A 42620-nucleotide genomic window follows, 5' to 3' on the forward strand; every position below is an offset into this window, starting at 1 on the left:
AGCGGGGCGGGCACCGGCCGGCCCCCGCCCCGCTTGGGCACAATGGGGAAGGGGATGGTGTCCTCCTTGACCGTTTTCCGTCTGTTTCCGCTGCCAAACTCCGCCAGAATGGACTCCAGGGAAAACTCCTCTCCGTCGGGCAGGTCGGTATTCAGTTCATCGTCCCGGTCTTTGGCCATGGGAGAGAGCTCCTTTATCTCAGGTATGGATGACGGGTCAGCCCATGCGCTGGCGCACCGCCTCGTAGAGCAGGATCGCCGCCGCGGCGCTGGCGTTGAGGGAGTTGAGCTTGCCCTTCATGGGGATGCGCACCAGGAAGTCGCAGGTCTCGCTGACCAGCCGGCCCATGCCGTCCCCCTCGCTGCCGATGACAATGGCGGCGGGGCCCTTCAGGTCGGCGTCGTACAGCAGCCGGTCCCCGTCTGCGGCGGTGCCGAACACCCACACTCCCTCGTCCTTCAGCTCCTTGAGCAGGGCGGGCAGGTTGGGCACCCGGGCCACGGGGATGTGGCTCACCGCGCCGGCGGAGGTCTTGGCCACCACCGCCGTCAGCCCGGCGGAGCGGCGCTTGGGGATAATGACCCCGTGGGCTCCGGCGCACTCGGCGGTGCGGAGCACCGCCCCCAGGTTGTGGGGGTCGGAGAGCTCGTCGCACACCACGATCAGCGGCGGCTCTCCCTTCTCCCGGGCGGCGTTCAGGATGTCGTCCACGCTGGCGTACTCCCGCACGGCGGCCTGGGCGATGACCCCCTGATGGGAGTGGGTGCGGCTCATAAAATCCAGCTTCCGCCGGTCGCACTCCACCACCACCACGCCCTTGTCCCGGGCGGCGGCGGCAATGTGGCCCAGGGTGGCGTCGGTCTCACCCCGGGCCAGGAAAATCTTGTCGATGGGGGTGCCGGCCCGGAGGGCCTCGGTCACCGCGTTGCGCCCCTCGATGAGTCCGTCCGCCTCGGCCTGGGGCATGGGTCTGCGCTCCTTCATGCTGCTGTCCCGCCTTTCTGATTCATAATCATCAGTATACCACAACCCGCCCCGCATAAAAAGCCAAATCTGCTTCTTTTGCGCAAAAAGAACCGCTGTCCTCCTATGGGATTTTCATAGAAAGTTTACAGCTTTCCCCTCCTGTGTTTCTTGTTTTTTCGGGTGGGCTGTGCTATAACTATAGATACTTTGTATCTTTCGCATTGAGTAAGAACTCCAACCGGAGGAGGAACCATCACTTGAATTCAGACAATCAGAACAACAACCGGGGGAAAGGCGGCGGCAACAACCGCCGCAACGCCACCGCCATTATCTCCATTATCCTGTGGGCCCTGGTGCTTACCGTGCTGGTGAATTACGCCACCTCCATGGCCCGCTCCGCCAACTCGGTGGAGATCACCTACAGCCAGTTTTTGCAGCTGGTGGAGGACGATATGGTCAAGTCGGTGGTAATGGAGTCCAGCAAGTACACCATTACCCTGAAAGACGGCGTCTCCCTGGACAAAAACGGAAACGTGGTAAGCTCCGGCGCCACGGACGCCGGCACTTCCTCGGAGGATGAGCCGGGCAGCTCCCTGGGCCTGCCCCCGCTGGAGAGCTGGGGCAGCCAGTCCCAGACCGTTACCTACTTCTGCGCCCCCGTGTCCCAGGCGGGCCTGCGGGACGACGAGCTCATCCCCCTGCTCAAGGAGCACGACGTGGCCTTCGGCCCGGAGTATGTGGAGCAGCTCTCCCCCGTCATCACGCTGCTCATCTCCTACGTGCTGCCAGTGGTCATCATGGTGGCCCTGTTCTCCTTCCTGTTCCGCGGCATGGCGGGCAAGATGGGGGGCGGCCTGGGCAACCTGGGCAAGTCCAACGCCAAGGTGTACGTGGAGAAAAAGACTGGGGTCACCTTCAAGGACGTGGCCGGTCAGGACGAGGCCAAGGAGTCCCTGGTGGAGATCATCGACTTTCTCCACAATCCCCAAAAGTATACCGAAATCGGCGCCAAGCTGCCCAAGGGCGCCCTGCTGGTGGGACCGCCGGGCACCGGCAAAACCCTGCTGGCCAAGGCGGTGGCGGGCGAGGCCAACGTGCCCTTCTTCTCCATCTCCGGCTCGGACTTTGTGGAGATGTTCGTGGGCATGGGCGCCGCCCGTGTGAGAGACCTGTTCAAGGAGGCCAACAAGATGGCCCCCTGCATTGTGTTCATCGATGAGATCGACACCATCGGCAAATCCCGGGACAACCGCATGGGCGGCAACGACGAGCGGGAGCAGACCCTGAACCAGCTGCTGGCCGAGATGGACGGCTTCGACCCCACCAAGGGCGTCATCCTGCTGGCCGCCACCAACCGGCCGGAGGTGCTGGACCAGGCTCTGCTGCGGCCCGGCCGGTTTGACCGGCGGATCATCGTGGACCGGCCCAACCTGGCCGGCCGTCTGGCCACCCTCCAGGTCCACACCCGGAACATCCGTCTGGCGGAGGACGTGGACCTGAAGAAGATCGCCATTGCCACCGCCGGCACCGTGGGCGCGGATCTGGCCAACTTGGTAAACGAGGCCGCCCTGCGGGCGGTGCGCCTGGGCCGCAAGGCGGTGAACCAGGAGGACCTGCTGGTGTCCTTCGAGCTGGTGATCGCCGGCTCGGAGAAGAAGGGCAGCGTCCTCACCGAGTTTGAGAAAAAGCTGGTGGCCTACCACGAGGTGGGCCACGCCATGGTGGCCTACAAGCAGAAGAACACCGAGCCGGTGCAGAAGATTACCATTGTCCCCCACACCCAGGGCTCTCTGGGCTACACCCTGCTGATGCCCGAGGAGGACAAGACCGATCTGCGCACCAAGGACGAGCTGCTGGCCAAGATCATGGTATCCATGGGCGGCCGGGCCGCCGAGGAAGTGGTGCTCAACACCATGACCAACGGCGCGGCCCAGGACATCCAGGACGCCACCAGCGTGGCCCGGAGCATGGTGGTACTCTACGGCATGAGCGACCAGTTCGGCATGATGGCCCTGGCCTCCCGCCGCAACCAGTACCTGGACGGCGGCTACGGCATGGACTGCGCCCAGGACACCGCCGCGGCGGTGGACCAGGCGGTGAAAGAGCTGCTGACCCAGTGCTATAACCAGGCCGTCCAGGTCATCCGGGAGAACCGGGAGGACATGGACAAGGTGGTGGCCTACCTGCTGGAAAAGGAGACCATCACCGGCGCGGAGATGGTGGCCATTCTGGAGGGCCGGGACCCCGCCACGGCGGACAACTACCCCGACCCGGACAAGAAGGAGCCCCAGCAGCCCGCCCCGGCGGAGCAGCCGGAGGAGGCCCCCGCTCAGGATGCCATCCCTCTGGGAGAGGGACCGGCCCCCGTCCAGCAGCAGGAGGAGGAACAGCCCCCCGCCGACCAGCCCCCCACGGAATAAACAACACCAAGAACCCCGGCAGATCAGCAGATCTGCCGGGGTTTTTTCGCTCAGCGCCGGGTTTTCAGCCGGGCCATGGCTCTGGCCAGGGCGGCCTTGGAGTGGTAATACTCGTGGATGCTCTGCTTCTGGCGCAGGCGCTCCTCTGCCCGCTCCTTGGCGGCCTGGGCCCGCTTGCGGTCGATCTCCTCCGGGTGCTCGGCGAAGCCCACCAGCAGGATCACGTAGTCCGGCTTGATCTCGGCAAAGCCGGCCCCCACGGCGGCGGGCTCCCACTTGTCCTCGGTCTTGTACCGCAGCTGGCCGGGCTCGATGGCAGTGACCACCGGCTCATGGCCGGGGTAGATCCCCATTTCCCCGTCCACCGCCGGGAGGACCAGGGCTTGGGCGGGGCCGATGTAGAACTGCCGCTCGGGGGTGATGATCTCCAGAGTAAAGGTGCCGGTTCCGGCCATTTACACCGCCCCCATCTTCTTGGCCTTGGCGATAACCTCGTCCACGTTGCCCACGTTGCTGAAGGCGGCCTCGGGGTATTTGTCCAGCTCGCCGCCCAGGATGGTCTCGAAGGAGCGGAGGGTATCCTCCAGCTTCACATAGCGGCCCTCCAGACCGGTGAACTGCTCGGCCACCGAGAAGGGCTGGGAGAAGAACTGCTGGATGCGGCGGGAGCGCTCCACGGTGCGGCGGTCCTCCTCGCTCAGCTCCTCCATGCCCAGGATGGCGATGATATCCTGCAGCTCCCGGTAGCGCTGGAGCAGCTCCTGGGTGCCCCGGGCGATCTTGTAGTGCCGCTCCCCCACCACGTCGGGCTCCAGGATCCGGGAGGTGGACTCCAGGGGGTCCACCGCCGGATAGATGCCCTGCTCCACGATCTTGCGGGAGAGGACGGTGGTGGCGTCCAGGTGGGCGAAGGTAGTGGCGGGGGCGGGGTCGGTCAGGTCGTCGGCGGGGACGTACACCGCCTGAACGGAGGTGATGGACCCGTCCTTGGTGGAGGTGATGCGCTCCTGAAGGGCGCCCATCTCGTTGGCCAGGGTGGGCTGATAGCCCACGGCGGAGGGCATCCGGCCCATCAGGGCGGACACCTCGGAACCGGCCTGGACGTAACGGAAGATGTTGTCGATGAAGAGCAGCACGTTCTGCTTCTCCTGGTCCCGGAAGTACTCGGCCATGGTCAGGCCGGTGAGGGCCACCCGCATCCGGGCTCCGGGGGGCTCGTTCATCTGGCCGAAGATCAGAGCGGTCTTTTCAATGACGCCGGACTCGGTCATCTCCCGCCACAGATCGTTGCCCTCCCGGGTGCGCTCCCCCACGCCGGTGAAGATGGAGTAGCCGCCGTGCTCGGTGGCGATGTTGTGGATGAGCTCCTGGATGAGCACCGTCTTGCCCACCCCGGCGCCGCCGAACAGGCCGATCTTGCCGCCCTTGGCGTAGGGGGCCAGCAGGTCGATGACCTTGATGCCGGTTTCAAAGATGTCCACCACGGGGCGCTGGTTCTCAAACGTGGGGGGCTGGCGGTGGATGGACCAGGTCTCCCCGGTGTTGACCGGGCCCTTTTCGTCGATGGCGTCCCCCAGCACGTTGAACATGCGCCCCAGCACGCCGTCGCCCACGGGGACGGAGATGGGTGCGCCGGTGGCGGTCACCTCCATGCCCCGGCCCAGCCCCTCGCTGGGGGAGAGCATGATGCAGCGCACCGTGTCGCCGCCGGTGTGCTGGGCCACCTCCATGACCTGGCGCTTGCCGTCCAGCCGGACCTCCAGGGCCTCCTTGATCTCCGGCAGCACGCCGCCGGGAAAGGCCACGTCTACCACAGGTCCCATGACCTGTACAATGGTTCCTTGATTCATACGATCTAATCCCCTTTCGGGTCCTCCTGCACTTCTATTACAATGCGGCCTGAGCGCCGCCCACCACCTCGGTGATCTCCTGGGTGATGGCGGCCTGCCGGGCGCGGTTATAGGACAGATTCAGATTCTGCAGCATGCTGCGGGCGTTGTCGCTGGAGGACTTCATGGCGGTCATCCGGGCGTTCTGCTCCGAACAGTAGGACTCCACCAGGGCCCCGAACAGGTCGCCCTTCAGATACCCGGGCACCAGCCGGTCCATAACCGCCTTGACGGAGGGCACATAGGTCACCTCCCGGTTATATTTGTCCCGGTTCTCCTCATATTCCGGAAACACGTCCGGGTCCAGCGGCAGCAGCTTGTGGACGGTGGGCTCCATCTGGAAGGAGGTCACCATCTTGGTGAAGAGGACGTACACCTCGTCCAGCTGCCGGTTCAGGTAGAGGTCGAGCACCAGCTCCGCCATGTCCCGGGCCCGGCTGACCGTGGGGTCCTGGGCGGTGTAGAGGAACTCCACGTCAATGGAGATGCCGTGCTCCTGGAAGTAGGACCGGCCCACCTGCCCCACCACAAACAGGCTGGGATTGGCCGTCTTGGCCAGCTTCCCCTCCGCCAGCTTCAGAATGTTGTGGTTGTAGGCCCCCGCCAGGCCCTTGTCCCCCGTCACCACAATGTACCCTATCTTCCGCTTCTCCGACGGAATCTCCGGCCGCTTGTCGAAAAAGGGGTGGTGGATCTGGGGGGAGTGGTGGAGGATATCGGAGATGGTGGTCTCGATCTTCTGGAAATAGGGCTCCACATCGTTGAGCTGCTTGCGGGCCTTCCGCAGGTTGGAGGAGGAGATCAGATACATGGCGTTGGTGATCTTCAGGGTCTGCTCCACGCTCTTGATGTGGGTGCGGATCTCTTTTATGCTTGCCATGTGGCGCTCACCCGCTTTTTGGCGTCCTCCAGCACCGAGCGGATGGTCTCGATGGCGGGGCCGCTCAGGTTGCCGGTAGACTGGATCTCATCAGTCACGTCGGCGTGCTCGTTCTCCATCTCCTGGGCCACGTCCAGCAGGAACTGCCGCACCTTGTCCAGGGGCACGTCGTCCACCAGGCCGTTGGTGGCGGCGTACAGGATGATGGCCTGCCGGCTCACCGGCATGGGGTGGTACAGGGGCTGCTTCAGCAGCTCCAGCAGCCGCCGGCCGTGGTCCAGGGTCTGCTGGGTGGCGGAGTCCAGGTCGGAGGCGAACTGGGTGAATACCTCCAGCTCCCGGAACCGGGCCAGGTCGATGCGCAGGGTACCGGCGGTCTTTTTGATGGCCCGGGTCTGGGCGGAGCCGCCCACACGGGACACCGACAGGCCCACGTTGACGGCGGGCCGCTGGCCGGAGAAGAACAGGTCGCTCTCCAGGTAGATCTGGCCGTCGGTGATGGAGATGACGTTGGTGGGAATGTAGGCCGACACATCGCCGGCCTGGGTCTCGATGATGGGCAGGGCGGTCATGGAGCCGCCGCCGTACTCACGGGTCAAACGGCAGGCCCGCTCCAGCAGCCGGGAGTGGAGGTAGAACACGTCGCCGGGGTAGGCCTCACGGCCGGGGGACCGCTTGAGCAGCAGGGACAGGGTCCGGTAGGCCACCGCATGCTTGCTCAGGTCGTCGTACACAATGAGCACATCCCTGCCCTTGCTCATAAAGTACTCGCCCATGGCGGCGCCGGAGTAGGGGGCGATGTACTGCAGAGGGGCGGACTCGCTGGCGGTGGAGGACACGATGATGGAGTAGTCCATGGCGCCGTGCTTTTTCAGGGTGTCCTGGATGCGGGCCACGGTGGAGGCCTTCTGGCCGATGGCCACATAGATGCAGATGACATCCTGCCCCTTCTGGTTCAGGATGGTGTCCACGGCGATGGCGGTCTTGCCGGTCTGCCGGTCGCCGATGATGAGCTCCCGCTGGCCCCGGCCGATGGGCACCATGGCGTCGATGGCCAGGATCCCGGTCTGCAGGGGGACGTTTACCGGCTCCCGGCTGACCACGCCGCTGGCCTCATGCTCGATGGGGCGGGTCTCGGTGGCCGCAATGGGGCCCAGGCCGTCGATGGGCTGGCCCAGCACGTTGACCACCCGGCCCACCAGGCCGTCGCCCACGGGCACGTCGGCGGCCCGGCCGGTGCGCCTGACCACGGTGCCCTCCTTCACGCCGGCGTCGCTGCCCAGCAGCACCACGCCCACGCTGTCCCGGGCCAGGTTCATCACCATGCCCTTCACGCCGGTGTCCAGCTCCACCAGCTCGCCGTACACCGCCTTGTCCAGGCCGTAGACGGTGGCGATGCCGTCGCCCACCTCCAGCACGGTGCCGGTCTCGTCCCGCCGCACGCGGGTATCGTATCCCTGGATCTCCTCCTTCAGGATGGAGACGATCTCTTCGGGGTTCTGTTTCATGCCATTCGCCTCTCTTCCAGTTGCCGGGTCAGGCCGGCCAGCGCCCCGCGGACGCTCTTGTCATATCTCACGCCCTCAATCTCCAGCGTGAAGCCACCCAGCAGGGACGGGTCGGTGCGGATCTCAAAGACCACGTCCCTCTTATGGTGGAGCCGGCACAGGGCCTGCTTCAGCTTCTCCAGCTCGCCCTGCTCCGGCGGGCGGACGCAGGTGAGGCGGCACCGGGCCGCCCCCCGCTGGGCCAGGGCCTGATCACGATAGGCCTCCAGAATCTCGGGCAGCAGAGCCATGCGGCCCTTCTCCGCCAGCAGGCGGTAAAAGTTCAGCAGCAGGCCGTGGCCGTCCAGCAGGGGCAGGCGGGTCAGCACCCGGTCCTTCTCCCAGGCCTGGACGGCGGGGGAACACAGGCTCTCCCACAGGGGAGCGTTGTCCATGATGGCCCGGGCGGTGTCCTCCAGGGTCTTTTCATCGGGGGAGACGGCATAGAGGGCCGCGGCGTAACGGCGGGCCAGCTCGCTCATGCCTGCTCACCCACTTCCGCCAGGAAGGAATCCACCAGGACCTTGTCGCTCTCCCCGTCCATGGCCTGCTGGGCCACCTTGGCGGCGGCCAGCAGGGCCAGGGAGGCCACCTCGTTCCGGGCTCCCTGCAGCATGTTTTCCCGCTCGGAGGCGATCTGGGCCTCCGCCTCGCTCCGCAGCCGCTTGGCGTCGGCCTCGGCCTGGGCCAGCTTGCTCTCGTACACCCGCTGGGCCCTGGTCTGGGCGTCGGCCACAAGCTTGGCCGCCTCCTGCCGGGCGTCGGTCAGCTTGTCCTCATACCGGGCCTTCAGCTCCCCGGCCTGGCGTCTGTCCGCCTCGGCGGAGGAGAGCTGGTTCTGCACCAGGGCGGCCCGCTGCTCCAGCACGGCGTTGACCCGGCCGAACAGGAGCTTTCTCAGGATGAAGTAGAGCACCAGCAGATTGAGGACGGTAAACACAATGGTGGAAAGATGGAACTCCAGCATCGGGGGCGCCCCCTTTAACCGACGAAGATGATGAGCAGCGCGGTGATGAAGCCGAAGATGGCGGTACCTTCCGCCAGGGCGCAGCCCAGCAGCAACGCGCTGTTGATCTTGCCGGAGGCCTCGGGCTGGCGGGCGATGGCCTCGCTGGCCTTGCCGGTGGCGAAGCCGATTCCGATCCCGGCGCCGATGCCGGTGAACACTGCGACAGCAGCAGCAATGATAGCCATAGACATGATAATTTCCTCCTGTAAATTCAGTATGTTTTACGCTTCTTCCTCTTTGATGCCCTCGCCGGTGAACAGGGTGGTGAGGAACACAAAGACGACGGTTTGAATGAGCCCGTCAAACAGGTCAAAATAGAGGCTGAACACCGCCGGTAAAATAACCGGCGCCACAAACTTGAGCATCTCCATGATGATGAAGGCGCCCAGCACATTGCCGAACAGACGCATGCACAGCGCCAGGGGCCGGACGGCCACCTCCATCAGGTTGATGGGCAGCAGCAGGGGCATGGGCTCGGCAAACTTTTTCAGCCCGCCCAGCAGCCCGTTGTAGCGGAACTGGGCGCCGTAGATGAGCAGCATACTCATCAGGGCCAGGGCCGCGGTCACGCTGATGTCCTTGGTGGGGGGCGTCAGGCCGAAGATGCCGATGATATTGGCAAAGCCGATGTACAGCGCCACTGTCCCCAGCCAGGGGGCGAAGGGCTTCCAGTGGCTGCCGATATTGGTTTTGACAAAGCCGTTGAGAAACTGCACGGCGCTCTCCAGCGCCACCTGCGCCTTGCCGGGGGCGTCCACGCTCAGGTTCCGGGTCAGCAGCAGGGCGGCTATCAGCAGCACCGCCATCACAATCCACGTCACCACCACCGACTCCGCCACGGGAATCCCGCCAAACAGCGGAATGGTGAACGCGGTGTGGGTCCCCAGCTCCTCCACCAGGGTTTCCTTGAATGCATCCAAACACATCACCTCGTTTTCGCGTGGCCTATCTTACTCCCCCGCCCGCCATTTCGTAACCCTTTCGTAAGTAAAAAAACTATCGAAAATGGGCCGCCCCTCCTGTTTGACAGTCCCCCCGATTTTCCCTATACTAAGGTGGATGAAAAGGAGGCGCGCGCCATGTATACCCAGGCCAGAACGTCCATCCGGGCCCAGCTGATGCGGCTGAGCCTGATCATTGTGGCCGTATCCATCGCCCTGGCCCTGAGCGGGACCATGTACCTGGCCCTGCGGGGCGAGCAGGAGGCGCTGGACAGCAATCTGCTCAACTCCGCCTCCATCCTCTCCCAGGTGCCTCTGGTGCGGCAGGCCCTGCAGGGGGAGCTGCCGGCGGACCAGCTGGCCGACTATCTGGACGCCACCACGGAGCAGACCTCGGACATCGACCTGATCCTGGTGGGCGACATCCACTCCACCCTGCTCTATGTGCCCGACCGGGCCCTGATCGGCACCACCTACTCGGGCACCGCCCAAACCGGCGTTCTCTCCGGCAGCAGCCCCTACACCTCCAACGAGACCGGGCCCATGGGCTCCGACCACTCGGCCTACGCCCCGGTGCGGGACGAGCAGGGCAACGTGATCGGCTTTGTCATCGTGGGGGTGTACTTCCGCAGCATGGCCCTGGTGGCGGTGGGTACGGTGACCCGTATGCTGCTGGTGGGTCTGGCGGCGGCGGTGCTGGGCTCCCTGTTGGCCCTGCGCCTGTCCCGGCGTATCAAGCAGTCCCTGTTGGGCTATGAGCCCGATATCTTTGCCCGCCAGTTCCACCAGCGGGAGGACATTCTGGACGCCCTGGAGGAGGGCATCCTGGCCATCGACGGGGAGAAAACAGTGATCTTCCTCAACGCCTCGGCTGCGGAGATGCTCTCCCTGGACCGCCGGGCCATTTTGGGCCGCCCCCTCCATGAGGTCTATCCCCGCTCCACCCTGGACCGGGTGCTGGAGACCGGGCAGGCGGAGTACAACGTGAGCATGACCTCCCTGCGGGACATCCGGGTGCTGTCCGACCGCCTGCCCCTGTATGAAAACGGCAGGCTGGCAGGGGCGGTGAGCATTTTCCGCAACCGCACCGAGCTGACCCGGATGGCGGACAACCTCACCGGTGTAAGCCATATGGTGGAGGCCATGCGGGCCTACACCCACGAATTTATGAACAAGCTCCACGTGATTCTGGGTCTGCTCCAGATCGGGGAGCCGGAGAAGGCCCAGCAGTACATCATGGACACCACCCAGACCCAGCAGGTGGCGGTGAGCCGGATCATGAACCAGATCCACCAGCCCTCGGTGGCGGCGCTGCTGGTGGGAAAGACCAGCCGGGCCAACGAGCTGGGCATCCGCCTGCGGCTGGACCGGGAGAGCAGCCTCAGCGAGGAGAGCCCCTGGCTGCCGCCGGACGCCTACGTCACCGTGCTGGGCAACCTGATTGAAAACGCCATCGAGGTCCTCAACCAGTCCCGGGGCAGCACCAAGGAGATCTCGGTCAGCATCCGGGAGAGCGAGGAGAGCCTGCTGCTCTGCGTGGAGGACACCGGCCCCGGCATCCCCGCCGCCCTCCGCCGCACCCTGTTCCAGCGGGGCATCTCCACCAAGGGCCGGGAGCGGGGCACCGGCCTGGCCCTGGTCCAGGAGGTGGTGGAGGCCTACCACGGGGAGATCCGGGTGGAATCGGAGAGCGGCGTGGGCACGTCGTTCTTTCTCAGCTTTTGCCGGGGGGAGCCCCCGGCCGTCAAGGAGTGATGCTTTGTGTACCGTGTCGTGATCGTGGAGGACGACCCTATGGTTTGCCTACTGGACCGCACCTTTGCGGAAAAGGATTCCCGCTTCCGGGTGGTCCAGACCTTTCAGGACGGCCGGGCCGCCCTGGAGTGGCTGACCCAGAACCCCGCCGACCTGCTGGTGCTGGACGTGTACATGCCCCTGCTCACCGGCGTGGAGCTGCTCCACGCCCTCCGGGCCCAGTCCATTCCGGTGGACGCCATCATGGTCACCGCCGCCAACAGCACGGCCATGGTGGACGAGCTGCTGAAGCTGGGGGTGGTGGACTATCTGGTCAAGCCCTTTACCGTGGAGCGCTTTCAGCAGGCGCTGGACACCTTCTGCCGGCACCGGGAGGCGGTGGCGGGAGAGGCGGTGAGCCAGGACGAGCTGGACAAGCTCTTCGCCCCGCCCGAGTCGGGGGACCACAGCGCGCCCAAGGGCCTTCAGGAGAACACCCTCAAGCTCATCCGGGCCTGCCTCCAGACCGCCCCGGACCAGGGGCTGCCCAGCGAGGCCATCTCCCGGCAAACCGGCCTGTCGGTGGTCACGATCCGGCGCTACGTCAACTACCTGGTGGAGCGGGGGGAGGCGGCCAGCACCGTCAACTACGACACTGGCGGCCGGCCCTGCCGGCTGTACCGGCTGCAGAGCTGACAGCCCCGGAACCCTGGCCAAACCGGATGGCAGGCTCCTGAAGATTTCTGACAAAAATGTGCCGTTTCTCCCATTCTGGTAGAGAAACGGCACTTTTTTCGCCAAAAACCCGGAGACAAATCGTCACAAATCCTTACAAATTCCGTTTTTCCATTTACGCGGGGCCCCTTCAATGGTAAAATGAACATGCGGGCCGGAACAATCCGGCTCTCCATCCCGTCCCATGAAAAGGAGTTTCCTATGAAAAGAAACAAGCTTTTGTCCGGACTTCTGGCCGGAGCGCTGGCCCTGACCCTGGCCGCCTGCGCACAGCCCGATCCGCTTCCGTCCGGCTCTTCTCTGCCCCAGTCCACCCCCACTCCCTCCGCCGCTCCCAGCGCCCCGGTGGAGAGCGCCGCCGACGCCCTGCCGGTGTGGGGCGAGCAGACCTTTGCCCGTACCTTTACCGCCGGGGACGAGACCACGGTGCTGTCGGTGGAGTACACCCTGCCCATGGTCCAGAACACCGATACCTGCTCTGCAGGCTCGGCTATCAACGACTGGTACAAGGATCTGGGCTCCTCCCTGCTGGTGGGGGCGGAGGACAACTATGAGGCCGCCGTCTCCGACTACGAGGTGTCCAAAACCGCCGGCTACACCTTTACCCCCACGGTGGAGCGGATGGACTATGAAGTGACCTACATGGACAACATCGTGTACAGCGTCCGCCGCCAGTGGCAGGTGAGCGGCGGCATGCCCTACTCCAGCACCTTCCAGCTGGCCGAGCACTTTGACGCCCGCACCGGCATCAAGCTGGGCTTTGCCGACCTGTTCTCCGACGCCGACACGGTGCAGAAGCGGGTGGTGGCCGCCTTCCTGGAGCAGGAGGAGATCGTGGCCGGGCAATTTACCGAGGCCCAGATCATCGCCGTCTACCAGCCGGAAAACTTCTACCTCACCAAGGAGGGCTACACCTTCTTCCTCCAGGGCAACGACCTGCCCGCCCTTCACAGCCCGGTGGAGGTCACCCTCTCCTATGACGCGCTGAAGGATGTGAGCCTCCATGGCTAAGCTGACCGAACAGCAGATTCACCGGCTGACCATCGAGGGCTACGCCAGCGACGGCTCCGGCGTGGCCCGGCTGGAGGGCATGGTGGTTTTTGTCCAGGGCGGCATCCGGGGAGAGGTGTGCGACGTGCGCCTGACCCACGTGGGCCGCACCGCCCTGTGGGGGCGGGTGCATGAGGTGATCACCCCCTCCCCCGCCCGGGTGGTCCCCGACTGCCCCCACTACGGCAGATGCGGCGGCTGCCAGTTCCGGCACATGGACTACGCCCAGGAGCTGGAGGCCAAGCACACCCGGGTGTACGACGCCCTCACCCGGCTGGGCGGGGTGGAGCATCTGGAGCTGCCGCCGGTGCTGGGCTCTCCCAAGGTGGACCGCTACCGGAACAAGGCCCAGTTCCCCGTGTCCAGAGGGCCCCGCATCGGGTTTTACCAGAACCGCACCCACCGGGTGGTGGACGTGCCCGACTGCCTGCTCCAGAGCCAGGCCGCCGGGCGGCTGCGCCAGGCGGTGAAGGAGTGGATGACCGCCTGGAGTGTGCCCGCCTACGACGAAAAGAGCCGCCTGGGGCTGGTGCGCCACCTGTATGTGCGCACCAACCGCCGGGGGGAGAGCCTGTGCTGCCTGCTGGTCAACGGCCGGGGGATACCCCGGGAGCATGAGCTGGTAGCCGCCCTGCGCTCCGCCGAGCCCGGCCTCACCGGAGTGGTGCTGGGGATCAACCAGAGCCACAGCAATGTGATTCTGGGGGAGAGCTACCGCACGTTATGGGGGCAGGATTTCCTGTCCGACCGGCTGTGCGGCTCCTCCTTTCAGCTGTCCGTCCCCTCCTTCTACCAGGTCAACCCCGACCAGGCGGAGGTGCTGTACAGCAAGGCCCTGGAGTTTGCCCAGCTGACCCGGGAGGACACCGCCCTGGACCTGTACTGCGGCATCGGCACCATCTCCCTGGTGCTGGCCCGGCAGGCGGGAATGGTGTGGGGGGCCGAGGTGGTGCCCCAGGCGGTGGACGACGCGGTGGAAAACGCCCGGCGCAACGGGGTGACCAACGCCCGTTTTCTGTGCGGCGACGCGGGTGAGGCCGCCCGCCGCCTGGACAGCCAGGGCGTCCGCCCCGGCGTGATCTGCGTGGACCCGCCCCGAAAGGGCCTGGCGGAGGAGGTGGTGGACATTGTGTCCGCCATGGCTCCCCGGCGGGTGGTATACGTCTCCTGCGACCCGGGCACTCTGGGCCGGGACGTGAAGCGCTTTGCCGGCCACGGCTATGTCCTCACCCAGGCGGCGGCGGTGGATCTCTTCCCCCGCACCGCCCACGTGGAGACGGTTGTCTTGCTTTCCAAGGGAGAAATCGACTCGAAGAAAGTGCGTGTGGAGTTTTCTCTGGAGGACATGGATATGTCCGGGTTCCAGAAGGGTGCGACCTATGAGCAGATCAAAGCGTATGTGCTGAAACATACTGGCTTGAAGGTATCTTCTCTGTACATCTCCCAGGTCAAGCGGAAATGTGGGCTGGATGTTGGGCAGAACTATAATCTGTCGAAGAAGGAAGATGCCAAAGTGCCGCAGTGCCCGCCGGAAAAGGAAGCGGCGATTATGGAGGCACTGAAGCATTTTCAAATGCTTGAATAGGGATCGTTTCTTGATTAAAGACCAACTGCTATGATGGCGGTCGGTCTTTAATTCAAGCCTGTATTGCTAGTAAAATAGTATGATTTTAGAATTGTTTGCGATTGATTCCCTTTGTTGACGGTCGCGCTCATCTAGGGTACAATTATACTGGGTTGTTATAATAAGTTGAAATGAGGTATTAGACTATGGCTAAGGCCACTAAAAAAGATAAAGAGATAACTTTGGAAACAGTTCTGTGGAACTGCCGCGTGGCCTTACGTGGTGTTGGTAGCATGGAGAAGAACAGGGATGCCGTGATTGGGTTGGCATTTTTGAAATTTGCTGGAGATAAATTCGACAAACGCCGTGCGGAGCTTTTAGCACAGTATGGCGATATTCCCGTGTTTCTAGAGAAGCCTTCTTTCTATAATGCGGTAAATGTATTTTATCTAAAAGATACAGCGCGTTGGTCCTACATTGTCAAGAATGCGGGGGCAAATGATATTGCCGTGATTTTGGATCAGGCAATGGCTGATATTGAGGAAGCCAACCCTTCTCTGAAAGGAGCGTTGCTGCAAAATTTCTATGCGACTTTAGGTGCCCCTAAGGAAAAAACGAAAGCATTGATCGATGAGGTTAATAAAATCTCAGAGACTCGATTTCATGAAGAAGATCTTATCGGTCGCGTTTATGAGTATTTTTTGCAGATTTATGCTGCCAGTGGCACCAAGGAAGATGGCGAATTCTATACGCCCGCTTGTGTGGTAAAGCTGATCGCAGAAATGATTGAGCCATTTAGCGGAACAGTCTATGATCCCTGTTGTGGTTCCGGCGGAATGTTTGTGCAATCGCATAAATTTATCGAACGCCATCAAGGGAATCGAACCAACATTTCTGTTATTGGTCAAGAAAGCGTACCGGACACCTGGCGACTCTGTAAGATGAATTTGGCGATTCGAGGAATTTCACATGATTTAGGCGAAAAGAACGCTTCTACATTTACGGACGATCAACACAAAGATCGAAAATTTGATTTTATCATGGCAAATCCACCCTTTAATCTCAAAGGGTGGCGTGGCGAAGATGAATTGTTAGACGATCCCCGGTGGGATGGTTATGTAGTTCCTCGTGTTTCCAATGCAAACTACGCTTGGATTCTTCATATTATTTCTAAATTGGATGTTAATCATGGTATCGCTGGTTTTCTGTTGGCAAATGGTGCATTAAACGATCCGGACGAATATGAGAATCGAAAACGTCTGTTAATGAACGATAAGATAGAAGCAATTATTGTCTTGCCGCGTGATATGTTTTACACTACCGATATTTCGGTGACGCTCTGGCTTGTGAACATGAATAAGAGAGCGAGGACCGTGAACGGCAGGCAGGTTCGTGACCGTAGCGGTGAAGTGCTCTTTGTGGATTTGCGCCGGTGGGACAGTAATGTTGAGGAAATAGTCATCGACAAGGGCAAGAAAAAGAAGAAGACGGTTCTGACCGACGAGCAAATAGCAGAAGTTAAGCGCGTCTATAATAGCTGGCAGTCCGTGGACACAACGCTTTATCAGGATGTGCCAGAATTCTGTAAGTCGGTCAAAGTACTGAAGAAAGACAAGGCCAGCCCGGAAGATGTTTCCATCGAGGATAAGGACTGGTCCTTGGCGCCCAGCAAGTATATCGAATTTATTGATCATGATCTGGACATCGACTACAAAAAAGAAATGGCTCGAATTCAGGATGAAATGCGTCTGCTGATGGCTTCAGAAGAACTCTCACAGTCCATGCTGAAAGATGCCTTCAGGGGGATTGGATATGGGATTAACTAAACTTGGCTTATACATAGAACAGTCTGATTTTAGGAACGCAGATTCCTTATATGGAGCAGATTCTGTAGTAGGTTTGTCTACGCAAAAACAGATTATAAATACAAAAGCGGACTTAGCTGGTGTTAATTTGTCTTCATATAAATTAATGCCACCGAAAGCATTTGCATATGTGCCGGACACATCGCGACGCGGTGATAAAGTATCATTGGCATATAATACATCGAATGAAACATACCTTGTTTCATCTATTTCCGTTGTGTTTTTTGTCCGCGATAATAGTGACTTGCTACCAGACTATCTCTATATGTATTTTAATCGCCCTGAGTTTGATCGGTATGCCCGTTACAATTCTTGGGGTTCTGCTCGAGAGACTTTCTCTTGGGAGGAAATGTGTGATATTGACATTGATCTTCCAGATATTGCTATACAGCAAAAATATGTTGACATCTACAATGCCATGCTGGAAAATCAGCGCTGCTATGAAAGTGCACTGGAGGATTTGAAATTAGTCTGTGATGCCTACATTGAAGAACTAAATAAAGATTACCAAAGTGTCACTATCGGACAATTTATTTTTCAGAGGGATCTGAGAAATGACGGTTCTTTAGGCGTATCCTCTGTTAGAGGAATTTCTACAGGCAAAGAATTTATTAATACAAAAGCTGATATGGAAGGAGTAGGACTTAATAATTATAAAGTTGTTGCTCCAGGTCAATTTGCATATGTTCCAGATACGTCAAGACGAGGAGATAAAATATCGTTAGCGTTGAATGCCTCAGAAAATACTTATCTGGTTTCCTCTATCTCGATTGTTTTTGACACACAAAAAGATGTACTTTTGCCTGAGTATCTGATGCTCTTCTTTGGGCGAAGTGAATTTGACCGTTATGCTCGCTTCCACTCATGGGGAAGCGCCAGAGAAACATTTGATTGGTCTGAAATGTGTGATGTTCAAATTCCCATTCCAGATATCAAAATTCAGCAGTATATTGTTAATATTTATACTGCCTATCTATTGCGCAAGGAAATTGACGAACAGCTTAAAGTGCAAGTCAAGAATGTATGCCCGATCCTAATTAAAGGTTCATTGGAGGAGGCTGAGAATGGATAAAATATCTGAAATCACAAGACGAGATATTGTAGATATTATTAAAAACGGTTTTTCAGTTGAACTAGATGAAGAGGAATATGATAGCAGTTCCGGAGAATATATTACCGAATGTACAGTGATAATGCCATATTCTGGACGGCTTGATACACTCGGATTTTTATCTAGGCTTTACAATTTGAAAGAATTGCCATCCCATGACAGTCGATACAGAACTGCATATGACGATATCAATTGTCATCTCAGATGGGGAGACTATGAAGAAGAGTGTTGGTTTTTTGAGGACGAGCGATTCAACTTACGTCCAGGCGATGGCGATGAGACATTACTACGGTTCATGTGTGAAATGCTTCATCCGGCAGTAAGAAATGAGAAAGCTCCATGGAAACAGTATCTCAAAAAATTTAATGATTTACTTCGAGTTGACGGCTATGAGTTGTATCCCGCACAGCACATATCAGGTCGTGATGTCTATGGAGCACGAGAATATGTTGAGCCGGACAGACCTTTGCTTCCGGAGAATTTGTTTTCAGAAAGATACAAAGACTTGATTGATTATGGACATGGTCAGTCGGTTGATAATATTAGCAATCATGTTGATTATAAGGCTAAGAAACACATTTGCAGCATTATGACAGATTTTGCAGAACCAATATTGTATCGTCCCAATCGATATGACAACTGGACAGAAAAAACGGATGCACTAAATGTTGCAGTCAACCGCTTAAATGAGTTCATGGATATTCCTGTAATTAATTTGCGCGGAGCTATGTTTTCTCCTTGTCCTGTATCGGAATTATTAGCCAATTATTTTACGCCGTTTATTTTTGATGTAGTCGAATTTCAATATGATGAACTATCTGCGGGAGAAAAGGGACCATTTCAAGAAGCCATTAACGCTGCTTTTCAGAAAGATAATCTTTCCTTTCGCTTAACAGATCGTGGTTTGGTTGAGCAGTTGGCCCAACACGAAGTCTTATCGCCAGAAATCATAATGCTAAGTGAACAGATTAAGGAACCTGGCCTGAAAGAACTATTTGACCTCGCCGTAGAAAACCATATGCAACCCAATTTACAAGCGCATAAAGATGCAGTTGAAAAGTTGTGGGATGTGCTGGAACGTTTAAAGACATACTATACAGATATAGACAAGAAGAAGTCGATAGAAAAGATCGTTCAGAGTATGTCTAATGGACAAGACGCCTATGAGTCGCTATTCAACGCCGAGTTCAAAGCTCTTACAGATATCGGAAATCATTTTCGAATTAGGCACCATGAAACCAATCGAGTAGATATTACCGATGTTCGTTATTACGATTACTTTTTTAATCGTTGCTTGTCATTGATTGCTCTGGCAATCCAATATCTGCAGTAAGGAGGTTATCACGTGGACTATGAATTTGTAAAAGGCCAATTTACAGAAGCACAGCTGGAGGCGGCTATCATTGAGATATTCCAGCAGCAAGACTATATCTATGTCCACGGGGAGAAAATTCACCGGCAGTATGAAGATATCCTGCTGGAAGAGGATTTGCGTTCCTTCTTACAGGGGCGGTATGCCCATGAAGGCCTGAGCGAAACCGAAACACGGAAGATCATCAATCAGTTGGCCCTCATCCCAGCGTCTCCACTTTATGAGGGAAACCGTGCTGCTTTCTGGCTAGTTAATGAAGGGTTTGATCTGCAGCGGGACGATCTGAGCAAGGTGGCGCTTCATATTGATTACATTGATTTCGACCACCCGGAGAATAACATTTTCAAAGTGGTGAATCAGTACTCCGTACAGGGCGAGCGTCTGCGCAGACCGGACTTGCTTGTGTTTATTAACGGTATCCCGGTTGCCATTTTTGAGTTTAAGTCAGCAATCAATGAGGATGCGAATGCCCATGACGCTTGGGAACAGATTACTATTCGCTATACTCGGGATATTCCAAAACTGATGAAGTATTGCTTCCTATCGGTCATCAGCGATGGAGCCAACACAAAAATGGGCAGCATCTTTACGCCCTACCCATACTATTATGCCTGGAATAAAGCCAATGAACAAGATAAAGTTTCAAACGGTGTAAGCTCGCTATTTACGATGATTGAAGGTGCTTTTGCAAAAGAGCGCCTCCTTCGTGTGCTGCGCGATTTTGTGTTTTATCCAGACGATAGCAAGAAAAGCGAGGCTATTGTTTGCCGTTATCCCCAGTTTTTCGGAGCCAACAAAATGCTGGAAAATATTAAGCGGCATCTCCGGCCAGAAGGAGATGGTAAAGGTGGCACGTATTTTGGTGCAACGGGATGCGGCAAAACTTATACTATGCTATTTCTGTCGCGGATGATTGCCCTACGCGATCCTGACGCCTTTAACAATCCGACGATTGTAATAATCGTTGACCGTGAAGATTTGGATACGCAGACAGCGGAACTATTTGCAACAGCAAAAAAGTACCTCCACGAAGATGATGTGAGGAGTATTGAATCTCGTGCAGACCTTGCTGAGACATTGAAGGATAGACCTAGCGGTGGAGTCTATATAACCTCTATTCAAAAGTTTTGTGAGAAGATTGGCCTTTTGTCTGCTCGGAGCAACATCATCTGTATCTCCGATGAAGCTCACCGTACTCAAACTGGTGTTGGTTCGAAGCTGAAAAAGACAGAGAAGGGCGTATTTACTACGTATGGTTTTGCAAAATATTTACGAGATAGCTTTCCAAATGCTACATATTGTGGCTTTACAGGAACACCAATTGATGAGACAATAGCCGTTTTTGGCGATGTGGTAGACAGCTATACCATGAAAGAATCCAGTGACGATGGCATTACAGTTCGCATTGCATATGAGCCGCGTTTGGCGCGTGTTATTCTTTCAGAGGAACAGGCCAAAGAAATACAGAAATATTACGAAAGTTGTGCTGAACAAGGTTCTACGACCGAGCAAATTGAAGCAAGCCAAAAAGCTATGGCACGAATGCGGGCTATTCTAGGCCACCCGGATCGCCTAAAAAAATTGGCTGAGGATATTGTCCTGCACTATGAAGCTCTTTGTGCTGAGAAGCCACACGTTGTACAAAAAGCAATGATTGTCTGTGCCGATCGAGGTGTAGCATTTCGTCTTCTAAAAGATATCCTTGCAATTCGTCCTGCCTGGGGAGAAAAACGTCGTGCAGAGAACGAAAATGATCTGACAAAAGAACAACTAGATAAGTTGTCTCCCCTCCCGAAAATTAACCTTGTTGCAACACAAGGGGCTAATGACGAAAAGGAGTTGTATGAGGCTTGCGGAACAAAAGAATACCGCAAGATGCTGGACAAGCAATTCAAAAATGATAACTCCAATTTCAAAATTGCTGTTGTTGTTGATATGTGGATTACTGGTTTTGATGTGCCATCTTTGGCTGTTATGTACATTGACAAACCATTACAAAAGCACACCCTTATCCAAACAATTTCTCGCGTAAACCGTGTTTTTGATGGCAAAGACAAAGGCTTGGTTGTAGATTATATTGGTATCAAGAATGACATGATGGAAGCCATAAAAAAATATGGTGGTCCACAAGAAAGTCCAGTGGATGAACTTGATATTACAATTGGCATTTTTCGCAATCACTTGAAAATGATTGATGACTTACTGCTTGGATTTAATGCAAGTAAATTTTTTACTGGGGAACCCCTAGAAAGGCTGAATTGTTTAAACAGTGCGGCAGAGTACGTTCAAAGTCGGAAAGACACCGAAACGCGCTTTATGGGATTGTCTCGAAGGTTGAAAAGTGCTTACAATATCTGCTTCCCCTCTGGTGAGCTGACAGATGAAGAAACGGCAAAAGCTCAGTTTTATCTCGCTATCCGATCTATCATTTACAAGCAAACCAAAGGGAATGCCCCTGACGCCGAAGCGATGAACCAAGTTGTAGAAAATATGGTTCGCGAGGCTATTGCCTGTACTGGAATTGAAAATGTTGTAGATGAACACAAGTCGGTTGACCTGTTCAGCGATGAATTTATTGAACAACTGAATACGGTAAAACTTCCGATCACAAAATTCAATGCACTCTTGAAATTGCTCCGTAAAGCTATTAGCGCTTATGGGCGCACTAACAAAGTGAAAGCTATGGAGTTTGATGAGCGTCTCCGCAAAGTAGTTGATGATTATAACAGCAGAGATAAGTTGGTATTTACCAACGAGGTGGTTTCTGATTTTGTAAATGATCTGTCCGACCAACTGCTACAAATTTTAAGGGATCTGCAAGAAGATCAGTCCTCTTTTCAAAAGATGGGAATTAGTTTTGAAGAGAAGGCTTTTTATGACATTCTTGTCAAGGTGCGAGATGACCACGGTTTTCCGTATGCCGATGAAAAATGTGTGGTATTGGCTAAGAAAATCAAGGAACTTGTTGATGATAAAGCTCAATTTGCTGATTGGTCTACCAGAGATGATATTAAAAATCAACTTAATATGGAATTGACTGTCTTGCTATATCAGAACGGATATCCCCCTGAGTGGGACGAAGAGGTTTTTGAAAAAGTAATGGAGCAAGCTGAGAATTTCAAGAAATATGCTGATTGACACAGTGCTTTTTCAACTACATTTTTCAGAACATCTGATAGGCTGATGTAGCCTACTGTCAAAGGAAATTGCTTACTTTTTGCTCTGGGTCATCCAATAGGGTCGAGCAGCATCCCTGTTGGCAAGGGGATTCCAAAGGGGAACGGCGTTCTCCTTTGTCTGGGGTGTTCAGAGGGGATAGAGTTCCCCTTTGACCGGAAGAATCCAAAGAAACCGGCGGTTTCGTGGCACACGACTTTCCCCGGAAAGTCTAGTGTGTTATACCTTTGTGGAGCAGATGGCAGCCGGAATTGTAGCACGCCCCGGAAAGTGTGGCTACAGTTGCGGCGTTCTGGCGGGAAAGGTTGCCCCTTGCGGGGCGGCATAAGCGACAGAAAAAGGCTGGCAGGCGGTGCGAATATGTACTGTCTGCCAGCCGTGTCATCTGCGGAACAAAGGTATATCAAAGCCCCCGTCAGCCGCTGCTTACCATCGTATCAGAACCACCATGACAGTTTCCCGCGCAGGCTATCCATCGCCTTGCCTTCCACCTTCTTTGTCCGGCTCTCGCTGAGGTGGAAATGGAGCGCCGCACCGATCAGCGGGTGCTCGATTCCATCGGTAAAGCCATAGCGGTACAGCAGATAGGTTTGCTCTCTGGCAGTCAGCTTGTCCAGCGCAGCATACAGTTCCGTCAGCTGTTCTTTTTGGATATAGATTTGCTCCGGCGTTTGGGTGTGAGGGTCGGCTATGGCCTCAATCCGCAGCATCCGTTCATCATCTGAGAGAACGTCATCCAGATATACTCTCTGGAAGCCGGGGCCGTCTCTCTTATCCACCATCCGTTGTTCAAATTGAGCGAGGGCGGCGCGGATGCAGTCTGTCATGGCGTTTCGGATCGCTGGTGCTGCATAGGTTAGAAATTTCATGCCGCGTCCGGCGTCAAACAAAGGGATCGCGTTCAGCAGGCCGATACTTCCCTCCTGCACCAAATCATCTAAATCAATTCCAATATCATTTTCATTCAGCCCCATGCCCTGATATTGTTCCAGCGCTATTTTTCGGATGAATCCCAGATTGTTTTCCAGCAGAATAGTACGGGCAGCCGTATCCCCTGCCTGCGCCAGCCTGCACAGCTGCTCATTGCTCCGGGTCGGCATTCTGCTTCTCCTGCGCGTGGTCTAAGGTGGATTGGAGAAATTCCGTCAGCGCCTGACCAAATTTGTCTAACGCTTCCTGCTGCACACCGTCCATTCCTGCCGCACTCTGGGTAACGGCGGCAGAAATCATTTCCGGTGTGATGGTCGGTGCCTGGACATCCTGGCCTTTTGTCAACTCGGAGAACATCTGCTGGGTGACGTCTCTGGTCAAAGACTGCGCCGCTGCGAAATCGTTGCCGAGTTCTTTCTTCACTTCCCGCAGCGCAGCTATGAACGTGTTCTGTATCATCGTCAGGTCTGCCTGATATACAGGAACTTTCTGTCGGTTGACAGTTCTGGCCGCCTGCACAGCAGCGTCTGTTTTATTGTTCCGGCGCAGCATGGTGCTGAGAGTAGTAAGCATCTGGTTCTGTCCGGCGAAACCGGCGGCCAGCGTATCGTCAAAATATTGCTCGATCATGTAGGTGACTTCTGCAAAGCGCGGGCTTTCCAACAGACGGTTGACAATCTCCGCATTGACTTTTCCTGTGTACAGGTTCCGCGCAGCCTGCACCGACAGGCCCAGTTCTTCAATATCAAAATTTGTCCGATCGGGCGTGTTGACTTCCCCCAGCAGGAAATCTGTGGAGACTTCAAACACTTTTGCAATGCGGAGCAAATGTTCTGTGCTAATTTTATCGGTCTTGCCGCTCACAAACCGGCTGATGGCGCTTTCGGTGCTGCCGATGCGGGTCGCCAGCTGTGCCTGGGTAATTTTATGTTCCTTCATGAGTTCCTGCATCCGTTGCCGGACATTGCCGGGCAGATAGGCTCCCTCCATGTGACGCACCTCTTTTCTGAAAACTCTCTTTATCCATTATACCTTATAAAACCAGCGCGAGCAAATGCTTTCCGCTGCCTTCGCCGCTCTGTGGGTCTTGCATTTTTGCAAGATTTCAGAGCGGCATTTTTTCATTTCTTGCACTTTTAGCGGATTTTTCGGTCTATAGGCTTTTTCCCCGTATATTCAGGCAGACGGGCAGATACCGTCAATAAATAATGGAGGGCAAAGCCTATGAATTTGTTTGAAACTGTAAAATCTTCTGTCACTGTGAAGCAGGCTGCCGAATACTACGGCTGCAAGGTCAACCGGGGCGATATGATCTGCTGCCCGTTCCATGATGACCGGCATCCGAGCATGAAGCTGAACAGGGATTATTTCTACTGCTTCGGCTGTGGGGCCACCGGGGACGTGATCGACTTTGTGGCAAGGCTGTTTGGTCTGAGCAGCTACGAGGCTGCAAAGAAGCTGGCCTATGACTTCGGCCTCGACCCAGACAAGCCCCCGGCAGCGATGGCCTTGAAAAAGCCCTATCCGCTGGCGCGGGCCTTTCGTGATGAGGAGATGTACTGCCAGCGGGTGCTGTGCGATTATCTGCACCTGCTGGAACACTGGAAGATCGAGTACGCCCCGCAATCACCGGAGGACGACCTGGACGACCGCTTTGTGGAGGCGTGTCATATGATCGAGTATATAGATCATTTGTTGGACGTGCTCATGTTTGCGGAACTGGAGCAGCGCGTGAATGCGGTGGATATGCTCCTGAAGGACGGAACCATCGCCGCACTGGAGCAGCGGCTGAAACGTCTGGAAAAGGAGGTGCAGCATCGTGGCGAAGAACGAGCAATCGCGTGAGGCCAACCAGCCCATCTGGTTTGACGGCAAGAGCATCAACGAAGCCCTGTTTTGTGATGATTTTCTCAGCAGACACAAGATCATCTACACAAACGGGGCTTTTTTCACGCCCGATGGCCGTGTGACTGATGATCTGCCGCTGCGCAGCGAAATCTTTGACGAACTGCGCTGCTGCGCGGTGAGCAATATCCCACGCAAGATCAGCAACATTGTAGAGCTGATGAAGCTGGCTGCACTGCTGGAGGACTTCCCGCCGGAGGCAGACCGGATTCATCTGGCAAATGGGGCGCTAATGCTGGATGGCTCCTTTACGGAGGGCAAGCCGGAGATTGTTCGCTGTCGTCTGCCGGTGGCCTACAATCCCGGTGCTCCCACACCAGCCCGCTGGCTGGCGTTTTTGGATGGGCTGCTTTACCCGGAGGACATTCCGACTTTGCAGGAATATATCGGCTACTGCCTGATCCCCAGCAACAAAGGCCAGCGGATGATGGTTATCAAAGGCAGCGGCGGCGAGGGCAAGAGCCAGATCGGCGCGGTGCTGTCCGCCTTGTTCGGCAGCAATATGAAAGATGGCAGCATCGGCAAAATTTCCGAGAACCGTTTCGCCCGCGCTGATCTGGAACACATTCTGCTGTGTGTCGATGACGATATGCGGATGGAGGCGCTGCGGCAGACCAACTACGTTAAATCCATCGTCACCGCGCAGGGTAAGATGGATTTGGAGCGCAAGGGCAAGCAGAGTTATCAGGGGTGGATGTCTTCCCGCTTGCTGGCATTCAGCAACGGCGACTTGCAGGCCCTCTTTGACCGAAGCGACGGCTTCTATCGGCGGCAGTTGATTTTGACCACCAAAGAGAAACCTGTTGACCGCGTGGATGATCCCGACCTTTCCGAAAAGATGAAGGCAGAAATCGAGGGCATATTCCTCTGGGCCTTTGCGGGACTGCAGCGGCTGGTGGCAAACAACTTCAAGTTCACCGAAAGCCAGCGCACCAAAGAGAACCGGGAGGCCGTTAAGCGGGACAACAACAATGTGTTTGACTTTCTGGAATCCGAGGGCTACATCCGGCTGAAAGCGGATGCGTCCATCAGCTCAAAGGATTGCTACGACATTTATCGGATGTGGTGTGAGGAAAATAGTCTGACTGCTCTTAAACGCCGCAGCTTCAGCGATGCGCTGGTGGCAGCCTGCGGCAAGTACAATCTGGAACACTGCAACACGATCACCAATTCGGCAGGACGCCGGGTGTGGGGCTTTATGGGCATTGAGGCGGTGGCAAGGCCGCATATAAACGAGTTTACGGACGCTTCACAGTGTACGTACGTACCGGAAGACTGGCGGGATTGATTTTCGCTCTGGTCGCCGGTACGTATGTACGCAGCGATTCACCCTGCTACCTCATATATTAGAGGCGCTTCATGCGGATAAAGTGGTCGTGCCCATTTTGGGTACGACCAGAACCATGTAAATATTCTCGGTTTTGTGATGTGAAGTGGTTGGTGTCATTTTGAACCCGACCACTTTAGCAGGACGAAGTAGGTGTGGTCATTTTGACCACACCTAAAACGGTCAGCAAAAGAGGTGATTTTGCAGGTATCTTTTGAAGCAATCTCAAAACGGCGAAATGTTTCTCTGTTATCTGCACACAGTTCATCAAATAGCGACTCGTGGAACTGTGCACACGCTGCACTATCTCGCGCAGATACAGCCCGAACGATGAAAAACCCCACATTTTCGCGAAGTTGAATATTCCGCCGTTGACCAACGATACGCAGGAAGCCATTTCTATCGCAAAACAGCATTTGCACAAATTTCACCATTGACCAAAGCCAGTGTGCTCCCCAGCGTAGCCGGTTCTTTTTATGACGCAACAGAAAATCATGTTTTAGTTGTCAAGTGACAAAGGGCGTCACTTGCAAAAATGGAGGATTACCATGAAATCAAGTATTCGAAACGAAATCAAGGCGCAGATCATCCGCGCCGGTTACACCATGCAGGAAGTCGTTGACCAGCTGCACGATGAATATGGTTGGAGCGACAGCGTATCCAATCTTTCCGGGAAATTGCAGCGGGAATCACTGCGGTATCGGGAGGCCGTGGAGCTGGCTGATGTGCTGGGCTATGACATTGTCTGGCAGAAACGGAGGGATTGAGCATGGAAAAAGCACAATATGCGATTATGCGATTTGCAAAATACAAGGGGCCTGAAATCGGCAATATCGAGGCCCATAACGAGCGCACAAAGGAAAAGTACGCCAGCAATCCCGATGTGGATACCAGCCGAAGCAAGTACAACTTCCATCTTGTCAAACCGCCCGGCAAGTACCGGACGGAATCGGAACGGCAGATTTCTGCCGCCGGATGCCGTACCCGGAAGGACAGTATCCGTATGATCGAGACGCTGTTTACTGCCAGCCCGGAGTTCTTCAAGGGAAAGAAGCGGGCTGAGATTCGGACATTTTTCGAGGAAGCTCTGCACTTTCTGGAACAGCATCAATCCAAAGAGACAATTATATCTGCCGTGGTGCATATGGACGAGAAAACGCCCCATATGCACCTTTGTTTTGCCCCGCTTACGGAAGATGGCAGGCTCAGCGCCAAAGACATTATGGGCAACAAAAAGAAGCTGACCTGGTGGCAGGATGAGTTCTGGAAACACATGGTCAAGAAATTCCCGGATTTGGAGCGCGGCGAAAGCGCCAGCCTGACCGGGCGCGACCACATTCCGCCCCGCGTGTTCAAGGAGATGACCCGACTGACCAAACAGAAGGAAAAACTGGGGCAACTGCTCACTGGCATTACTCCATTTAATGCAAAAAGCCGGGCGGAGGAAATCTGTAAGATCCTGGATACCTATATTCCCAGCGTGGAGAAGATGGACACACTGCTGCGGAAATATGGCGTAGCCTTCACGAAAACAGCATCCGAAAACAAAAGGTTGAAAACGAAAAATGCCGAACTGGAAGAATCTCTTGCATCGGCGCAGAAAGTCAGCACCCTAAAGCAGATCGAAGACCTCAAGCTGCGGCGCGACTATGACAGTGCCGTGGCGATTTTGGAACAGATACCGGCAGAAGTTTTGAACATCTATGCGCAGAGCAGCCATAGAGGAAAGGAGCGGCCTATTGAGCAAAGTTTATGATGATCCGAAATATAATGCGGCGTTTGACCGCTGTGTTGATGTGATGTCGCGGCTGTTGCAGAAGTATGGTCCGCAGCTATTGGGGCAGATGCAGGAGACTGCGAATGCTGGCTGCACACGTTCTGTGGTATCGGGAAAGCAACCCGTTTCGGTGTATCAGGAATTTGACAAAGCCGCTTGATATAAATTTGATTTACACGTTGCGTATTTGTTTGGCGTATGCTATAATAAATACGCAACGTGTATTTTTGCTTTATGGGGTAAAAGAAATGGACTGCAAAACCAAAATAAAAGAATTGCGGGAAAGTACAGGCATGAACCGCAAGGAATTTTGTAAATATTTTCAGATTCCCTATCGGACTGTGACAGAGTGGGAACTGGATAACCGCCATGCGCCGGAATATGTGCTCCGTTTGTTGGAGTACTACATTCAGAATGAAGGTCTGGCGAAGAAGAAAGTAACGGATGAATGTTCAGAGATGGAAGAAAGGGGCGACCCGTATGAAGAAAACTAAAACAAAATGCTATCTTTATACACGGGTATCTACTTCCATGCAGGTGGACGGATACAGTCTGGATGCTCAGCGTGATAAGCTGCGAAAATACGCTGAATACGAAGATATGGTAGTGGCTGGCGAATATTCTGACGAAGGCTTTTCCGGCAAGAATATTCAGGGCAGACACGAATTTCAGCGGATGCTGCAAGACATTCAGGACTGCAAAGATGGCGTGGAATATGTGCTGGTGTTCAAACTGTCTCGATTCGGAAGAAATGCTGCCGATGTACTGAATTCTTTGCAGCTGATGCAGGATTTCGGTGTCAATTTGATTTGTGTGGAAGATGGCATTGACAGTTCCAAGGATTCCGGCAAGCTGATGATTTCTGTCCTTTCTGCGGTGGCAGAGATAGAGCGTGAGAATATTCGGACACAGACGATGGCTGGACGGGAGCAGAAAGCCCGTGAAGGAAAATGGAACGGCGGCTTTGCCCCTTATGGATACCGTCTTGAAAAAGGTGAACTGCTGATCGCTGAGGATGAAGTGGACGTGATCCGCACCATCTTTGACCGCTATATTCACACCAACGATGGTGTCAGCGGCGTGGCGAAATATCTGAACCGGCAGGGCTTTGTGAAAAAGCTGCGGCAAAACGGCACTATTCCCGGTTTTTCCGCCAGCTTTGTGAAAAGTATCATTGACAATCCGGTATATATAGGGAAAATCGCCTATGGTAGACGCCGGACAGAGAAGAAGATCGGTACCCGGAATGAGATGCACGTGGTTGAACAGTCGGAGTTTCCCGTGTACGAGGGAAAGCATGAGGCTATCATTTCAGAAGAAGATTGGAATCTCGCGCAGGAGAAACGGAAAGTCAATGCTTATCGGCGTGAGAAGGTTAACGATCCTACCCATGCGCATATTCTGTCCGGCATTCTGAAATGCCCTTGCTGCGGCAAAAGCCTGTACGGGAATATTGCAAAAGCCCACAGCAAGGACAAAAAGACCCGCTATTACTATTACTGCAAGAATACGGTGACGCCAACAGGCCACGAGTGTACTTTCCGGCTGAACATTGAGCAGACCGAGATGAACCGCATGGTAGCGTCAATTATCTCTGCTATGGTCAGTGACCCACGGTTTGCGGATGCAATCAAGGCAAAAATCGGCTCCGCTGTCGATACGAACGACTTAGAGAAGCAGCTGGAAGCGTTACAAGCGCAGCTTCGGCAGACGTTAGGCACAAAGACCCGACTGGAACGGCAGATGGACGGTTTGGATGTGAATGACCCGTATTATGACCGGAAAATTTCTGATTTGCAGCGCCGCTATGACGAGCAATATGGTAGAATAGATGAGATCGAAGTCCAGATTGACGATGTGCAAAGCCAGATACGGAGTATCCGACAGGAGAAAATTTCCGGTGACAATATTTATCGCTTACTGTTGGCGTTCGATCAGGTCTATGAAGCCGCCTCCGAGGTGGACCGGAAGGAGTTCATGCGGGCGTTCATTGAGCGGATCGAATTGTTCCCGGAAAAGCAGCCGGACGGCAACTGGATCAGGAAGATTATCTTCAATTTCCCTGTTCCTGTGAATGGGGCGGAAGTGAAAGAATTGCCCTTGGAAAATGAAACAATGGTCGAAACGGTGGTCAGTTTGGTCAGAAAAACTTCCGCAGATGTTTCCCCATCGCATATGTCCCTGGGGTAAATGGATCTGGACTTGATTTGCGCTTTAAATCACAAACGCTGAAATGGCGGGTACTCGCATATGCGAGCACCCGCCATTTTTCTTGGGTCATATTCCGTAACATTTTCTGCCCCAAATACAGCAGGAGGCCTATGTCTTGCTTAGCTGATCCAGCATATGCGCCTGCTCCGAAAGTTCCCGCACCATGGCGGAGCACTCCTGGGAAGCGGCAGCGTTGGACTGGACCACGTCTGAGACCCGCCCCAAATCCTCCTTGATGCCGTTGACCGCCTCCAGCTGCGCCTCCGTCCGCTCTGAAATGCGGACGGACTGGTCCGCGACCTGCTCCACACTCTGCCGAATCCGCCCCATAACAGCGGAGGTATTCGCAGCCACGGTGCTTCCACGGCTGACAGCTTCCCGGCAGGCGGAGAGGACCTTAATGATTTGCTGGGCAGCCTCGCTGCTATTGCTGGCCAGACTGCGAACCTCGTCGGCCACCACGGCAAAGCCCTTACCGGAGCTGCCGGCACGGGCCGCCTCCACAGCGGCGTTCAGGGCCAGGATGTTGGTCTGGAACGCAAGAGACTGAATGATGTTGACGGCGGATTCAATGGACTGCACACTGGCTTCGATATCAGAGATGGCGGCCAGCAGGTCCTGAACCTGGGTGTTGCCATCTCCGGCGTTCCGGCGCATGGCCTCCGAGGCGTTCCGGACCTCGGTGGCCTGACCGGCCGTTTCGGAAATCTGCTGATAGATTTCCTCCGCTGCGGTGGATACATTGGCGATCGAGGCGGCCTGACTGGTAGAGCCGGTAGCCAGGTTCTCAGATTGGTCGGCCAGACTTTTGGCCTCCCGGGAGATCTGGGCTGATACCTGGACGATCTGCGTCAGGAGCAGCTGTTGGCGGTCAAGAACCTGCTGGTTCTGCTTCTGCTTCTCGTCCAGCTCCGAGAGGAGGCGGGTGGAGGCGTCTTTCTGGGTATTGGCCTCCTCCAGATAGAAGTTGCAGTTTTTCATACATTGGTCCAGAAGAATATATGCCACAAAAATCGCCAGCAGGCACTCGCCTAGAACCAGGGGGGCTTCCACCGGCTGGCCCTGCTGCAAGCTGAGGATGCCGCACTCCACGATGAAGAGCACTCCGCTGCTGATGCAGCACAGCCGCAGCAGCGGCCGGGACAGAAACAGCGCCGAGAGCGCGATGGAGCAGATATACAGGGCGGTTCCTGGTGCCAGCTCCCGGGAGAAAAGCTGTGTGACAAAGACCATGACGTCAATCCAGATCATCATGAAAGCACTCAGACCACCAATGGTCTCAGGCCGGGCCAGAAACCGGCACGGGAGCAAAAGCAGGGCTCCCATCACCAAAAGAATCGCAACCAGCTGCCAGCGACCGGAGAGGGCGTATATCCCCGCATAGAGCACCAGGACAGCGCTGACAATGATAGAGCAGACCCTGAGTATTTTCATTTGATCAATCATGATATCATACCTCCAATTTCACATTCCAATGGGGGCATAACCCAACAGAGGATGGTCCGGCCAGATAATTTTTATATCGGCAGTTTTATGAAAAAACTTTATAGGAGAGAGAGAATTTTGAGTTTTTATACAAACAGAAGGAATCTTTTTTATCTAAATACTCCTCCATCCGGCGGCTCATCCCTTTCTGCTCGTTTTCCGCTGCATGGTTTGGCCTTTTTCTATTTTCCGACTGATTGATCTGTCTGTCAATTTGGGTATGGAAGCATACGAAAAGAGCGCCGGTCTGCCCGCGGCGGCTCGGCGCGTCTGCTTTTCATAGGCTTCCCCGGCCTCAACTGTCCCCAAACGGTGCCAGGTGCAGTTGTCTGGCCGGTATCGCTGTTATAGACTTATATAAGAGAGATACCGACATTCTCCCGGAGGGGCGGACGCCTGAAGCAAGGAGGAAGCGCCCTATGGCCCGCTCGTGGAGATTTTGGAAACGCGGCTCCTTCGACCGGATGAGTACGCTGCCCGCCGACCAGCGGCCCCAGAACATGGTGGAGGCCCTGTGCAAGGCCCGTGCCCGCACCCTGGAGCTAAAGCGGGGAAAGGATTCCAACCTGAAGCACGTGGGAGGCGCTGTCAGCTATATCGACGTGCCGGAGCAGGAGAAGCGGAAAAAAGCCAGGCCGGCCGCCTCCTGAAACGAGGCGTACAGCCGGATCATCGGCGTGCCCATGCACAAAACCATCGGCAGGGACATGCACCAGATCGAGCCAGACGCCCTGCTGCTCAAGGTGCTGAAAACCGGACAGCCCGCCGCCCGCAAGCGGCACCTCATTAAGTCGGTCCAAAAGTACGTCTCCATGCGGATGTTCCCCATCTGGCGGGACGGCGCCGTGGCCGGGGCCTACTCGGTCTTCCGGGACGTCACCGAGCTGCGGCGCCTGGGCCGGGAGGTGGAGCGGGTCACCCAGGTGGCCGAGGAGCTGACCAGCCAGCTGGACGCGGCGTTCTCCCGCTTTCAGATGATCGGGCAGGACCCCCGGTTCCGCACCCTGCTCACCCGGGCGGTCACCGCCGCCCGGACCGACGCCACCGTGCTCATCCGGGGGGAGAACGGCGTGGGCAAGGAGGGCTTTGCCAAGCTCATCCACCAGGCCAGCCTCCGGCGGAACAAGCCCATGATCACCGTCAACTGCGCCGCCATTCCGGAGACCCTCATCGAAAGCGAGCTGTTCGGCTATGAGGAGGGCTCCTTTACCGGCGCCCGGAAGGGCGGCAAGCTGGGCAAGTTCGAGCTGGCCCAGGGGGGCACCCTCTTCCTGGACGAAATCGGGGACATGCCCCTGCTGATGCAGAGCAAGCTGCTGCGGGTCCTCCAGGAGGGGGAGATCGAAAAGCTGGGCCGGGAGGAAAATATCCCGGTGGATGTGCGCATCATCGCCGCCACCAACCAACCCTTGGAGGAGCTGGTGGCTCAGAAAAAGTTCCGCGCCGACCTCTATTACCGCCTGAACGTCATCAGCCTGGCGGTGCCCCCTCTGCGGGAGCGGCGGAACGATATCCTGCCCCTGGCCAACCATTTTCTGGAGGAATATAACCAGCGCTACGGGAAAAAAGCGGTCCTCAGCCGGAACGCCGGCCAGCAGCTGCTGGAACACGATTGGCCGGGAAACGTGCGGCAGCTGCGCAACTGCATCGAATCGGCGGTGATTTTGTGCGGCGGGCTGGAGATCACCCCCGCCGACCTGACTCTGGAAACGCCGGAAGCCCCCCGCGCCGTCTCCGGCAGCGGCTTCTCCCCGCCCGCCGGTCCCCTGCGGGAGGCCACCCTCCAGTTTGAGCGGCAGCTCATCCGCAGCGCCCTGGAGCGGTGCGGCGGCGACGTGGAGCAGGCCGCCCGGCAGCTGGAGATCAGCCGCCGGACCCTCTATCGAAAGCTCAGTGACAAAATTGACACAAGTGCCGAATTTGTCACCAGTTGATGTCATATTTGGCACTCCCTGCGGCATGGCGCCGAGAGCAGGTCTCTCGGCGCCATGCCGCTTTTCCTTCTGCCCCAATGTTTTGCGGATCATTATTCAGAATTGGTATTTGCTTTGCATAGGAATAGGGCAGACAATTTCCCTCCGGAACACACAATCGAAAGGAGCACATGCATATGAAAACCAGCAGCTATTCCGGGTTCTTTAAGCTCTCCACCGAGGACCGCATGAAAGAGGTTGCGGAATTCTGCGGCCTGAGCGAAGCGGAGCAGGCCATTCTGCAAAACGCCGACTCGCTGGACATGGACAAGGCCGACCACATGATTGAAAACGTCATTGGCCGATTCACCCTCCCCATGGGCGTGGGCATCAACTTTGTCATCAACGGCAAGGACTACGTGATCCCCATGGTCACCGAGGAGCCCTCTGTGGTGGCGGCCTGCTCCAACGCGGCCAAGATGGCCCGGCCTGGCGGCGGCTTCACCACCGACTACACCGGCAGCGTGATGATCTCCCAGATCCAGCTGCTGGAGGTGCCAGCTCCTTTCTACGCCAAGGGGAAAATCCTGGAGCACAAGGAGAAGATCGCGGAGATCTGCAACGCCAAAGACCCCATGCTGGTGAAGCTGGGCGGCGGCGTGAAGGACGTGGAAGTGCGGGTGTTGGACTCCATCGTGGGGCCCATGGTCATCGTCCACCTGTTGGTGGACACCGGGGACGCCATGGGCGCCAACGCGGTGAACACCATGGCCGAGGCGGTGGCCCCCTATCTGGAGGAGCTCACCGGCGGCCGGGCGGAACTGCGCATCCTCTCCAACCTGGCCGACCACCGCATTGCCCGGGCCCGGGCGGTGTTCAAAAAGGAGGCCATCGGCGGCGAGGAAGTGGCGGATAAGATGATCGCCGCCTACGCCTTCGCCGCCGCCGACCCCTACCGGGCCGCCACCAACAACAAGGGCATTATGAACGGCGTTATTCCCGTGGTCATCGCCACCGGCAACGACACCCGGGCCATCGAGTCCGGCGCCCACGCCTATGCCGCCCGCAGCGGAAAGTACGCTCCCTTCGCCACCTGGGAGAAGAACGCCGACGGCGACCTGGTGGGCTCCATCGAGCTGCCCATGGCCGTGGGTCTCGTGGGCGGCGCCACCAAGATTCACCCCGCCGCCCAGGTGGCAGTGAAGATGCTGGGCGTCAAGACCGCCGGGGAGCTGGCGCAGATCATCGCCGCCGTAGGCCTGGCCCAGAACATGGCCGCCATGCGGGCTCTGGCCACCGAGGGCATCCAGCGGGGCCACATGTCCCTCCACGCCCGCAACCTGGCCACTGTGGCCGGCGCCAAGGGCGAGGTGCTGGAGAAGATCGTCCAGCAGATGGTGGCGGAGAAGAACGTCCGCCTGGAATACGCCCAGGAGCTGATGAAGCAGTATTCCTAAACCTCCGGCGGCCCGCTGTGTGTTACAACCAGGAAAGGAGAGAACCGCATGGAAAACCAGGACAAGAGACAGGCTTCCGCCGGCGCGGATGAGCATCTGACCGAAGTTTGGGGCGATACCGTAAAGCTCAGCCAGTTGGGTATCGCCGCCCTGTTGGGCATCATCCTGACCATGGCTTTCTACCTTGTCGGAAACAACATTTTCTCTCAAATGGAGAATATCGAGGCCAGCCTGGCCAAGGGCTACGCCCTGCTCACCGGAATTCTGGGCTGCTTCCTGTCCGCCGCCATCTCCGCCAAGTTCTTCAAGCCCAAGCGGATCATTGAGGAGCACGCGGAGAGCGCGGACATCGCGGAAATTCTGGCCTTCGGCGGCACCACTGTGGAGGAGGAGGCCCAGGCTCTGGCTACCCTGGACCCCAAGGTCATCGCCGAGATGGAGGACCTGGAGCTTTACGCCCTCCTGGCCCTGATCCCCGAGGGGGCCCCCAACTACAAGCCGGAGTATAAGGAAAAAGCCGCCCGGGCGGCAGAAGGGAGCGGACAGGTATGATCGGATTGCTGATTCAGGCCATCCTTGTCGCTATCATTGGCGGCATCATTTTCTCCATCATCGGCGTCATTCCCGGCACCGATGAAACCGCCACCATGGCCCCCCTGACCCTGGTTCTGGTGCTGATGGGCTTTGAGCCGGTGGTGGTCTTTGCCTGGTTCATGGCCATCATTGTAGCCATGCAGATCACTCACACCATCCCCACCGCCATGGCCGCCCTGCCTGGCAGCACCATGGCGGTGCCCATGGTCCACAACTGCGAGATCGCCAAGAAAATGGGCATCCCCCATATCGCCATGCGGAAGCTGGCCTCCGGCTCCGTCATCGGCTCGATCATCGCCCTGCCCGTCTCCCTGCTGATGGCCTCCATTCTGGCGCCCCTCAGCGACATCATCTCCCAGTACAGCGGCCTGATCTTCACCATCGGCGCGGTGCTCATCGCCTTCATGTCCAAGGCCAAGTTCGGCGCGGTGGTGTCCCTGATCCCCTTCGCCTTCTTCATCCAGGGGCTTCAGCGCCTGGCGGTGGAGGCCACCGGCGGCACCCTGTTCATCTCCATCTTCATGGGCATCACCATCGGGCCCATGATCGCCGAGCTCTTCAACGTGCTGATCCCCAGCCGCCGGGAGCTGCAGCACCGGACCCGCCCCAATGAGATCTGGCTGGCCCCGGAGCCCAAGCAGAAGAAAAAGGGCTTCCCCAACCCCTTCTCCTACTTTACCAAGAACCAGATGGGCTATGTGGCCGGCGCCTCCGCCGTCTCCGCCTGTACCTTCACCTTCTCCCCGGTGGGCATGACCGTTCTGATGGGCGAGCTGCTGGCCCCACGGAAGAAGGAGCTCTACGACCGCACCACCACCGGCCTGGGCATCCAGGACGCCGTCAGCAACGCCACCTACATCGGCGAGCTGCTCATCCCCCTGGTGGCCTTCGGCCTGCCTCTGTCCCCCGTGGCCCTGGGTCCCGCCTTCCCCCTGTTCAACAACATTGATATCCACGGCGCTCTGGGCATCCCACAGTACCTGCTCTACGGTTTTATCGGCATCATCTGCGGCGCGCTGTTCGCCTACCCCCTGTCCATGAAGCAGGCCCGCAAGTGGACCGCCGCCATGTTCCGCTATGTGAGCCACGAGGCCCTCATCGGCGCGTTCCTGGGCCTTATCTGCATGCTGGCCTTCTATGAGGCCGGACTGTTCGGCATCTTCGTGGCCGTGATCGTGGGCCTGTTCGGCGGTATCCTGAACAACTTCTTCGGCATTCACACTGGTGTGCAGTTCATGGGCTACTACGCCTCCACCTTCATCGTGGCGCAGATGACCGCCCTGGCCCAGTTCCTTGCCTGATCGTTTGAGGTGACAACATATGGAAATCAAGCTCCCTGAGCAAATAGACATCATTGACATCACCATGCGGGACGGACTCCAGAACGAGGAGCACTACGTCCCCCTGGACGCCAAGCTGTACATTGCCGACCAGCTTATCAAGGCCGGCTTCAAGCGTATCGAGGTGGGCTCCATCAGCCACGTGGCCTATGTGCCCCAGTTCAAGGACGTGGATGAGCTGCTGCTCCGCCTGCCCAAGGACGTGGATGTGGAGTACACCGTGCTGGCTCTCACCCCCAAGGCCATTGAGCGGGTGGGCGGCCTGCTGGACAAGGGCGCCAAGATCGACCGGGTGCTCACCGGCCAGATCGCCACCAGCGAGGCCTACGCCATGAAGAACATGCGCCGCACCCACGAGCAGCTCTTTGCCGAGGCGGAGAAAAACGTCAAGGCCCTCCACGACATGGGCGTCAAGAAGGTGGCCGGCAATATCGGCACCGTATTCGGCTGCCCCATCCAGGGCAAGGTCCCCATTGAGCGGGCCTACGAGTTTGTGGACCGGATGTTTGACATCGGCTTTGACGAGGTGGAGCACTCCGACCCCGACGGCATCGCCACCCCCACGGATATCCTGAACTACTTCCAGGTGATCCTCCAGCGCCACCCCGACCCCGCCCAGCACTCCTTCCATATCCACGACATCCGGGGTATGGGTATGGCCGGCTATTACGCCGCCATGCTGGCCGGCGTGCGCACCTTTGACTGCACCATCGGCGGCATCGGCGGCCAGGTGGCCAACTTCCTGGACGGCGTGCCCGTCAAGGGCGCCGGGGACTACTACTTCCAGTGCAGCCGCACCGGCCTTGTGTCCACCGAGGACTTTGTCACCATAGTCAACGGCATGGGCGTGCAGACCGGCGTGGACGAAAAAAAGACCTACGCCCTGGGCCGGGCCATGGAAAAAATCCTGGGCCGCAGCCTGTACTCCTTTACCTCCGGACTGTAACCCCTCCCTCCCCTCAACTACACCCCTCCCCCAGCGCCCGCCGAGAACCGGCGGGCGCTGGTCTTTTTTCTTGACACGGTATACCCCTATGGGTATAATATACCCATACCCCTATTGGTATAAGGAGGCGTGTATATGTCCCGTTTGGAAGCCCTGCTGGCGTGGGGTGGTGTGAAAAAAGATGTGATTCTCCTGGTTCTGTCCGCCCTGGCCCTGCTGGCCAGTCTGCTCAAACCGGTCCCCCTGCCCGTTGATCCGGCGTGGATTGCCATTGTGCTGTGCGGCGTCCCCATCCTGCTGGAGGCCTTTCTGGGACTGGTCACCGCCTTTGACATCAAGGCCGACCTGCTGGTGTCCCTCGCCCTGGTGGCCTCAGTGTGCATTGGGGAGATCTTTGCCGCCGGAGAGGTGGCCTTCATCATGCAGCTGGGGGCCCTGCTGGAGGAGCTGACGGTGGCCCGGGCCCGGGCGGGCATTGAAAAGCTGGTGCGCCTCACCCCCCGCACCGCCCGGCGGCTCACGCCGGAGGGGGAGCAGGTGATCCCCGCTCAGGAGGTGCGGGTGGGGGATCTGCTGCGGGTGCTGCCGGGGGAGACGGTACCGGTGGACGGAGTGGTGCGGGCCGGACAGACCGCCATCGACCAGGCGGTGATGACGGGGGAATCCCTGCCGGTGGACAAGGGCCCCGGGGATCCGGTATCCAGCGGCACGGTAAACCAGTTCGGCTCCTTCGACATGGTGGCGGAAAAGGTGGGGGAGGACAGCTCCATCCAGCGGATGGTCCGGCTGGTCCAGTCCGCCGACGCAGGCAAGGCCAAAATCGTGGGGTTGGCCGACCGGTGGGCCACCTGGATCGTGGTGATCGCCCTGTCCGCCGCCGTCCTCACCTGGCTGCTCACGGGGGAACTCATTCGGGCGGTGACCATTCTGGTGGTGTTCTGCCCCTGCGCTCTGGTACTGGCCACCCCCACCGCCATTATGGCGGCCATCGGCAACGCCACCCGCCACGGTTTTCTGGTGCGGGAGGGGGACGCCCTGGAGCGGCTGGCCCTGGTGCGCAAGGCGGCCTTTGACAAAACGGGCACCCTCACCCTGGGGGCCCTTCAGGTGACGCGGGTGGTCTCCCTGCTCCCCCAGTGGCCGGAAAAGCGGCTGTTTGCCGCCGCCGCCGGGGCGGAGGCCCGCTCGGAGCATCCCCTGGGCAGGGCGGTGGTGCGCGGCTGCCGGGAGCAGGGGCTGGCCATCCCGGAGGCGGAGGGCTTTCAGATGCTCCCCGGCCGGGGGGTGAGGGCCCTGGTGGACGGCGTGGAGCTGCTGGCGGGCAACGCCGCCCTGCTGGAGGAGGCGGGGGTTACCCTCCCCCCTGAGGCGGAGCGGGCCGCCGAAGCTTGCCGGAAAGAGGGCTGTACCGTCATTTTCCTGGCCCTGGACGGGACGGCGGCGGGCCTGCTGGCTCTGGCCGACACCCTGCGGGAGGACGCGGCGGACACGGTGGCCCGGGTGCGGGCGGCGGGGGCGGAGCCGGTGCTCCTCACCGGGGACCACGAAAACGCCGCCCGCCGCGTGGCCGCCCGGCTGGGCATTACCCAGGTGGAGGCGGGCTGCCTGCCGGAGGACAAGCTGAACTGGATCGCCCGCAGCCAGGCGGCGGGCATGCCGGTGTGCATGGTGGGAGACGGGGTGAACGACGCCCCCGCCCTGAAGCAGGCCATGGTGGGCATCGCCATGGGGGGCGTGGGCAGCGACATCGCGGTGGACGCCGCCGACATCGCCCTGGTCAGCGACGACATCAAGGAGCTGCCCCACCTGCTGGGGCTGGCCCGGCGGATGATGACCACCATCAAGCTTAACCTGACCTTCTCCATGGCTCTGAACTTTGCGGCCATCCTGCTGGCCATCAGTGGCGTGCTCAATCCGGTGGTGGGGGCCCTGGTCCACAACGCCGGGTCGGTGGCGGTGATCGTCAACTCCGCCTTCCTGTTAGCCTGGCGAAAAAAATGACGGAACATATTCTTGTTTTTGGCCGGATTTTGGTATCGTATTTGGAGAACTTGTGTGATATAATAACCGCGGAGCGAGCCGCAGGGCTCCTCCGCGGGCGTTTTAATCGCGGTCTGAGAGACTGCCGCCCCGGGCGGCGGTCTTTTTTTCTGCATCCATAATATTTTTCCCGATTTTACGTCAACTTTTTTACCGGCCCCTCCGTCTGTGGGATAGTTCCACACCCGCCTGCGGAAAGGAGGCCGTTTTCTGGGTCAGGAAGGGTGTGCTCTGTTTGGAGCTGGACTACAACAAGCTGCTGGGGCTGGTGGGTGAAATGGGCTACCGGCTGATGGAGAGCGGGGCGGAGATCTACCGGGTGGAGGAGTCCATCCGCCGCCTGCTCCAGGCCTACGGGGTGGAGCAGGGGGAGGTATTCGCCATCCCCAACTGCATTATCATCAGCCTCACCTCTCCCCAGGGAGAGCCCCTGACGCAGATCCGGCGGATGCCCGCCCACGGCACCGACATCTACCTGCTGGAGCAGTACAACGGCCTGTGCCGCAAGCTGTGCAGTCAGGCGCCCCCCTTTGACGACGCGCTGGAACAGATGGCGGACATCCGGCGCAACCACCGGGTCTATCCCCTGTGGGTGCAGCTGCTGGCCTACTTTCTGGGCTGCGGCATGTTTTCCCTGTTTTACGGCGGCTCCCCGGCGGACGGGGTGTGCGGCGGGCTGTGCGGGGTGGTCATCGGCCTGTGCCTCACCCTCATCTCCCGGCTGGGAGCCAACCTGTTCTTCAAAACCGTGGCCGGCGGAGCCGCCTCCGCCCTGGCGGCGGTGCTCCTCACCGGCCTGGGGCTGGGGGAAAATCTGGACCGGATCATCATCGGCGCGCTGATGGCCCTGGTGCCCGGCATCGCCATCACCAACGCCATGCGGGACATTATGGCGGGAGACATGGTGGCGGGGATCAGCAAGGGGGCGGAGGCCCTGCTCATCGGGGCGGCCATCGCCCTGGGCACCGCCCTGTCCCTGGGCCTGACCGGGATGTTTATGGGAGGGTAAGATGGACCAGTTCACCTATTATCTCCCCTGCCTCTGGGCCTTCCTGGCCTGCATCGGCTTTTCCGTGCTCTTCAACATCCACGGGGCCGGCATGTTCATCTGCGCCGGCGGCGGGGCCCTGGGGTGGCTGTGCTACCTGCTCACCGCCCCGCTGGTCCACAGCGACATTATCCAGTATTTTTTTGCCGCCCTGGTGATCTCCGCCTGGTCGGAGCTGATGGCCCGGCTGCGGAAGTGTCCGGTGACCAGCTATCTGCTGGTGGCCCTGTTTCCCCTGGTGCCCGGCGGCGGGATCTACTACACCATGGAGTACGCCATGAGCGGAGAGACCTCTCTGTTTCTCTCCACCCTGCTCCACACCCTGGGTCTGGCGGGGGCGCTGGCCACCGGGGTGCTGATGGTGTCCTCCCTGATGCGGCTGATCATCGTCTCCCAGGAAAAGCGCCGGGCACGGCAGGAGGCTGACCATGGCTAACTTTGATTTTCTCCTCTTTGACGCGGACAATACCCTGTTTGACTTCGACCGGGCGGAGGACGCCGCCCTGCGGCAGGTGCTGGCGGAGCGGGGCTACCCCGACGACGACACTACCCGCGGCCTCTACCTGTCCATTAACCGGGACCTGTGGGCCCGGCTGGACAGGGGCGAAGTCACCCAGTCCTTCCTGGTGGTGGAGCGCTTCGCCGCCTTCACCCGGGCCATGGGACGGGACGACGACCCGGTGGCCTTCAACCGGGACTACTTAGACCGGCTGGCCCAGGGCGCCTTTCTGCTGCCGGGGGCGGAGGCGCTGTGCCGGGCCCTGGCCCCCCACTGCACTCTGGCCATCATCACCAACGGCGTGGCCCGGGCCCAGCGGGGCCGGTTTGCTCGCTCTCCCCTGGCGGAGGTGATCCCCTACCTGTTCATCTCGGAGGAGGTGAGGGCGGCCAAGCCCTCCCCCGCCTTTTTTGAGCCGGTGCTCCGGCAGCTGGGGGTGACCCGGCGGGAGCGGGTGCTGGTGGTGGGGGACAACCTGTCCACCGACATACGGGGCGCTTTGGACTGCGGCCTGCCCGCCGCCTGGTACAACCCCAGGGGCCTGCCCAACACCACACCCTGGACGCCCCAATGGACGTTTTCCGATTACACACAGCTGGAGGAGCTGGTTCTGGCCCAGCCCTCCCCACTACTATAAAAAACGAGGTGTCTTGCTCTTGTCCTCTTCTCAATATCAACCCAAACGGGTACGGCGGGATAGAAAAAGAAGCCGCCCCTCTCCTCTTCCCCTGCTGGCCTCCGCCCTGGTGGTGTGCCTGGCGCTGATCCTCATTCCCGCCCTGGGCCGGACGCCGGACGGCTCCTCCGGGGCCGCCGTTCCGCCCTCCTCTCCGCCGGCCGAAGCGGCCACCCCCTCTCCCACGCCGGAGCCTACCCCTACCCCGGAAC

The 42620-nt window shown here is 57.8% G+C and carries 39 protein-coding genes and 1 pseudogene; 27 read left to right on the forward strand and 13 right to left on the reverse strand.

The window, feature by feature from the left end; translation table 11 throughout:
- Positions 1 to 216: 216 nt before the first annotated feature.
- Entirely contained in the window at positions 217 to 984 is a 768-nt protein-coding gene (gene rlmB / locus B5F88_RS09860) for a 23S rRNA (guanosine(2251)-2'-O)-methyltransferase RlmB (protein ID WP_087345150.1), read from the reverse strand.
- 239 nt (positions 985 to 1223) lie between these two features.
- On the opposite strand from rlmB, the gene ftsH reads away from it, so the two are divergent.
- On the forward strand, positions 1224 to 3386 hold the full coding sequence (gene ftsH, locus B5F88_RS09865) for an ATP-dependent zinc metalloprotease FtsH (RefSeq protein WP_087345153.1): 2163 nt from the start codon (positions 1224 to 1226) through the stop codon (positions 3384 to 3386).
- 50 nt (positions 3387 to 3436) lie between these two features.
- On the opposite strand, the gene atpC is transcribed toward ftsH, so the two are convergent.
- The 8 genes from atpC to B5F88_RS09905 are packed head-to-tail and all read right to left on the reverse strand — an operon-like array spanning position 3437 to position 9637.
- Positions 3437 to 3841: an ATP synthase F1 subunit epsilon gene (atpC, locus tag B5F88_RS09870; RefSeq protein WP_087345156.1), complete on the reverse strand. Its 405-nt coding sequence runs from the start codon at positions 3839 to 3841 to the stop codon at positions 3437 to 3439.
- Positions 3842 to 5236 carry a F0F1 ATP synthase subunit beta gene (gene atpD / locus B5F88_RS09875; RefSeq protein ID WP_087345159.1) on the reverse strand — a complete coding sequence of 465 codons (1395 nt, stop codon included), beginning with the start codon at positions 5234 to 5236 and terminating at the stop codon, positions 3842 to 3844. It lies immediately after the preceding gene.
- Positions 5237 to 5273: 37 nt separating this feature from the next.
- Positions 5274 to 6155: an ATP synthase F1 subunit gamma gene (gene atpG / locus B5F88_RS09880; protein ID WP_087345162.1), complete on the reverse strand. Its 882-nt coding sequence runs from the start codon at positions 6153 to 6155 to the stop codon at positions 5274 to 5276.
- Positions 6143 to 7663: a F0F1 ATP synthase subunit alpha gene (gene atpA / locus B5F88_RS09885; protein ID WP_087345165.1), complete on the reverse strand. Its 1521-nt coding sequence runs from the start codon at positions 7661 to 7663 to the stop codon at positions 6143 to 6145. The genes atpG and atpA overlap by 13 nt, the downstream gene beginning before the upstream one ends.
- The gene (atpH, locus tag B5F88_RS09890; protein ID WP_087345168.1) at positions 7660 to 8184 is read right to left on the reverse strand and encodes an ATP synthase F1 subunit delta; all 525 of its coding nucleotides are present in this window, start codon (positions 8182 to 8184) and stop codon (positions 7660 to 7662) included. The genes atpA and atpH overlap by 4 nt, the downstream gene beginning before the upstream one ends.
- Positions 8181 to 8669 carry a F0F1 ATP synthase subunit B gene (atpF, locus tag B5F88_RS09895; RefSeq protein WP_087345171.1) on the reverse strand — a complete coding sequence of 163 codons (489 nt, stop codon included), beginning with the start codon at positions 8667 to 8669 and terminating at the stop codon, positions 8181 to 8183. The genes atpH and atpF overlap by 4 nt, the downstream gene beginning before the upstream one ends.
- Positions 8670 to 8683: 14 nt before the next feature.
- Positions 8684 to 8902, reverse strand: a complete 219-nt coding sequence (atpE, locus tag B5F88_RS09900; RefSeq protein WP_207754525.1) for an ATP synthase F0 subunit C — start codon at positions 8900 to 8902, stop codon at positions 8684 to 8686.
- Between the two features lie 30 nt (positions 8903 to 8932).
- On the reverse strand, positions 8933 to 9637 hold the full coding sequence (locus B5F88_RS09905) for a F0F1 ATP synthase subunit A (protein WP_087345174.1): 705 nt from the start codon (positions 9635 to 9637) through the stop codon (positions 8933 to 8935).
- Between the two features lie 153 nt (positions 9638 to 9790).
- Between B5F88_RS09905 and B5F88_RS09910 the strand changes: the two genes are divergently transcribed.
- The 8 genes from B5F88_RS09910 (at position 9791) to B5F88_RS09945 (ending at position 22221) form a co-directional block, all read left to right on the forward strand.
- The gene (locus tag B5F88_RS09910) at positions 9791 to 11407 is read left to right on the forward strand and encodes a sensor histidine kinase (protein WP_087345176.1); all 1617 of its coding nucleotides are present in this window, start codon (positions 9791 to 9793) and stop codon (positions 11405 to 11407) included.
- Between the two features lie 6 nt (positions 11408 to 11413).
- A complete protein-coding gene (locus B5F88_RS09915) occupies positions 11414 to 12082 on the forward strand; it encodes a response regulator (protein WP_087345181.1) in 669 nt (222 codons plus the stop codon).
- Positions 12083 to 12322: 240 nt separating this feature from the next.
- Entirely contained in the window at positions 12323 to 13132 is an 810-nt protein-coding gene (locus tag B5F88_RS09920) for a hypothetical protein (RefSeq protein WP_087345185.1), read from the forward strand.
- On the forward strand, positions 13125 to 14756 hold the full coding sequence (gene rlmD, locus B5F88_RS09925; protein WP_087345188.1) for a 23S rRNA (uracil(1939)-C(5))-methyltransferase RlmD: 1632 nt from the start codon (positions 13125 to 13127) through the stop codon (positions 14754 to 14756). Before B5F88_RS09920 ends, rlmD begins: the two co-directional genes overlap by 8 nt.
- Positions 14757 to 14941: 185 nt before the next feature.
- On the forward strand, positions 14942 to 16561 hold the full coding sequence (locus B5F88_RS09930; protein ID WP_087345190.1) for a class I SAM-dependent DNA methyltransferase: 1620 nt from the start codon (positions 14942 to 14944) through the stop codon (positions 16559 to 16561).
- A complete protein-coding gene (locus tag B5F88_RS09935) occupies positions 16548 to 17672 on the forward strand; it encodes a restriction endonuclease subunit S (protein ID WP_087345193.1) in 1125 nt (374 codons plus the stop codon). The genes B5F88_RS09930 and B5F88_RS09935 overlap by 14 nt, the downstream gene beginning before the upstream one ends.
- Positions 17665 to 19044, forward strand: coding sequence for a hypothetical protein (locus B5F88_RS09940; RefSeq protein ID WP_087345196.1), 1380 nt, complete (start codon positions 17665 to 17667; stop codon positions 19042 to 19044). Before B5F88_RS09935 ends, B5F88_RS09940 begins: the two co-directional genes overlap by 8 nt.
- Positions 19045 to 19056: 12 nt before the next feature.
- Complete coding sequence (locus B5F88_RS09945) at positions 19057 to 22221, forward strand: HsdR family type I site-specific deoxyribonuclease (RefSeq protein WP_087345199.1); 3165 nt, start codon at positions 19057 to 19059, stop codon at positions 22219 to 22221.
- A 476-nt stretch (positions 22222 to 22697) separates the two neighbouring features.
- Here B5F88_RS09945 and B5F88_RS09950 read toward each other — a convergent pair whose 3' ends face one another.
- Positions 22698 to 23360, reverse strand: a complete 663-nt coding sequence (locus B5F88_RS09950) for a sigma-70 family RNA polymerase sigma factor (RefSeq protein WP_087345201.1) — start codon at positions 23358 to 23360, stop codon at positions 22698 to 22700.
- Positions 23341 to 24180 (reverse strand): helix-turn-helix transcriptional regulator, encoded by an 840-nt coding sequence (locus B5F88_RS09955; protein WP_087345203.1) that lies wholly within the window; start codon positions 24178 to 24180, stop codon positions 23341 to 23343. Before B5F88_RS09955 ends, B5F88_RS09950 begins: the two co-directional genes overlap by 20 nt.
- A 234-nt stretch (positions 24181 to 24414) precedes the next feature.
- Here B5F88_RS09955 and B5F88_RS09960 point away from each other — a divergent pair, with 234 nt between their 5' ends.
- Both B5F88_RS09960 and B5F88_RS09965 read left to right on the forward strand, forming a co-directional pair.
- Positions 24415 to 25035, forward strand: a complete 621-nt coding sequence (locus B5F88_RS09960) for a CHC2 zinc finger domain-containing protein (protein WP_087345207.1) — start codon at positions 24415 to 24417, stop codon at positions 25033 to 25035.
- Entirely contained in the window at positions 25010 to 26383 is a 1374-nt protein-coding gene (locus tag B5F88_RS09965; RefSeq protein ID WP_087345211.1) for a phage/plasmid primase, P4 family, read from the forward strand. Before B5F88_RS09960 ends, B5F88_RS09965 begins: the two co-directional genes overlap by 26 nt.
- 155 nt (positions 26384 to 26538) lie before the next feature.
- Here B5F88_RS09965 and B5F88_RS21060 read toward each other — a convergent pair whose 3' ends face one another.
- The gene (locus B5F88_RS21060) at positions 26539 to 26907 is read right to left on the reverse strand and encodes a hypothetical protein (protein WP_140402087.1); all 369 of its coding nucleotides are present in this window, start codon (positions 26905 to 26907) and stop codon (positions 26539 to 26541) included.
- A gap of 63 nt (positions 26908 to 26970) precedes the next feature.
- Between B5F88_RS21060 and B5F88_RS09970 the strand changes: the two genes are divergently transcribed.
- The 5 genes from B5F88_RS09970 (at position 26971) to B5F88_RS09990 (ending at position 30389) form a co-directional block, all read left to right on the forward strand.
- Entirely contained in the window at positions 26971 to 27189 is a 219-nt protein-coding gene (locus B5F88_RS09970) for a hypothetical protein (protein WP_015534241.1), read from the forward strand.
- Between the two features lie 2 nt (positions 27190 to 27191).
- Positions 27192 to 28178: a MobV family relaxase gene (gene mobV / locus B5F88_RS09975; protein WP_087345214.1), complete on the forward strand. Its 987-nt coding sequence runs from the start codon at positions 27192 to 27194 to the stop codon at positions 28176 to 28178.
- Positions 28162 to 28359, forward strand: a complete 198-nt coding sequence (locus tag B5F88_RS09980; RefSeq protein ID WP_087151978.1) for a hypothetical protein — start codon at positions 28162 to 28164, stop codon at positions 28357 to 28359. Before mobV ends, B5F88_RS09980 begins: the two co-directional genes overlap by 17 nt.
- Before the next feature lie 88 nt (positions 28360 to 28447).
- Positions 28448 to 28693 (forward strand): DNA-binding protein, encoded by a 246-nt coding sequence (locus B5F88_RS09985; protein ID WP_087151977.1) that lies wholly within the window; start codon positions 28448 to 28450, stop codon positions 28691 to 28693.
- Complete coding sequence (locus B5F88_RS09990; RefSeq protein ID WP_087345217.1) at positions 28680 to 30389, forward strand: recombinase family protein; 1710 nt, start codon at positions 28680 to 28682, stop codon at positions 30387 to 30389. The genes B5F88_RS09985 and B5F88_RS09990 overlap by 14 nt, the downstream gene beginning before the upstream one ends.
- A gap of 129 nt (positions 30390 to 30518) precedes the next feature.
- On the opposite strand, the gene B5F88_RS09995 is transcribed toward B5F88_RS09990, so the two are convergent.
- Positions 30519 to 31856 (reverse strand): methyl-accepting chemotaxis protein, encoded by a 1338-nt coding sequence (locus B5F88_RS09995; protein WP_087345219.1) that lies wholly within the window; start codon positions 31854 to 31856, stop codon positions 30519 to 30521.
- 458 nt (positions 31857 to 32314) lie between these two features.
- Between B5F88_RS09995 and B5F88_RS10000 the strand changes: the two genes are divergently transcribed.
- The 11 genes and pseudogenes from B5F88_RS10000 to B5F88_RS20210 all read left to right on the forward strand — a co-directional run.
- On the forward strand, positions 32315 to 32545 hold the full coding sequence (locus tag B5F88_RS10000; protein ID WP_087345222.1) for a hypothetical protein: 231 nt from the start codon (positions 32315 to 32317) through the stop codon (positions 32543 to 32545).
- Between the two features lie 33 nt (positions 32546 to 32578).
- Entirely contained in the window at positions 32579 to 33829 is a 1251-nt protein-coding gene (locus B5F88_RS10005) for a sigma 54-interacting transcriptional regulator (protein WP_087345225.1), read from the forward strand.
- Positions 33830 to 34005: 176 nt separating this feature from the next.
- Complete coding sequence (locus B5F88_RS10010; RefSeq protein ID WP_087345228.1) at positions 34006 to 35265, forward strand: hydroxymethylglutaryl-CoA reductase, degradative; 1260 nt, start codon at positions 34006 to 34008, stop codon at positions 35263 to 35265.
- 48 nt (positions 35266 to 35313) lie between these two features.
- Entirely contained in the window at positions 35314 to 35817 is a 504-nt protein-coding gene (locus tag B5F88_RS10015; protein WP_087345231.1) for a hypothetical protein, read from the forward strand.
- Complete coding sequence (locus B5F88_RS10020) at positions 35814 to 37160, forward strand: tripartite tricarboxylate transporter permease (RefSeq protein WP_087345234.1); 1347 nt, start codon at positions 35814 to 35816, stop codon at positions 37158 to 37160. The genes B5F88_RS10015 and B5F88_RS10020 overlap by 4 nt, the downstream gene beginning before the upstream one ends.
- A 19-nt stretch (positions 37161 to 37179) precedes the next feature.
- On the forward strand, positions 37180 to 38145 hold the full coding sequence (locus B5F88_RS10025; RefSeq protein ID WP_087345237.1) for a hypothetical protein: 966 nt from the start codon (positions 37180 to 37182) through the stop codon (positions 38143 to 38145).
- Positions 38146 to 38280: 135 nt separating this feature from the next.
- Positions 38281 to 40146, forward strand: a complete 1866-nt coding sequence (locus B5F88_RS10030; protein ID WP_087345242.1) for a cation-translocating P-type ATPase — start codon at positions 38281 to 38283, stop codon at positions 40144 to 40146.
- 274 nt (positions 40147 to 40420) lie between these two features.
- Entirely contained in the window at positions 40421 to 41194 is a 774-nt protein-coding gene (locus B5F88_RS10035; protein ID WP_207651602.1) for a threonine/serine exporter family protein, read from the forward strand.
- A 1-nt stretch (position 41195) separates the two neighbouring features.
- Complete coding sequence (locus B5F88_RS10040; RefSeq protein ID WP_087345245.1) at positions 41196 to 41669, forward strand: threonine/serine exporter family protein; 474 nt, start codon at positions 41196 to 41198, stop codon at positions 41667 to 41669.
- Positions 41662 to 42369 (forward strand): YjjG family noncanonical pyrimidine nucleotidase, encoded by a 708-nt coding sequence (locus B5F88_RS10045; RefSeq protein ID WP_087345248.1) that lies wholly within the window; start codon positions 41662 to 41664, stop codon positions 42367 to 42369. Before B5F88_RS10040 ends, B5F88_RS10045 begins: the two co-directional genes overlap by 8 nt.
- A gap of 19 nt (positions 42370 to 42388) precedes the next feature.
- Positions 42389 to 42620, forward strand: a pseudogene (locus tag B5F88_RS20210) (hypothetical protein); the annotation flags it as partial.

Source organism: Flavonifractor sp. An306 (assembly GCF_002159455.1).
Classification (GTDB): domain Bacteria; phylum Bacillota; class Clostridia; order Oscillospirales; family Oscillospiraceae; genus Flavonifractor.

Coding starts and splice junctions, on each gene's coding strand:
- rlmB (WP_087345150.1), bottom strand. CDS start 984: ATGAAGGAGCGCAGACCCATGCCCCAGGCCGAGGCGGACGGACTCATC.
- atpC (WP_087345156.1), bottom strand. CDS start 3,841: ATGGCCGGAACCGGCACCTTTACTCTGGAGATCATCACCCCCGAGCGG.
- atpD (WP_087345159.1), bottom strand. CDS start 5,236: ATGAATCAAGGAACCATTGTACAGGTCATGGGACCTGTGGTAGACGTG.
- atpG (WP_087345162.1), bottom strand. CDS start 6,155: ATGGCAAGCATAAAAGAGATCCGCACCCACATCAAGAGCGTGGAGCAG.
- atpA (WP_087345165.1), bottom strand. CDS start 7,663: ATGAAACAGAACCCCGAAGAGATCGTCTCCATCCTGAAGGAGGAGATC.
- atpH (WP_087345168.1), bottom strand. CDS start 8,184: ATGAGCGAGCTGGCCCGCCGTTACGCCGCGGCCCTCTATGCCGTCTCC.
- atpF (WP_087345171.1), bottom strand. CDS start 8,669: ATGCTGGAGTTCCATCTTTCCACCATTGTGTTTACCGTCCTCAATCTG.
- atpE (WP_207754525.1), bottom strand. CDS start 8,902: ATGTCTATGGCTATCATTGCTGCTGCTGTCGCAGTGTTCACCGGCATC.
- B5F88_RS09905 (WP_087345174.1), bottom strand. CDS start 9,637: ATGTGTTTGGATGCATTCAAGGAAACCCTGGTGGAGGAGCTGGGGACC.
- B5F88_RS09910 (WP_087345176.1), top strand. CDS start 9,791: ATGTATACCCAGGCCAGAACGTCCATCCGGGCCCAGCTGATGCGGCTG.
- B5F88_RS09920 (WP_087345185.1), top strand. CDS start 12,323: ATGAAAAGAAACAAGCTTTTGTCCGGACTTCTGGCCGGAGCGCTGGCC.
- rlmD (WP_087345188.1), top strand. CDS start 13,125: ATGGCTAAGCTGACCGAACAGCAGATTCACCGGCTGACCATCGAGGGC.
- B5F88_RS09930 (WP_087345190.1), top strand. CDS start 14,942: ATGGCTAAGGCCACTAAAAAAGATAAAGAGATAACTTTGGAAACAGTT.
- B5F88_RS09935 (WP_087345193.1), top strand. CDS start 16,548: ATGGGATTAACTAAACTTGGCTTATACATAGAACAGTCTGATTTTAGG.
- B5F88_RS09940 (WP_087345196.1), top strand. CDS start 17,665: ATGGATAAAATATCTGAAATCACAAGACGAGATATTGTAGATATTATT.
- B5F88_RS09950 (WP_087345201.1), bottom strand. CDS start 23,360: ATGCCGACCCGGAGCAATGAGCAGCTGTGCAGGCTGGCGCAGGCAGGG.
- B5F88_RS09955 (WP_087345203.1), bottom strand. CDS start 24,180: ATGGAGGGAGCCTATCTGCCCGGCAATGTCCGGCAACGGATGCAGGAA.
- B5F88_RS09960 (WP_087345207.1), top strand. CDS start 24,415: ATGAATTTGTTTGAAACTGTAAAATCTTCTGTCACTGTGAAGCAGGCT.
- B5F88_RS09970 (WP_015534241.1), top strand. CDS start 26,971: ATGAAATCAAGTATTCGAAACGAAATCAAGGCGCAGATCATCCGCGCC.
- mobV (WP_087345214.1), top strand. CDS start 27,192: ATGGAAAAAGCACAATATGCGATTATGCGATTTGCAAAATACAAGGGG.
- B5F88_RS09985 (WP_087151977.1), top strand. CDS start 28,448: ATGGACTGCAAAACCAAAATAAAAGAATTGCGGGAAAGTACAGGCATG.
- B5F88_RS09990 (WP_087345217.1), top strand. CDS start 28,680: ATGAAGAAAACTAAAACAAAATGCTATCTTTATACACGGGTATCTACT.
- B5F88_RS09995 (WP_087345219.1), bottom strand. CDS start 31,856: ATGATTGATCAAATGAAAATACTCAGGGTCTGCTCTATCATTGTCAGC.
- B5F88_RS10000 (WP_087345222.1), top strand. CDS start 32,315: ATGGCCCGCTCGTGGAGATTTTGGAAACGCGGCTCCTTCGACCGGATG.
- B5F88_RS10005 (WP_087345225.1), top strand. CDS start 32,579: ATGCACAAAACCATCGGCAGGGACATGCACCAGATCGAGCCAGACGCC.
- B5F88_RS10010 (WP_087345228.1), top strand. CDS start 34,006: ATGAAAACCAGCAGCTATTCCGGGTTCTTTAAGCTCTCCACCGAGGAC.
- B5F88_RS10015 (WP_087345231.1), top strand. CDS start 35,314: ATGGAAAACCAGGACAAGAGACAGGCTTCCGCCGGCGCGGATGAGCAT.
- B5F88_RS10020 (WP_087345234.1), top strand. CDS start 35,814: ATGATCGGATTGCTGATTCAGGCCATCCTTGTCGCTATCATTGGCGGC.
- B5F88_RS10025 (WP_087345237.1), top strand. CDS start 37,180: ATGGAAATCAAGCTCCCTGAGCAAATAGACATCATTGACATCACCATG.
- B5F88_RS10030 (WP_087345242.1), top strand. CDS start 38,281: ATGTCCCGTTTGGAAGCCCTGCTGGCGTGGGGTGGTGTGAAAAAAGAT.
- B5F88_RS10040 (WP_087345245.1), top strand. CDS start 41,196: ATGGACCAGTTCACCTATTATCTCCCCTGCCTCTGGGCCTTCCTGGCC.
- B5F88_RS10045 (WP_087345248.1), top strand. CDS start 41,662: ATGGCTAACTTTGATTTTCTCCTCTTTGACGCGGACAATACCCTGTTT.